We start from the raw sequence: 57,671 nt of genomic DNA, 5'->3' as shown, positions 1-57,671 counted from the left end.
CAAGGCCTGCTCGACATGTACACGATCCGCCACTACAAGCGCGACTTCACGAAGCTGCGCGTGGCGATCGTCGGCGACATCCTGCATTCGCGCGTCGCGCGCTCCGACATCCACGCACTCACCACGCTCGGCGTGCCCGAAGTGCGCGCGATCGGCCCACGCACGCTGCTGCCGGGCGGCCTCGAACAGATGGGCGTGAAGGTGTTCCACAACCTCGACGAAGGGCTGAAGGGCGTCGACGTGATCATCATGCTGCGCCTGCAGAACGAACGGATGAGCGGCGCGCTGCTGCCGTCCGCGCAGGAGTACTTCAAGACGTGGGGCCTGACGCCCGAGCGCCTCGCGCTCGCCGCGCCCGACGCGATCGTGATGCACCCGGGGCCGATGAACCGCGGCGTCGAGATCGATTCGCAGGTCGCCGACGGCCCGCAGTCGGTGATCCTCAACCAGGTCACGTTCGGCATCGCCGTGCGGATGGCGGTGATGGGCATCGTCGCCGGCAACAGCGACTGAGCCCGCTTTCGCGCATCCTCGTTCAGGCATTCAACGCAATCAACGCATTCACAGACAGCGCATGAAGATTCATATCAAAGGCGGCACGCTGATCGACCCGGTCGCCGGCACCGAACGGCAGGCCGACGTATTCGTCGCGGACGGCAAGATCGCCGCGCTTGGCGGCGCGCCGGCCGGTTTCAACGCGGACAAGACGATCGACGCATCGGGCCTGATCGTCGCGCCCGGCCTAGTCGACCTGTGCGCGCGACTGCGCGAGCCCGGCTACGAACACAAGGCGACGCTCGCGTCCGAGATGGCCGCGGCCGTCGCGGGCGGCGTCACGACGCTCGTGTGCCCGCCGGACACCGACCCGGTGCTCGACGAGCCGGGCCTCGTCGAGATGCTCAAGTTCCGCGCGCGCAACCTGCGGCAGGCGAACGTGCATCCGCTCGGCGCGCTGACCGTCGGCCTCAAGGGCGAAGTGATCACCGAGATGGTCGCGCTGACCGAATCCGGCTGCGTCGGCTTCACGCATGCGAACGTGCCGGTGCGCGACACGCAGGTGCTGCTGCGCGCGCTGCAATACGCGAGCACCTATGGCTACACGACGTGGCTGCGTCCGCTCGACGCGTTCATCGGCCGCGGCGGCGTGGCCGCGAGCGGCGCGCTCGCGTCGCGGCTCGGGCTGTCCGGCGTGCCGGTCGCGGCCGAGACGATCGCGCTGCACACCATTTTCGAGCTGATGCGCGTGACGGGCGCGCGCGTGCACCTCGCGCGGCTGTCGTCGGCGGCCGGCCTCGCGCTCGTGCGCGCGGCGAAGGCGGAAGGGCTGCCCGTGACCTGCGACGTCGGCGTGAACCACGTCCACCTGATCGACGTCGACATCGGCTACTTCGATTCGCAGTTCCGGCTCGATCCGCCGCTGCGCGGCGAGCGCGACCGCGAAGCGATCCGCGCGGCGCTTGCCGACGGCACGATCGACGCGATCTGCTCCGATCACACGCCGGTCGACGACGACGAGAAGCTGCTGCCGTTCGCCGAAGCGACGCCGGGCGCGACGGGGCTCGAGCTGCTGCTGTCGCTCACGCTGAAGTGGGCGGACGAGACGCGCACGCCGCTCGCGCACGCGCTGCGCCGCATCACGGCCGCGCCGGCCGACGTGCTGCAACTGCCGGCGGGGCGCCTCGCCGAAGGCGGCGCGGCGGACCTGTGCGTGTTCGACCCGCGCGCGCACTGGCGCGTCGAGCCGCGTGCGCTGAAGAGCCAGGGCCACAACTCGCCGTTCCTCGGCTACGAACTGCCGGCCACCGTGCGCGCGACGCTCGTGGGCGGGCAGGTCGCGTTCGAGCGCCACTGAACCACGCCGGACCTTCGCCATGATCGCCTTTCGCAAGCTGCGTCTCGTCTTTCACCTGTTGCGCGGCATGGTGATCGTCGCGCTGCGTTTTTCGCACGTCACACCCGCGCACCGCGCCGAGTTGACGCGCCGCTGGTCGCTCAAGATGCTGCGCATCTGCGGGATGCGCCTCGTCGTCCACAACGACGGCGCGCGGCTCGACGCGAGCGCGCTCGTCGTGGGCAACCACGTGTCGTGGCTCGACATCTACGCGGTCAACGCGTGGCGGCCGACGCCGTTCGTGTCGAAGGCCGAGGTGCGGCAGTGGCCGGTCGTCGGCTGGCTCGCCGAGAAGCTCGACACCGTGTTCCTGCAGCGCGAGAAGCGCACCGAGGCGATGCGGATCATGCACGAGATGGCCGAACGCCTGCGCAACGGCGGCGTGATGTGCGTGTTTCCGGAAGGGACGACGTCCGACGGACAGGATCTGCTGCCGTTCCATGCGAACCTGTTCCAGGCCGCGGTATCGGCCGGCTGCGCGGTGCAGCCGATCTGCCTGATGTACGAGGACGCGCACGGGCGGCAGTCGGTCGCGCCGGCCTACACGGGCGACCTGTCGCTCGGCAAGTCGCTCGACATGGTGCTGCGCGGCGGCCCGCTCGTCGCGCATCTGTACGTGTGCGAACCGATCGCGCCGGGCGGCGATCGCCGCGCGACGTCCGCGGCGGCGCGCGATGCGATCGCGGCCGCGCTTGCGGCGATGCAGGAGAAGGTTGGCAAGCCGACGGCCGAGTCGCTCGCCGAGTTGCAGAAGCATGCGTATCCGGCGACCGAGCTCGGCGCCGGTGCGGCGGGCGAGGCGGCAGCGGACGCGCCCGTGCCGGGGCGCGAGGGCTGACGCGCTGCCCGGCCCGGCCGGGTCGGGCGAATCAGCGTGCGGTTACTCGCCGCCCGGCGAGCGGCACGCTTCGCACTGCACCTGCGTGACCGTGCGCTGCGCTGGATCGGCCGTCAGCCGTACGGCCGACAACTGGTTTCCCCATACGCATCCCGAATCGAGCGCGACGACGTTGTCGCGCAGCATCAGGCCGAGCGCGGCCCAGTGCCCGAACACGACCGTCACGTCCGCGGTGCGGCGGCCCGGCACGTCGAACCACGGCAGGTAGCCGGGCGGCGCGCTGTCGGGGCCGCCATTCGCCTTGAATTCCATCGCGCCGTCGGGCGTGCAGAAGCGCAGGCGCGTGAACGCGTTGAATGCGACGCGCATGCGGTCACGTTTTTTCAGGTTCGGGTTCCATTGGTTGGGTTCGTTGCCGTACAGGCCTTGCAGCGTGTCGCGCCAGTCGGGGGCGCGGAGTGCGCGCTGGAGCTCGTCGGCGAGTTCGAGTGCGAGCGTGGCGTCCCATTGAGGCAGCATGCCGGCGTGGACGAGCAGCTTTCCGTCTTCGACATGCACGAACGGGCGGTGGCGGACCCAATCGAGCAGGGCTTCGGCGTCGGGGGCGTCGAGGATCTCGCCGATCGTGTCGCCGGGGCGTTCGGTGCGCAGGCCGGCGGAGACTGCGAGCAGGTGGAGGTCGTGGTTGCCGAGTACCACGGTCGCGCGCGGGCCGAGATCGACGACCGCGCGCAGCGCGGCGAGGGAGCCCGGGCCGCGGTTGACGACGTCGCCGGCGATCCAGAGCGGGATGTCGGCGGGGGCTGAGAGCTTGGCGAGCAGCGACTGGAAAGCGGAATGGCAGCCTTGGATGTCGCCGATGGCGATGGGGGGATGGGGCATGGGTTCGTGGGTGTTCGGGAGTCGAGCATACGGTAGCAAAAGTTCGTTCCCGGAGGCTACGCGAAAAATTTCATCCGACACTAATAACTTCACCATGCCCGCGCTTTGGCCACCAAGCACGGGTCGGCGTCGCTGTTTCAAGTTGTTAGCAACGTGGCTTTTGCATCCGGCGGCTTCATATAATTTGCCGTTCCCGCGCGAAAATTACCATCAGATGACTCTGGCGGGCATGGCGACCGGGTAAAATGCCGGGCCTGAGGCGGCTCGGATGGTTGTTCCCCCTTGCGATCTGCGGCATGGCAACGTTCGCGGCGTGCTTGTTTTGTACTCGCAGGGACGCCAAATGATCCGATTCGTGGTCATGCCTGCCCCATTTGACTGCTGTCGTAGTGGGCCAGGCATCGACTCGATAACGTGCCAGGGCGCGCTGACATAGTCGACAATTCTGTCTGACGCCCCTATTCCTTCATTTTTGAAAGCTTGCATGCTGACCCTTTCACTTGCGGACCTAAAGAAAAGCATCACGGCGTGGCGGTTGTGGACCTTGCTCGGCTGGCTCGAAATTCGGCAACGCTATGCGCGTTCGCGCCTGGGGCCGTTCTGGCTCACGATCAGTATGGGTGTGATGATTTCGTCGTTAGGTGTCGTTTACGGCACGTTGTTCGGCCAGAAAATCAACGAATACCTGCCGTTTCTTGCTGCCAGCATCGTGCTGTGGGGTTTATTCTCGACGACGATCGTGGAAGGCAGCGTCGCGTACATCAACAGCGCGCCCTATATCCGGCAAATGGCCACGCCGAAACTGATCTATATCCTGCAGGTCGTGTGGCGAAACTTGATCGTCCTTACCCACAACTTCGTGATCGTCATCGCGCTGCTGGCGATCTACGGCGTGAAAAGTTGGGAGACGTTGCCAGTATTCATTCCGGCGTTGCTGGTGTACGTGCTGAACGCCACATGGATCGCGATGGTGGTGGGGCTGCTGTCGGCGCGCTTTCGCGATCTGCCGCAGATCGTGAGCGCATTGCTTCAGGTCGCGTTCTATGTGACGCCGATCATTTTCCGCCCCGATGCGCTTAATCGCTTCTCTTTCATTGTCGAGTGGAATCCGCTCGCGTATCTGATCGACCTCGTGCGTGGCCCGCTTATCGGACAGATGCCCAGTGAATTGACCTGGGCGATCACGGTCGGAATGGCAGCGATTGGATGGCCTGTCGCCCTGTTGATGACCGGACGTTATCTGAAGCGTATTCCGTACTGGGTCTGAGAGAAACGATATGGCGTTTATCGAATTACAGAGCGTAACGCTCGATTTGCCGATCTTCGACGTGCAAGGGCGTTCGCTCAAGAAGCAGGTGCTCAACATGGGGCGCCGCAACAGGATCGCCGAGGGCAACGACGGTGTGATCGTCGTGCGTGCGCTGGACGAAGTGAGTTTCCGTTTTGAGCGTGGCGACCGCGTTGGGCTGATCGGACACAACGGGGCGGGGAAATCGACATTGCTTCGCGCGATGGCGGGCATCTATCCGCCATCGTCTGGCCAGTTGTTGCGTGAAGGAAGCGTGGTGCCGCTCCTCGATATCGGCCTCGGCATGGACGAGAACTCGACCGGCATGCAGAACATTCGGCTCAGAGGGCTGTTGCTCGGCATGTCAGATGCGGAGATTCGGGAGAAGCAGCGCGAAATCGCTGAGTTCTGTGAACTCGGCGATTATCTGGACCTGCCGATTCGTACGTATTCCAGCGGGATGAAGGTGCGGCTCGCGTTTGCAGTGTCCACTGCAGTCGATGCCGAAATCCTGTTGCTCGACGAAGTGATGGGCGTCGGTGATGCGTCGTTCATGCACAAGGCGGAAGCGCGATTGGCCGATCTTCATAGCCGGGCCGAAATCGTCGTGCTGGCGATGCACTCGAACTCCGAAATCCGCAAGGTATGCAACAAGGTGCTTTGGATGGAGCGTGGTCGTGTACGCGCTTTCGGGCCGACGGAAGAAGTCGTGTCGGAGTATGAGGCGACGACGGCGTGACTTAGCGCATGCCGGGTCATGGGCCATCCTGCGCGCGGGCAGGATGTCCATGCAGGCTCGCATGCTTTAATGGCGAGCCAGGATGCATAAATCAACCGCTGGGCGGATAAACCGGGATGTATCGTTCGTTGCGGGCGCGAACCCGCAACGACAGTTCAGGTGAGTTGCAAACCGTTGGCTTGCGGCACGCTCCATGCAGGTGCGACCTCCGCCGATCTGCGTCCGCTGAAAATCTCCAGTGTCGCCAGATCTTCTTCGCGTAGCGGATTCGCAATCGTCGCTGACCAGCGCCCCGCAATTTCCGAGATCGAATGGCATGCGTCGATGACCGGTTTCGCGGCGAGCGCGCGCCGCGTCATGTCCGCTAGCGACCGCGCGTAGGCGGCTGCCGAGAAGGTATCGGTGGCCCAAAGCTGCGCTTTTTTGCCAATTGTCCTGATTTTTTCCCGATCGCGGATCAAGGCGGTCAAGCTGGACGAAATGTCGTTAATTTCATTCTTGACCGATACCTTCAGCACGTACTCGTCGGGAATCTCAGAATAGAAGCCGGCATCGGTACAGATGACGGCTTTTCCATAGAGCATTGCCTCGATCGCGGACGCAGATGCTGCTTCGAGCGTCGGCCAGCGCAAGCAACTGACGACGTCGCTCTCGGCGATCGTTTGCGCGAGCACAGCATCATCGACTTCTCCGACGATCACCAGATTCACACCGTGGCTTCTGGCCATACGAGACAGCGACAGCACTATCTCTGGCTGAACATGGCCCACGAGCTTGTAAGTGATGTTGTTTCGGAGCGTTGCACTCGCGCCAATCGCCGTGATAACGCTTTCGACACGCTTGTTCGAATTGACGTGCCCGATGGTCAGGACTTGCACGCGCCCACAGTCCTTGTGATGCGGGTGCCGTTCGGTCTGAGCAGCCGGCGCATCATAAGGGAGTGCTGACACGCTGACAGGCCCCGAGCACGCTTTCAGCACGCGATCGCATCCCCACGAACTGTGAGTGACGACGCCGAGCGCCATCGAGCAGATCCATTCGGTCATCGGCGAGTCTTCGCACGTGGCGTCGATGAACGCGTCGCCGTTGGTGTAGGCGAAGAAGCGCGCGGCAATCGCTTCACCGTACCAGTTCTTCAGGACGGCATTGGCCTCTGGTAGGTGTGACTGCGCCCAGCCGTAAAACAGATGTCCGAGGTAAAAATCGTGAAGGCATACGATACCCGGCGCCTTCGATATCCAGTGTAGGCAACCCTCATGAAAATCGTAGCTGTTGCCGATCTGGTAGACGCACATATCCGCCGACGCAGTGGCCTGCTGTACGCTCGTGAATTCGTTCCACGCAATAAGTGGCGCGTTGAATTCGTGCGTCGGAAGATCCAGAAACCGGACCGATTCCGTTTGCACAACGCTGACTTCGTGACCTTGCGCAACGAGCTGACGAACAACCAACGACGCCATGCGACCAATTGCCGAGCGTTTGATCGTCGGCGTGAAGATCAATAGCTTCATTGCAGGAGCGCCTCCACGGTTTGCGGCCAATTCACGCCCATGCTTTCCCACAACGCCTTGGCTGCCTGTCCATAAGTGTGTGCTCGTGCGGCGTTCTGAACGACAGCGTGCATGACGCTTGCGAGCGAGGCGGCCTCGGGTTGCGCAACCCACCCCGTCTCGTTGTGCTTGACGAGCCCTAGAATACCGCCGCTATCGTCGGTCGTGATCAGCGCCTTGCCGGCCGTCGCGGCTTCCATGGCAACGTAACCCAGCGAATCTTCGTCGAATGGCAGATAGGCCACGGCCGAGGCCTCGTTGATGTAAGTGGCATACACGTCGCGCGGCAGGAAACGCAAGTCGAGCTTGACGCGATCCGACAGGCCAAGCCGCTCGACGAGTTGATGCAGGCGCGTGCCGTCGGCCGGCGTGTCCGGCGGACCGGCGATGATCAGCCGTACTCCACGGTCGGTTTTCGCGAGCGCTTCGAGGAGGAGATACTGACGCTTCATGTCGTTTACGCGGCCACCTGCGAATACGTAGCCACCGGGCTCGCCTCCGGGAAACATCTCCGGATCATTGACGGGTGGAAGCAGGACTTCAGCGTCGAAGCCGTTGTACTGCTTGAGCCGACGTTGAGTCACCGCAGAGTTCGTGAAGATGTGGCGGCTTTCCGCAAAGCTTTCGTTATCGGCATTGCGGATCATTTCGCGCAATGCGTCACCTTCCGGGCCGGGCGGGAGATTGGTCTGGCCTGCATCGAACAGGTCATACGCCTGCCGGTATTGATGCAGCAGCCAAAGCGACTTCCGGTGGTGGCGAATCAGGTACGCCGGAAATTTGAGTGCGATGACGTGGTCCGCATTCGACAATTCGAACGCCCGCACCATCAGCATCTGCGACGGAATACGCGTTGCAGGTTCCCATCGGAACGGGATGCGGAGCACTTCGGCTTCGTGGCCGGCAATCACCAGGTTTCGCTGCAGATGCGCAGCCAACTCTTCCGCACCACCCCAGACGAACGGGGCCATATTGTTGACGACGAGCACCTTCATGCGAGCAACCTTTGGAGCACGTGTTCCCACGAAATGTTGAGCGCCTTCAGGCGTTTGGGTGCCGCTTTCCCCATTTGAATCGTTTTGTTTCGATCGAGATAAAGCCGATCCATCGCTTCCGCGAGTGCTTTGGGATCGGGATCTGCCACATAACCATTGATGTTGTCTTGTACCAACTCGAGCACGCCGCCGGAATCGGACACCGTCAAGACAGGCTTCTCGGCGTGACTGGCCTCGACGCTCGGATAGCCGTACGAATCCTCATCAACCGGGATATAGGCTGCAGCGAGACAATGGGCCAGTTGCTCGATCTTTTCCTCCTCGGAAATCCAGCGATCTTCCAGCAGTACCTTTTCGTCAAGAGCCAGAGCGGAAATGGTTCGCCGGAGGTCGTCTGCGTAGCCTTGCGATCCACTTTTGCCATAAAGGCGCAGCCGGACGGGCGTGGTGACGTATTGCATCGCTTCGATCAGCAGGTGCTGCCGCTTGTGATGTTCGATTCGGCAGATACATACGATATCGTTCGAATAATCCGCGCAATGGAACCGTTCCGGCTCGAATACCGGCGGGTACAGGATTTCGCTCGGGACGTTGTTGTACTTGTCCAGGCGTTCGGATACGACGCGACTGTTCGTGAAGACCGCCTTGGCTTCTCTCAGACCCACGTCGTCGACCTGTCGTAGCGCGTCGCGCATGCCCAGATGCTTTTGATCATCCGGGAAGCCCCGGTACGGCGAATCCCACAGATCATAGAATGCGCGCAGGTGATGGATAAACCATACGATCTTGTGCCGATGGGGAATCAGATGCGCTTGCGGCCGGAAACAGATGATCCGGTCAGCTGCGTCCAAGTCGATCCACCGATAGGCCATCATCTGTTTGAACAGCAGATCTGGAGCATCTGTCTCCGGCAGATAGACGCGCTCGACGCGATGTCCTTGCCTTTCGAGCATGATCTGAAGCCACTCGACGATGTTTCTGTAGCCGCCATTGACGAATGGCACGAAAGACGAAACAAGCGCAATCTTCATCAGTCGGCAAGAACCTGCTGCAGGCTGTCGGCAATGCGTTGCACGTCGGCCCGCGTTAAATCCTGATGCGTCGGCAGATTGATGCCGCGCTGCGACCATAGATCAGCGATCGGATAGGTCGACTCCTCCATGTAAGGCGGCAGCACATGCATCGGGTAAAACACCGGGCGCGTTTCGATGGCCATTTCGTCGAGGCATCGCATCACGTAATCCCGCTTGTGCTCGTCGCCTTCGCGCAAGAACACGTTGTACATCCAGAACACCTGCTTGGCCCAAGAAGCTTCGGACGGCAGGACGAGCTTGTCGCGCAGTTCATTCAGGGCTTCGTTGTACCAGCCTGCCAGGCGTTCGCGCTCGGCGAGCGCATTGTCGATGCCTTCCATCTGCGCCAGCCCGATTGCTGCCTGGATGTTGGTCATCCGATAGTTGTAGCCCACGACGGGGAACCAGTAGCGGCGCGTGGGGTCCATTCCTTGGCCGCGATACAGGCGCAATTTCGCTGCAAGCTCGTCGTCGTCGGTGGTGACCATGCCGCCTTCGCCGGTCGTAATGATCTTGTTGCCGAAGAAGCTGAAGGTCGCGCAGGTTCCGAGGCTACCGACACGCTTGCCGCGCACTTCCGCGCCATGGGCTTCGGCGGCATCCTCGACGACCCACAAGCCATGTTTTTTCGCGATCTCGTTGACGGCATCCATTTCGGCCGGGTGACCGTACAAATGGACGGGAATGATGCCCTTGGTCCGAGCGGTGATTTTGCGTTCGATGTCGTTTGGATCGATATTCATCGTGTCGGCGCTAACGTCGACGAGCACCGGGGTCGCGCCGCAATAGCGAACGGCGTTGGCAGTGGCGATATAAGTGACCGTCGGGATGATCACTTCGTCACCGGGCTGCAGGCCGAGAGCGACCAGCGCGAGGTGAAGGGCAGTCGTACCGTTGTTTGCCGCAATCGCGTGCTTGACGCCGCAAAATTTCGCAAATGCCTCTTCGAACGCCGGAATGTATTTTCCGTTCGAGGAAATCCAGTTCGTATCGAGGCAATCGAGAACGTACTTGCGCTCGTTTCCGGCCATCTTCGGCTGAGCTACCATGATTCGCTGCATATGAATATTCCTGTTACCTTATTTGTTTGGCGGGCACGCCAACGGCCGTGCAGCCCTCGGAAATATTGCTAACCACAACGCCGCCAGCGCCGATGACAGCTCGCTCGCCAATGACGATTTCCGGAATGACCTTGGTACCGATGCCGAGAAATGTGTAATCGCCGACTACGACGTTGCCGGCCAGCGCGCTTTGAGGCGCGACATGCACCGCGCGTCCGATCCGGCAATCGTGATCGATCGTGGCACCCGTATTCACGATCGACAGGTCACCGATGCTTGCCTCTGCGTTGATCACGGCGCCGGCCATGATTGCTATACCCGAACCGATCGTCGCGCTCGGCGAAATCGTCGCCGACGGGCTGATCGCATTGACGAGCGTGTAACCGTGGCGCAGCGCCAGTGTCGCCAGGCGGTCTCGGAGCCTGTTGGCGCCAATGGCGATGAATACGCGCGCGTAACCTTCGTGCCTCAGCGTCTCTAGATTCTCGTCGCCCTTCAGCACAGGAACACCGACGCATTGTTCCGGACTGTCGGCTCCACCAATGCAGTAAGCCACGCGTTCGCCAGCCGCCTGCAGCAGTTCGATGCAGACTTTCGCATGCCCTCCGGCCCCAACGACAACAATTTCCTGCGTCATGCGTCCAACCTTTCCCAAACGCCCGAATTCTTTCGGCTGAAAAGCAAATTGATCGAATCACAGGCAAGCAGATTTTCGATGGTCCAGTGCTCCAGCACGCCGGAAACACTATTGATTGCTCGATATTGCAAGCCGTGCGCCGCAAAGGCATTCAACCAGTCGCCGGGCGCGATGCCTGTTCGCTTGAGGTGCGCCGGGCCGAATTCGACGATGATCGCGAGTTCCGTATTGCGCTCGATGAGTCCGGCTGCGGATTCGATGACTTGGAGTTCGGCGCCTTCCGCGTCGATTTTCAGAAGATCGACCTTTTGTGTGGCCGGAACGATGTCGTCTATCTTGACCACGGAGACTTCGACCGGCTCGGTATCCGTGCTCGTGCGTTCGTCAAGCGGGAAAAGGGAGTGGTGGCCGCTCGTCGCACCGAGAAACAGTTTGTGATGTCCGGTTTCGTTTGAGACGGCGGCTTGATGAATCTCCACCAGCGAAGCAAACCCGTTCATCCACACGGACCGTTCGAGCAGTGCTTTGGTCGGCCCGAACGGCTCGAATGCAATAATCTTTCCTTGACCTTGCATCGATCGCGCTGCGGCAAGCGTATGGAGTCCGATATTTGCGCCCACGTCGATGAAACAGTTTCCTGGCTCGACAAGCTTTTCGATGAGCAGTCGCGTACCGCGTTCCAATTCGCCGGTCTCGAGCAGGGAGGCAAGAAGCGCGTGATCGTTCTCGGCGCAAAGCGCGAAGCCGGCTTCGGTTCTGACAAGCACGGCACCATTGCCGCAGTTGACGGCGACTCGGCGAGCCGTTGCGTGGCTGTAAATCTCGATACGGTCCAGCTTGGGATTGATGTTTGCAAACCACTCGTCAAGCCGTTGTGTCGTTTCGGACACCGCTTGTTGGGTTTCGAGATGGGTCAGACTATGGGACTCGAGCGCCTTCTGATGCGCAGCAACCATTTCCTGGCGAAGGGGGACCTGCGTGTCCCGGAATTCCTGTGCGGTCGTCGACGTTGCCTGTCGAATTTCGTGGGTGACCGCCTGCCGGGTCGTCAGTACATCCCCTTGAATCGACGCTTGCGCCTTCTGAAGCTCCTGCACCATATGAGCGGTCGCTTTCTGCAATTCCTGATGAATTGCAGATTGAGCGTGATGGATCGCCGACTGGGAGGCGAATGCATCCTGCAAGAGCTGGTGGCGAATCTCCTGCAGCTTGGTCAGGTTTGCCGACAGGGAGTTCTGAATTTCCTGGCGGAAGTCCTGCTGCAATTCAGCCATCAGATACCGGCGCGCCCTGAGCGCGATGGGGCGGATAGCGGGTTTGAGAAGCCTGTACGTGATTTGCGCCAGCGGGCGCAGCAGTTTCTTCACCTGTTGCCGGATGCTGGTATGCGTTGGATGCGTCGACGCGATGGCGTCGCTTTCGCCCGGATGAGCGGAGGCCGGGGGCGCGTTTCCTGTCGCCGTCGCCTCGTGCTGATGGGCGCGCGCGTCTCGTTTCGTTGTCGATGCAAAGGCAACGCCGACATCAGCGCCAAGCCTCAGATTTTTTTTCATTGGGGAATCCCGATCCGGCGTGTCTGGAACTTCAAACTTCAAAGTGAGTCGTGCGGGAATGCATCCGATGTTCCGGGTTGGCGTGTCCGACGACCAGTTCGGTGGCATGCCTGCGTCAGAAATGCGACGAGGATGTCTGATCCGCATGATGCGTTGCAGGCCATCCTTGAAACGATAATTATCTCATTATGTTCCAGGGAACTCAAAACGTGCTCGGCTGCATGCACGCGTCATCGCCGGTTCGCATCGCCGTGCTTGTCTCGATAGTGCGCGGCAGTAGGGATCCGCTTCCCCGAAAAAACACGACAACATTGGGACGCGTCGGAGTGCGCACGGGGTCGCGTGGGGCCTGCGGTAGTACGACTCCGAAGGCATGGCACGTATCATTTCGTGATTGTGCGTCCGGCTGGATCGGCCCCGTTGGAGCACGATATATTCGCCTTAACCGCATGATTATGCAGGATTTTTTTTGGCGTTTCGGTGGGGCCGGAGCGTTGTTTCGAGTTGTTAATGGCATGGCCCTTGCGGCGAGGTACTTCTTATAATCGCCGGTCCGTCGCAAAATTCGCATTTCTTGACTTTGATACCTACGGTGACCGGTTAAAATCCGGGCCTGACGAGGCTCGGGCGTTGCCACCCGTGATATGTCATGCGACGAGCGCCCCGACCGGGCGTGCCGCACATTTCTAGAGGGAGTCCCATGATTCTGGTGACGGGCGGTGCGGGTTTTATCGGTGCCAACTTCGTTCTCGACTGGCTACACCACCACGACGAACCCGTGCTCAATGTCGACAAGCTGACCTATGCGGGCAATCTGCGCACGCTGCAGTCGCTGATTGATAATCCGAAGCACGTATTTGCGCGTGTCGATATTTGCGATCGCGCCGCGCTCGACGCACTGTTTGCCGAACACAAGCCGCGTGCGGTCGTGCACTTCGCCGCCGAAAGCCACGTCGATCGTTCGATCCATGGCCCCGCCGATTTCGTGCAGACCAATGTCGTCGGCACGTTTACGTTGCTCGACGCGGCGCGCGCGCACTGGAGCGGGCTGAGTGATGCCGACAAGGCCGGATTTCGCTTCCTGCACGTGTCGACCGACGAGGTATTCGGCTCGCTATCCCAGACCGATCCGCAATTCTCCGAAACGACACCATACGCGCCGAACAGCCCGTACTCGGCGACAAAGGCCGGCTCCGATCATCTGGTGCGTGCCTATCACCATACGTACGGCCTCCCGACGCTGACGACGAACTGCTCGAACAACTATGGCCCATATCAGTTTCCCGAGAAGCTGATTCCGCTGATGATTGCGAACGCGCTTGCGGGCAAGCCGCTGCCGATCTACGGCGACGGCCAGAACGTGCGCGACTGGCTGTACGTCGGCGATCATTGCAGTGCCATCCGCGAGATACTTGCGCGTGGCGTCCCGGGCGAGACGTACAACGTCGGTGGCTGGAACGAGAAGAAGAATCTCGACGTCGTGCATACGCTGTGCGACCTGCTCGACAGCGCGCGTCCGAAGGCGACGGGTTCCTATCGTGACCAGATCACCTACGTGACGGATCGTCCAGGCCACGATCGCCGCTATGCGATCGACGCGCACAAGCTCGAACGCGAACTGGGGTGGAAGCCGGTGGAGACGTTCGAGACGGGGCTGGCGAAGACGGTACGCTGGTATCTCGACAATCAGGCTTGGGTTGACGATGTCGTATCGGGCGAATATCGCAAGTGGGTCGAGACGAATTACGCGCAACGCACTTGAGGGCATGGCCGATGGCACGTAAAGGCATCATTCTCGCGGGCGGTTCCGGCACGCGACTGTATCCGATCACGCATGTCGTATCGAAGCAGCTCCTGCCGGTCTACGACAAACCGATGATCTACTATCCGCTGTCCACGCTGATGGTGGCCGGGATCCGCGACGTACTCATCATTTCGACGCCGCAGGATACGCCGCGCTTCGAGGCGATGCTGGGCGATGGCAGTCAATGGGGGATGAATATCCGCTACGCGGTGCAGCCGTCACCGGACGGGCTCGCGCAGGCATTCATCATTGGCAGGGAATTCATCGGCAACGATCCGTCGGCGCTGATTCTCGGTGACAACATTTTCTACGGGCACGATCTGGCGAAAAAACTGGAGCGGGCGGACGCGAAGGAGTCGGGCGCGACTGTGTTCGCATATCACGTGCAGGATCCGGAGCGTTACGGCGTCGTCGAATTCGACACGCAATTTCGCGCGCTGTCCATCGAGGAAAAGCCAGCCGTGCCGCGCTCGAATTATGCGGTGACAGGCTTGTACTTCTACGACAATCAGGTGTGCGACATCGCCGCCGATATCAAGCCATCCGCGCGTGGCGAACTCGAGATCACCGACGTGAATTCACGCTATCTCGCCGATGGCAAGCTCGACGTCGAGATCATGGGGCGCGGCTATGCCTGGCTCGATACCGGCACGCACGATTCGTTGATCGATGCGGCAACGTTCATCGCGACGTTGCAGAAGCGTCAGGGGCTCGTTGTTGCCTGTCCCGAAGAGATCGCCTATCGCAGACAGTGGATCGACGCGGATCAGTTGCGCAAGCTTGCCGTGCCGCTGGCGAAGAACGGCTACGGGCGCTATCTCGAACACGTTCTTTTGGATCAGGTCGCATGGCAATTCAAGTAACGGCAACGGCGCTGCCGGAAGTCAAGATCATCGAACCGAAGGTGTTCGGCGATGCGCGTGGCCATTTCTATGAAAGCTTCAACGCGCGCGACTTCGCGGAACACGTGGCGGCGGGCGTCGAATTCCTTCAGGACAATCATTCGCGCTCGACAAAGGGGGTGCTGCGCGGCCTCCACTACCAGATTCGGCACGCGCAGGGAAAACTTGTGCGCGTCGTGGAAGGCGAGGTATTCGACGTCGCGGTCGATATCCGCAAGCACTCGCCGAATTTCGGCAAGTGGGTCGGCGTCGTGCTGTCGGCCGAGAACCATCGGCAGGTATGGATTCCGCCCGGTTTTGCGCACGGCTTCGTCGTGCTGTCCGACGCTGCGCAGTTCCTGTACAAGACGACCGATTACTGGTACCCGGAGCACGAGCGCTGTATCGTGTGGAACGATCCTGAGATCGGGATCGAATGGCCACTCGATGTGGCGCCATTGCTGGCGCCCAAGGATGCCGCGGGCGCACGACTCAGCGAAGCCGAGGTGTACGTTTGAGGCCGGATATGAGGCAGCAGCCGACGATTCTCGTGACCGGGGTAAACGGCCAGGTTGGTTTCGAATTGTTGCGATCGCTCCAGGGGCTCGGCCGAGTGGTGCCGTGTGACCGGTCGACGCTCGATCTTTCCGATCTCGATCGTGTGCGCGCTTTCGTCAGGGATCTGAAGCCGTCCCTGATCGTGAATCCGGCCGCTTATACGGCGGTGGACAAGGCAGAGAACGACATCGAGCTTGCGCGACGCCTGAATGTCGACGTGCCGCGCGTATTTGCCGAGGAGGCGGCGCGTAGCGGCGGCGCGCTGATCCACTACTCGACCGATTATGTGTTCGACGGTGCGAAAGCGGGCGCGTATGTAGAGACAGACGCGACGAATCCCTTGAATGCATACGGAGCGACGAAGCTCGAGGGCGAACACGCGATCGCGGCGACCGGATGTGCGCATTTGATCTTGCGCACGAGCTGGGTATATGGCCGGCGTGGCAGCAACTTCCTGCTGACGATGCTAAGGCTGGGCGCTGAGCGCTCCGAGTTGCGGGTCGTTGCGGATCAGGTCGGCGCGCCGACCTGGGCCAGGACAATCGCTGCCGCGACGTCGCACATCGTCGCCCAGGGCGTTGCATCGGTTGACGCCGACTGGTGGGCGCGCCAGTCGGGTATCTACCACTTTACGTCTGCCGGCGCGACCTCCTGGTGCGGCTTTGCCGAAGCGATATTCGCTATCGCGATGGCTTCGCGCGCGCCGAGGGTGGTGCCGATTTCCTCGGATGACTATCCGACGGCCGCAACGCGGCCGGCCAATTCGCGAATGGCACTGGGGAAGCTGACGGCGGCATTCGGCTTGCAGATGCCGGATTGGCGCGATGCATTGCAACTGTGCTTGAGCGAATGACGCGCCGTCCGCGCCGGGCGAGACGGGTTGCGGGCGCCCGGGAATGCCCCGGCCCTCCCCGGTGGTTGTTCGGGGCGCCCCGGCCGTTTCCGGGGAAGGTGGTTCGCCGGCTATAATTCTCCTTTCGGCCCGGTCCGATGCGACCCGGCTGACACCGATGCCGGCGGTGTACTGATGCAAATGGCGAAGGCCTCGACCTTGCCAACGGATACTAAATTTCTGGAGTGAATGCGATGTTAATCCCCGTCATCCTGTCCGGTGGTGCTGGCACCCGACTGTGGCCAGTTTCCCGCGAAGGGCATCCCAAACCGTTCATGAAGCTTGCGGATGGTGAAAGCTTGCTCCTGAAAACCTACCGCCGGGCGGCAGCGGCGATCGGCAATGATGGGGAATCCGAGCGTGGAGAACTGTTGACGGTCACGAACCGCGACTACTACTTCATGAGCAAGGACGAGTTCGGCTATGCCGCGCTCGGCAATCAGCAGTCCGGTGTATTCATGCTCGAGCCGACCGGTCGCAACACTGCGCCTGCGGTGGCGATGGCGGCGCATCACGTTGCGGACAAGTACGGGCGCGACGCGCTGATGTTGGTGCTCGCAGCCGATCATCTGGTGCAGGATCAGCAGGGTTTCTCGGCTGCGGTCGCGAGCGCGATCGAACTTGCGAAGCAGGACAAACTGGTCACGTTCGGCATCGTGCCGACGGGGCCGGACACGGGCTTTGGCTACATCGAGGCGGGGGATCGCGTCGGGGACGGCCGCGTGGCGCTGCGCTTCGTCGAGAAACCCGACGCGGTGAAGGCTGCCGAATATGTCGCAGCCGGCAACTACCTGTGGAACTCGGGCATGTTCTGTTTCAAGGCCGGTGTGATTCTCGACGAGATGGCTCGTCATGCCCCGGACGTCGCGACGGCCGCCGATGAATGTTGGGCGTCGCTGCAGTCGGACAAGGGTTCGGCGCAGATGCTCGAGATTCCCGCCGAATCGTTCCAGAAAATGCCCGACATCTCGATCGATTATGCGGTGATGGAGCGTTCGTCGAAGGTTGTGGTCGTGCCGTCCAGTTTCGGCTGGAGCGATATCGGCTCGTGGGGCGCTGTGCGCGACCTGACCGTGCCGGACCAGGACAGCAACCGGGCCGTCGGCGAAGCGATCTTCGTCGATAGCCGGAACACCTATGTGCAGAGCCAGGATCGTGTCGTCGCGGCGGTTGGCGTCACCGATCTGATGATCATCGATACGCCGGACGCATTGCTGGTCGCGAGTCCCGATCGCGCGCAGGACGTGAAGCAGGTGGTAGCCCGCCTGAAGAAGCAGAATCACGATGCCTACAAACTGCATCGCACGGTGAGTCGCCCGTGGGGCACGTACACGGTGCTGGAGGAAGGCCCGCGCTTCAAGATCAAGCGCATTGAAGTCAAGCCGGGCGCGAGCCTCAGTTTGCAGATGCATCATCACCGCAGCGAGCACTGGATCGTCGTGTGCGGGATGGCCAAGGTCGTCAACGGCGATCAGGAAATTTTCGTTCGGACCAACGAATCCACCTACATTCCCGCCGGTCACAAGCACCGCCTCGAGAATCCCGGTGTGCTGGACCTCGTGATGATCGAAGTGCAGAGCGGCGAGTATCTCGGCGAAGACGACATCGTTCGCTTCGAAGACGTATACGGCCGGGCTTGATGCCGGGAATGACGCCAGTCCTTCGGATCTAGCGGGGCTCATGGCGTGAAGCGCCAAGCGGGAATTCCAGTCCAGGTTCGGAATTCCGGCTTGGCGCGGCTGTGCCGTTCTTGACCAGCGATGGCCTGCTCGCGGCGCAGGCGTGCCGCGGGTCCGATGTCGACATATCGCCGCACTGTTGTGCGGGCAAGTTGCCGTGGAGCACATGCGTGAAAGCGCTGGGCTGCGCCCGGAACGCGTTCACCCGTGACGTCAACCTGATCCAGGAGCCGCGCTTCTCGCGGTGCTACTTGCCGGTGGTGGATAATTTCGTCGATGTGGCCTGGCTGCTGGACGATGGTGAGGAGTTTGTCTTAGTGGATAGCTTTTATCGCGCGTTTGAAGATCAGCATCGAGGCTCAAGGGAACTGATCAAAAGTCGGCTGGCGAAATACCGGCCGTTTATTGCACCCCTTGCGAGGCTCTATCCGGGCGGAAAAGCGTTCGATCTGGGTTGCGGTCGCGGTGAATGGCTGGAGTTGATGGGCGAGTCGGGGTTCGCCGCGATCGGCGTGGACCTCGATGGCGACATGCTGGAAGCATGTCGGGAGCGCGGCCTGTCGGTATTTCAGGGCGATGCCATCGAGTATCTTGCTGCGCTCGACGCCAATAGTCACGCGCTCGTTTCAGCGTTTCACGTTGTCGAGCATGTGTCGTTTGAGCAAGTTCGACGAATCGTCAGCGAAGCGTTGCGCGTACTGAAGCCGGGCGGTCTCTTGATCCTCGAGACGCCGAACCCCGAAAATATCGTCGTCGCGGGCTGCAATTTCTATCTGGATCCGAGTCACGTTCGTCCGATTCCTTCGGAACTCCTGAGTTTCGTGGGCGAGTATGCCGGATTTGCCAGAGTCAAGCGAATTCGACTGCAGGAGTCCCCTGCGTTGCAGGAAGAGGGGGCGCGGGCCCATCTTATGGATGTGCTCGGCGGTGTCAGTCCGGATTACGCCATTGTTGCCCAGAAATCCTGCGGTGAAGCCGACGCGGCATTTTTCGACGCAGCATTCGATGCCGATTACGGGCTGTCGCTGGCCGAGCTTGCTGCGCGTTTCGAGGCAGGGGCCACCCGGGCGCACGAGCATGCCGCTGAACAGATCGAGCAGACGCGGAGCGAAATCGGGCGCCTTCATCAACAGACCCAGGGCGAAATCGAGCGCCTTCATGGCGAACTTGGCTTGACTCGCGAAGAAGTGGACGGCACCCGCCGTGAACTGATGCGGGCCGTTGATGAGCTTGCGCAGATCCGCAGCGACCTGGGCCGTGTCCGGGGCGACCTGGCGCAAGTGACCGGCGAACTGAGGCGGGTCCAGGACGACGCGCAGCACGCCGCGGAGCGATTGCAGGCGGTCTATGGCAGCACGTCTTGGCGTGTCACAGCGCCCATGCGAAGCGCCGTCACGTTCGCTCGCGGAGCGAAAGCGACGTGCAAATCCGGCGTGAGGCGTGTGCTGTTCCGAAGCGTCGCGTACGTCAATCGCAACCCTCGTCTGCGACGATTGGCGGTGCGAGCGCTGGGCGCGATGCCTGGTGTGAAGCAGAGGCTCGTTCGGATCATCGTGGGGGCGCCTGCGCAATCGATGCAGAGAAAGCCGATCGATGATGACGGTTTGACACCCCGCGCGCGCGAAGCGTACATGGCGCTTAAGTCAGCGTTCGCGCCGGACCATGGGGATACTGAATAATGCGTATCGTTGTTGACATGCAAGGGGCGCAAAGCCTCAATTCGCGCAATCGCGGCGTGGGTCGTTACACCGAGTCCATCGTCAAGGCGATGATCCGGAATCGCGGCGACCACGAAATCGTACTTGCACTGAATGGCGCGTTCGAGGAGTCCGCGCGGGTCCTGCGCGAGCAGTTCGAGGCATTGCTCCCGGCGGAGAACATTCACGTCTGGTATGCAGCAGCGCCCGTCGCGCATGCGGATAAAGCCAATGGCTGGCGTCGCCACGCCAGCGAATTGACCTATGAAGCCTTTCTGACGAGCCTGAAGCCTGACTTCATTTATATCGCCAGCTTTTTCGAAGGCTTCGGCGATGATTCGATCACCAGCATTCACGCGCTTCAGACGAACGTCCCGGTCGCGGTCACGCTGTACGACCTGATTCCATACCTCTATGCCAAGCCTTATCTGGAGAATCCTCTTTTCAAGGATTGGTACCTCGAGAAAATCGAACATCTTCGACGCGCGGATCTGTGGTTGGCCATTTCCGAATCGTCTCGCTCGGAAGGGATCGAACATCTGAATTTCTCGCCCGAGTGGTCGGTCAACATGTCCGCCGATGTCGACGCATGGTTCCGTCCCGAGCAGATTTCTGCCGAGCGCGAAACTGCGTTGCGAAGCAAATACGGGCTGACGAAGCCGTTCGTGCTCTATACGGGGGGTATCGATCACCGCAAGAACGTCGAAGGCATGATCCGCGCGTTCGCATTGCTGCCGTCCGAGTTGAGGAAGTCGCACCAGTTGGCGATCGTTTGTTCGATTCAACCGGCTAGCCGTGATGCATTGACGCGCCTGGCCCGGCAAGTCGGCCTGGACGCGGCTGATGTCGTATGCACGGGCTTTGTGCCCGACGAGGATTTGCTGTCGCTCTACAATCTGTGCCGCTTGTTCGTCTTTCCTTCGTGGCATGAAGGTTTCGGTTTGCCGGTGCTGGAGGCGATGCGTTGCGGCGCGCCCGTCATCGGCGCGAATACGTCGAGCGTTCCCGAGGTGATTGGCTGGGAGGAAGCGCTGTTCGATCCCAAATCCGACGACGCGATTGCGCAGCACATGCAGCGTGGCCTGACGGACGAGGGTTATCGTCAGGCACTGATCGAACACGGGATGCGTCAGGCGGGCAAGTTCTCGTGGGATCGCAGCGGGCGGTGTGCGCTCGATGCAATCGAGCGGCGGCGTCGGGCTTGGCTCGCCGAAACGCGCGAGCCGGAAGTCCAGTCGAAACGGCCCAAACTGGCCTACGTGTCGCCGATGCCGCCGGCCCGCACCGGGATCGCCGACTACAGCGCCGAATTGCTGCCGGAACTGGCGCGCTTTTACGATATCGACGTCATCGTCGATGCGCAGGCAGCGCGGGAAATACGGCTCGACCAGTTCGCGCCCGTCTCGGTCAAAACGCCGGCGTGGCTGCGCAAACATGCGGCTTCGTACGATCGGGTGCTCTATCATTTCGGCAACTCGTCATTCCACGAGTACATGTTTTCGCTGCTGGAAGCCGTGCCGGGAGTCGTTGTTCTGCACGATTTCTTTCTCTCGGGCGTGCTTGCGCACATGGCCATTCACGGGAACCGTTCCGACGCTTGGTCCAAGGCACTCTATGACGCGCACGGGTACGTCGGCCTGCGGGCACGACATCTGAGCGCGGATATTGCGGACGCTGTCTGGGAGTACCCGTGCAGCCTGGGCGTGGTCCAGAAGAGCCTCGGCGTGATCGTCCATTCTCCCAATTCACTGCGGCTCGCCCGTCGCTGGTACGGCGGGGACGTGGCAGACTGGACCGTCATTCCTCACATGCGCGATGCGCGTATCGCGTCGCATGGCGAGGATGCCCGCGACGCGCTGGGGATCGGCAAGGACGATTTCGTGGTGTGCGCGTTCGGCGGCCTCGGGCCGTCCAAGTTGAATCACCGGCTGCTTGATGCGTGGGGCCGATCGACCCTCGCGCGCGATCGGGCCTGTCATCTGATATTCGTCGGGGAAAATCAGCCGACCGAGTATGGCGAGAAACTCGCGCGCACCATTCGGCAAATGGGAGATCGGGTCCGCGTCACCGGTTGGGCCGATGCGCAGATGTTCCGGCGGTATCTGGCCGCAGTCGATGTCGGCGTGCAGTTGCGTACGCTGTCTCGCGGCGAGACGTCCGGGACAGTGCTGGACTGCATGAATTACGGCAAGGCGACGATCGTCAATGCCAACGGAAGCATGGCAGACCTGGATCGCGAGGCGGTATGGATGTTGCCCGACGAGTTTTCCGGCGAGCAACTGGTCGAGGCGCTGGAAACGCTGCGCTCGGATCCGGCACGCCGGCAACGGATAGGCGCGCGCGCGCGGGACATCATCGTCAACGCCCATGCGCCCGACGTTTGTGCACAACAGTATCGCGACGCTGTCGAGCGGTTCTATCTCCAAGCGAATGCGAATCCGGTCGTATTGTCTCGCGCAATCGCGCTCCGTGCCGGTCAAGCCAGCGATGACCAGTTGCGCACGTGGGCGCTGAGCGCGGCGAGGAGCTTTGTTCCGCGCAACAACAAGCGGCAATTGTTGGTCGACATCTCCGAGCTCGTGCAGGTGGACGCCAGAAGCGGGATCCAGCGTGTGGTGCGCAATCTGCTGAAGGAATGGCTGGATTCTCCGCCCGACGGCTTCCGGGTGGAACCGGTGTACGCCACGACCAAGGACTCCTATCGCTATGCGCGTGAGTTCACGATGAGGTTGATGGGGTTCGACGACGGCTGGCTGCAGGACGAGCCGATCGACTATGCGGCAGGAGACGTATTCGTCGGTCTGGATCTGCAACCGCGGGTCGTGCCAGCGCAGCGGGCGTTTTATCAAACCATGCGATTGCAGGGTGTGCAGGTCAAGTTTGTCGTCTACGATCTGCTCTGCGTGCTGCTCCCTCAGTACTTCGTTCCTGGCGCGGCCGATGGGTTTACGGGATGGCTCGATGTCGTGGCGGAGAACGATGGCGCGTTGTGCATTTCGCAGGCTGTGGCGGCGGATTTGTCGTCATGGCTCGCAACGCACGCTCCGGACCGCGCACGCTCGTTCGAAATCGACTGGTTCCATCTCGGGGCGGATATCGAAAATTTCGCGACGTCTTCGGAAATCCCGCGGGACGGAAGCAAGATGCTTCAACACCTGCGTAATGCCCCGACGTTCCTGATGGTGGGGACGCTGGAACCCCGCAAGGGGCATGCTCAGGTACTTGATGCGTTCGAGCAGCTGTGGCGCGACAATCAGAACGTCAATCTGGTCGTCGTGGGGCGACAGGGCTGGATGGTGGAGGACCTGGTCGCCCGCCTGCGGGCGCACACGGAGCAGGGGCGCCACTTGTTCTGGCTGGAAAATGCCTCGGACGTCTATTTGGAGAAAATCTATGGGGCAAGTTCGTGTCTGATTGCGGCGTCCTATGGTGAAGGCTTTGGTTTGCCGCTGATCGAAGCCGCGCAACATGGATTGGCGATCATCGCGCGCGATCTGCCGGTGTTTCGCGAAGTGGCTGGCGAGCATGCATTCTATTTTTCCGCGCAAGACGGGCGTGAGCTGGCGACCGAGATCGAGGCATGGCTGGTGCTCCGAGCGCAGCAGCAGGAGCCTTCATCTCGCGGTATGCCGTTCCTGACCTGGGCGCAGAGTGCCCGCCAATTGGCAAAAATTCTCATGCGCGATGAAGCGTATTCTTAAAGTAGGATCATTATGTCTAAGAAAACTTCCATCATCACTGGCATCACGGGACAAGACGGTGCTTATCTGGCCGAGTTGCTGCTTGATAAGGGCTACACGGTCTACGGCACCTACCGCCGCACCAGCTCGGTGAACTTCTGGCGCATCGAGGAGCTCGGCATTGCCAAGCATCCGAACCTGCATCTGGTCGAATACGACCTGACCGATCTGTCGGCGAGCATTCGCCTGCTTCAGACGACCGGGGCAACGGAGGTGTACAACCTCGCCGCGCAGAGCTTCGTCGGCGTGTCCTTCGACCAGCCGGTCACGACTGCGGAGATTACTGGCATCGGGCCGCTGAACCTGCTCGAGGCGATTCGCATCGTCAATCCGAAGATCCGCTTCTACCAAGCGAGCACGTCCGAGATGTTCGGCAAGGTGCAGGCGATTCCGCAGATCGAATCGACGCCGTTCTATCCGCGCAGCCCGTATGGCGTGGCGAAGCTGTACGCGCACTGGATCACGGTGAACTATCGCGAGAGCTACGACATCTTCGGTTGCAGCGGGATCCTGTTCAACCACGAGTCGCCGCTGCGCGGCCGCGAATTCGTCACGCGCAAGATCACCGACTCCGTTGCGAAGATCAAGCTCGGCCAGCTCGACGTACTCGAACTGGGCAACATGGATGCGAAGCGCGACTGGGGCTTCGCGAAGGAGTATGTCGAGGGTATGTGGCGCATGCTGCAGGCCGACGAACCGGACACGTACGTGCTGGCCACGAACCGTACCGAGACCGTGCGCGATTTCGTGAGCATGGCGTTCAAGGCGACGGGTGTCGACCTCGAATTCAAGGGCAGTGACGAGCAGGAAGTCGGTATTGATGTCGCCACCGGCAAGACGCTGGTTCGCGTGAATCCGAAGTTCCATCGGCCGGCCGAAGTCGATCTGTTGATCGGGAATCCCGAGAAGGCGAAGCAGAACTTGGGCTGGGAGCCGAAGACGACGCTCGAGGAGCTGTGTGCGATGATGGTTCAAGCAGATTTGCGCCGAAATGAACGCGGCTTCTCGTTCTGATACGCCGCGCGCCCTGGTGACGGGGCTCGGCGGCTTCACCGGCGACTATCTCGCGAAGTCGTTGCAGGCGGCCGGCTATCGCGTGTTCGGCACGACGCACGGTTCCGAGGCGACCGGAGCCGGCATGTACCGGGTCGATCTGTGCGACCGGGCGGCGCTGGCAAAGGTCGTCGCGGACGTGCAGCCGGACGTGGTCGCGCATCTCGCCGCGGTGTCATTCGTCGCGCACGGTGATGCGGACGCGATCTATCGCACCAATGTGGTCGGCTCGCGGAATTTGCTGGAGGCGCTCGCGAGTCTGGCAAATCGTCCGCGAGCAATTCTGCTGGCGAGCAGCGCCAATATCTATGGCAACGCGGCGGTCGAGGTCATTGACGAATCCGTCGAGCCGAATCCCGCGAACGATTACGCGGTCAGCAAACTGGCGATGGAATACCTGGCGCGCCTGTGGCAGGACAAGCTGCCGATCGTCGTTGCGCGTCCGTTCAACTACACGGGCGTCGGGCAGTCGCCGCAGTTTCTGCTGCCGAAGATAGTCGGCCATTTCCAGCGCGGCGAGCGTGTGATCGAACTCGGCAATATCGATGTCGAGCGAGATTTTTCCGACGTGCGGCGCGTGGTGGATGCCTATCGGCGTCTTCTGGAACAAGCGCCGGCTGGCGGCGTGTTCAACGTTTGTTCGGGCCGGGCGGTGTCGCTGAAGGCGGTGATCGCGATGATGGAGCAGATCGCCGGCTACACGATCGACGTCCAGGTCAACCCCGCGTTCGTACGTGCGAACGAAGTGCGCCGATTGCAGGGCAATGGTGCGCGGTTGCAGGCCGCTATCGGGCAGCTCGACGACATTCCGCTGGAGAGTACGTTGCGCTGGATGTTCGAAGCGGGGCGTGGGTGAGCGTCGGTTTCGGTATGGTCGCGTCGGTTTCGCGTGGTGCGTACGCCGTCTCGGCAGGTGCACGTCGGCAGTTTGTCGAACGGGCGGGGTGCAACGAGGTATCGATGTCGGTCGGCCGGATTGTACGATTCCCCGCGTTCGGCGGCCGCGTTCGCGTCGCTTGCGAGTCGGCCCGGATGAGGAGCAGCACGTGAAGTTGGGGGTGGATATCACCTGGATGGTGGGCAACTACCGCGGCATGGGGCGATTCGCCCGGCAACTGGTGGAACCGGTCAGCGCGTCGGTGCTGGGTCTGGCGCCGAGCGGCGTGAGTGCCGACGAGTGGCCGTTCGTCAGTGACGGTCACGGTTTCTTCCCGTGGTGGGAGCAGGTCGAGTTGCCGCGCTTGTGCCGTGAGCAGAAGCTCGACTATCTGCTATGCCCGTATAACACGGGGCCGCTGCGGTCCACGGGCAGCACGCGGGTGATCGCGGTCGTCCATGACCTGATCTACATGAAGCCGTGGCATGTGCTGCCGCCGGCGCGATCGTTGTATCAGACCGTTGGGCGGGTTTACCGTCGTCAAGTGGTGCCTCGGCTCGTTCGCCGGGCCGACGCCGTGCTCACCATCTCACGCTTCACACAGCGAGAGTTGATGGAGCGGTTCGGGTTGCGCGAGGCGGACGTCCCTGTCATTCCGTGCACGATTTCGGACGACTGGTTCGCGCCGCCGGTCAGTCGGCCTGCCCGCCAGCCGTATCTGTTCACGGTAGCGGGAGAAGTGCCCAGCAAGAACGTTGACCGTCTGCTGCAGGCTTTCGCGATGGCGAGGCCCGCACTGGGCGATGACGCACGGCTCAGGATCGCGGGAATCAAATCCGACCATCACGCGCACTTTCTCGGGCGAGCGAATGCGCTTGGGCTGGGGGGCGTCGTCGAACTGCTGGGCTACGTGTCGCGAGAGGATCTGCGGCAGCAGTACCGCCACGCCCGCGCGTTCGTCTTTGCGTCGTTGTTCGAAGGGTTCGGGATTCCATTGCTGGAAGCGATGGCGTCCGGTACACCGGTCGCATGCAGCAACACGACGTCGATGCCCGAGATCGTCGGCGAGTGCGGCCTGCAGTTCGATCCTTATTCGGTCGAGGACATGGCCGAACAGATCCGCCACGTATGGGGCGACAGTACGCGATTCGACGTGGCGGTCGGTGCCGGCATGGACCGCGCGCGCACCTATTCGGCGTCTGCCGTTCGTCCATCGATTCAGGATTTCTGGGCCCGCCTGTCATGAGCCAGAACAAGAAGAAACTGCTGGTGCTGACGCCGCGGTTTCCGTATCCGGTGATCGGCGGCGACAAGCTGCGGATCTACCATCTCTGTCGCGTGCTGTCCCGCCATTACTCGCTGACGCTGCTGAGCATGTGCGAGACCGACGAAGAAATGCATGCCGTGTTGCCGGACGACGGCGTGTTCGACCGCGTCGAACGGGTCTTCCTGCCTCGCCGGCTGTCGTACCTCAATACGCTGCTCGCGTTGCCGACCCGCACGCCGTTGCAGGTCGCGTACTACCGGAGCCGCGCATTTGCGGCGGCGGTGGCGAGATTGCTGCCGTCGCATGATGGCGTATTCGTGCATCTCGTGCGCTGTGCCGAATATGTACGCAAGTCGGACAAGCCGCGCATCCTCGAAATGACCGACGCGATCTCGCTCAACTACAGTCGTGTGAAGCAGTTGAAGAACGCACGAGGACTGAAGTCGCGCGTGTTCGGTATCGAGGCAAAGCGCCTGCTCGACTACGAGCGAACGATCGTCGACGACTTCGATCTCTCGGTGCTGGTTTCCAGAACGGATCGCGACTACCTGTTTCCCGGCGCGTCGGGCAAGAACGTGATGGTGTGCTCGAACGGTGTTGACCTGTCGGGCCTGCCGTACACGCCGCGCAGCATGGCGAGCCGCGTCGTGATTTTCATCGGCGACATGCGCACGGTCCAGAACCAGGATATGTGTCACTTTTTCGCCGGGGCCGTATTGCCGTTGCTGCGCAAGCGTGCCGACTATCGTTTCCGGATCGTGGGGTCGATCGTACCTGCACTCGCCGAACGATTTCGCGCGTACGACGGCGTCGAAGTGACCGGCCGGGTCGAGTCGGTTGCGCAAGCTGCGTCAGACGGCGCAATCGGCGTATGTCCGATGCGCATCGGCGCGGGAGTGCAGAACAAGATTCTCGAGTACATGGCGCTCGGGCTACCCGTCGTTACCACGTCGCTGGGCCATGAGGGCTTGGGTGCTGAAGGGGGGCGGGAACTGTTGATCGCCGATACGCCGGAGGAATTTGTCGATTGCATCGAACAACTCGTCGCCGACGAGGCCGCGTCGGTAGAGATGGCGGCGCGAGCGCGCACCTTCGTCGAACGTGAGCATGGGTGGGAGCGAATGATTGCGCCGCTCGTCGAAAAGGTGAATGCGTTGCTGGCTTGATCGCTGTCGTGCCCGTCGCGGCCCATACGCGTACGGCTCGGTTGCAAGTAGCGGTTCGAGCGCCGTCGGCCCGGCTATTCGAGGCGCCCGGCTTGGAGGCCGCGAGCCGGCACGGTTACAATTTGGCACGCGTCCGTTTGAACCCCCGATGCCGGCGACGGCGGTCTTCTTTCATGAGGCCGTGTCCGGGGCGGGGCGACCCCGGTCACATCAGCGGTGCAGCATTTATGTCCGATTCAGAGGCCGCGCATCGATTCGTATCGGCCCTACCGCGGGCGGGTGCGCGGTGGTGCGAATCGATGACGGTGTCCACGATCGATATCCTCCTCGTTTTCGAGAGCCATCCGTGTTCTTCTTTGGCCCCCTTCCCGTATGCGTGCGCCCGCTGGGCACAAGCGGCCCCACCTGCGATGTAGCGCGTGGCGTAGTGACGCGCGCGCTTGACGCTCCGATTTCGTGCGTGGTCATCGGCAGTGGCATCAGGCGGTTATGTAGCGATGTCCGCCGGCTGAGTCGGAGGCGATCATGACGCATCTCGTTGTCACCGGCGCGAACGGCTTCGTCGGCCGCGCAGTTTGCCGTCTCGCGCTGGACGCCGGGCACGCTGTCACGGCACTCGTGCGGCGGCCGGGCGGATGCGTCGACGGCGTACGCGAGTGGGTGCATGGCGGCGCCGATTTCGATGGCCTCGCCGAAGAATGGCCGGCCGACCTGACCGCCGATTGCGTGATCCACCTCGCCGCGCGCGTGCACGTCATGCGCGACGAGTCGCCCGATCCCGACGCCGCATTCGACGCGACCAACGTCACGGGCACGCTGCGTCTCGCCGAGGCCGCGCGCAAGCATGGCGTGCGTCGGATCGTGTACGCGAGCAGCATCAAGGCGGTGGGCGAAAGCGACGGCGGCGCACCGCTGTCTGAAAGCGTGCGCCCCAACCCACAGGACGCATACGGCCGCTCGAAGCTGCGTGCGGAACAGCAACTCGCGCGGTTCGGCGCATCGGCCGGGCTCGATGTCGTCGTCGTGCGGCCGCCGCTCGTCTACGGCCCGTCCGTCCGTGCCAATTTTCTGCGAATGATGGATGCGGTGGCGCGCGGGATGCCGCTGCCGCTCGGTTCCGTCTCCTCGCGCCGCAGCATCGTCTACGTCGACAATCTCGCCGATGCAATGCTGCAATGCGCGACGAACCCGCACGCGGCCGGTGAATGCTTCCACGTTGCCGATGACGACGCACCGTCCGTCACGGGCCTGCTGCGTCTGGTCGGCGACGCCCTAGGCAAGCCGGCGCGGCTTCTGCCGGTTCCGGCCGCGTTGCTCCGTGCGCTCGGCAAGGTGACCGGCCGTAGCGCGGCGATCGACCGCCTGACCGGCAGCCTGCAACTCGATACGGGCCGGATCAAGCGCGTGCTCGGTTGGCAACCGCCTTATACGACCCGGCAGGGCCTCGAAGCGACCGCCGCATGGTATCGTTCGCGCGATACACAACGATAGTCGACATGCCTTTCCCGATATTCACGTGGCCCGTTGCGGTGGCGCTGGCCGCCGCCATCGCATCGACGGCCATCTTGCGCGTGCTGCTCGCGACCGGCCTCGCGTGGCGTCTTGCCACCGACATCCCGAACGATCGTTCACTCCATACGCTGCCGACTCCGCGCGTCGGCGGGTGGGGCATCGTGCCGGTTTGCATCGTCGCGCTGCTGGCGCTGGCGCCGCACCTGTGGCTGATCGCGGTCGCCGCCGCCGCGCTTGCCGCGATGTCGCAGATCGACGATCGGCGCGGGCTACCGGCCCGCGTGCGGTTCTCGGTGCACCTGGCGTCCGTCGTCGCGCTGATCGCTGTCTACCCGGCCGATGCGCCGTGGTGGCTGCTCGTCGGCGTCGGCTTCGTGATGGTTTGGCTCACGAACCTGTACAACTTCATGGACGGCGCAGATGGCCTCGCGGGAGGGATGGCGCTGTTCGGCTTTGGCGCGTACGCGGTCGCGGCGTTGACGGGCGCGCATCCGTCCCCCGATCTCGCCTTGACCGGGGCGGCGGTGGCCGGCGCGGCGTTCGGCTTCCTGCTACTCAACTTCCATCCGGCCAGGCTGTTTCTCGGCGATGCAGGTTCAATTCCGCTCGGTTTCCTGGCCGGGGCGCTCGGCTATTGGGGCTGGCGTACGGACGTCTGGCCGATCTGGTTTCCGGCCCTGGTGTTCGCGCCCTTTATTGCGGACGCGTCTGTAACACTTTTGAGACGTCTGTTACGCGGCGAAAAGTTCTGGCAAGCGCACCGGGAGCACTATTATCAAAGGATGGTCCGATCGGGCGTAGGTCACGGACGGACCGCTCTTTATTGGTACCTCATCATGCTCGCAGGCATAATCGTCGCCGTGTGGGCAAAGGGCCGCCCGGAATGGCAGCAATGGCTGTCATTCTTCGCGTGGTACGCCATCCTGGCATGCATGGGATGGTCGATCGACATGCGCTGGCGCCGGTTTCAGGCGGCCGCCGAAAACAATTCGTGAGGTTTCCCGCCGATGTTGCGATCCAAAGCATCGTGGCTGTCACTGAGTGCTTTCCTGTTCGACCTGACGGCCGTTGTCGCGTCGTGGTTGTTCGCTTATCTCATCCGTTTCAACGGCAGCGTTCCGTCTGATTTCCTGAGCGGCGCGCTGATGGCCCTCGTCTGGGTGCTGCCGGTCTACGCGCTGATGTTCCACCTGTTCGGCCTGTACCGCGGGCTGTGGGTATTTGCGAGCCTGCCCGACCTGATGCGCATTTCGAAGGCAGTCGTCGGCGGTGGCGTGATCGTGATGATCGGCGCCGTGATGTTCCAGCCATCGCCGATCATCCCGCGCTCGGTGCTGCTCGTGTCGCCGCTGATGCTGTTTCTTGCGATGGGCGGGGCGCGCGCGCTGTATCGCGCGACGAAGGAGTTCTACCTGTACGGCGGGCTGGTCGGGCAGGGCAAGCCCGTGTTGGTGCTCGGCGCCGGCACGGCCGGCGCGAGCCTCGCGCGCGAGCTGTCGCGTTCGGGCGAATGGCGTCTGGTCGGCTTGCTCGACGACGACGTCACCAAGCAGGGGCGCGAGATCTACGGCTACAAGGTGCTCGGCTCGTTCAACGACCTGAAGCACTGGACAGACGCGCTGAAGGTCGAATACGCGATTATCGCGATTCCGTCGGCATCGGTCGAAACGCAGCGCAGGGTGGCGACGCTGTGCGTGCGCGCCGGTGTGAAAGCGATGGTGCTGCCGTCGCTGACCGCATTGATGCCGGGGCAGGGGTTCCTGTCGCAGGTCCGCAATATCGACCTCGAGGATCTGCTCGGTCGTGACGCGGTGACAATCGATACGCCGCACGTCGAGGCGCTGCTGCGCGGCCGCGTCGTGATGGTGACGGGCGCGGGCGGCTCGATCGGATCGGAACTATGCCGGCAGATTCTTCGTTTTGCGCCGGCGCAACTCGTCGCGTTCGACCTGTCCGAATACGCGATGTACAGGCTTGCTGAAGAGTTGCGCGAGCGTTTCCCCGACCAGCCGGTGGTGCCGATCATCGGCGACGCGAAGGATTCGCTGTTGCTCGACCAGGTGATGTCGCGCCATGCGCCGCACATCGTGTTCCATGCGGCAGAGTACAAGCATGTGCCGCTGATGGAGGAGCACAACGCGTGGCAGGCGCTGCGCAATAACGTGCTCGGTACGTATCGCGTCGGGCGCGCGGCGATTCGTCACGGGGTGCGTCATTTCGTGCTGATCTCGACCGACAAGGCAGTCAATCCGACCAATGTGATGGGCGCGAGCAAACGTCTTGCCGAGATGGCCTGTCAAGCGCTGCAGCAAACGAGCGGCGGCACGCAGTTCGAGACCGTGCGCTTCGGCAACGTGCTCGGCAGCGCAGGCAGCGTGATTCCGAAGTTCCAGCAACAGATCGCGAAGGGGGGGCCGGTGACGGTCACGCATCCCGAGATCACGCGATTTTTCATGACGATCCCGGAGGCATCGCAACTCGTGCTGCAGGCATCGAGTATGGGACACGGCGGCGAAATCTTCATTCTCGACATGGGCGAGCCGGTCAAGATCGTCGATCTCGCTCGTGATCTGATCCGCCTGTACGGGTTTTCGGAAGGCCAGATCCGGATCGAATTCACGGGTCTGCGGCCGGGCGAGAAGCTTTACGAGGAACTGCTCGCGGATGACGAAACGACGACGCGCACGCCGCATCCGAAGCTGCGGATAGCGCGCGCACGGGAAGTACCGGATCATCTGCTCGATGAATTGCTGCCGTGGCTGATGCAGAACCGCGTGCTGAGCGACGACGAGGTGCGGCGCGATCTGCGGCGCTGGGTGCCGGAATATCAGACCGCCGCAAGTCCTGCCCTTCAAGCCGTATCGGCGTTGTTCCCGCCGAAGTCCGCGACGCGAGGATAGCGGACGCGGGTATTACCAAGCGTGCCCCGCCGACCGTAGCCATTTTTGAAACTATTCTTGGATAAAAGGGCGCAATGCATCGAACATACGATGCAATCCGCCGTTACGGTGCGAGTAGTGCCCCGTAACGGGCAATTGCCCTCATGGTGATTTGTCGCTGGAGCGACGGTATCTTCGCGCCCTTGGGAAATCGCCGTATCGCCAGCAGGGACCAGAGCTTCACATCGAGCCTGCATCGGTCATCCAGCAATGACAACGTCTCCTGATCGAGTTCCTTGTCGAGCCGGATGCGCAGATTTTCCGGCACACGTGCAGTCGAATTAAGATGCATCATTGGCAGATCGGTCCTGAACCAACGATTCAAATTTTGATGAAAATGTGGGTTCTCGATAATATCGCTGTAAGCAATTGAATCGAGTCGACTCAGTGCGTCTCTCAGTAATCTGGAGTCCTGATCCGGGGAGATGAACGAATCATTCCCGATACGTTCGTCCGGCCACAATAGCATGCGAGTGGCCAGATTATCCGTTTGACACGCAATGCGTGGATCCGTCAGGAATTCTTTCAGGGTGCCGCGCGAGAGTTTGATGCAATCTTGCCAACTTCCCCAACGCACAAGATATTCGTCCGACATACATCGCCAGTACACCCAATGAGACAAGAGGCGGGATAACGGCTCGCGAAGGAAAGTCAGTAGTTGGGCGTGCGGGTATCGATGCGTCAAAGTGCTGTAAGAGAAATGGCCCATGATCAGCTTCGATTCGGGCATCTTGCTTTCGTCAAGATGGATTGTCTGCGCAACCTCATAATCGAACTCCGAGAGTCGATCAAATGTGCCGAGCAGTAGTCGATCGATTCCTCGAACTTCGTCGTTGATTTTCAAGGATTGCGATATGCCGGTGATGACTGATGTGCCCGCCGTTTTCGGGACGTGCATGATCGCAAGCGGCTTTTCGTGGTTACGCGGTTCGTTTTTAAATCTGGGAGTAGTGAAATAGTCGAACACGATCTAATTGGAGATGATCTATCAAAATCGCCTTGGGCAGACGATTTCTTCACGATGACTTGCGACAAGTAGAAGGCCGGCGGGGAATGCGTGCGGCTATGTCGGGATGTCAGTTTATCGGTAAAAAAAGGCGGCTGCCACAATACCGGCGTCGAAGGCGGCCCATCGTCGGGATGTCCGGCGGCCTCAAGCAGCTCAATTTCTACGTTGCACGGTCGTTTGCCTGTTCCGCCGCTCAAGGGACGGGCTTTTCGGGGCATGCCGGACGTCGCGTTCGACTCCGATCCGAACAGCGGCGAAGCAGTCGCCGTGGGCGGACAACTCGAGATAGTGGGCGGGACGAGTCTGTCCGCACCGCTATTTGCTGCGACCTGGGCGCGCGTGTTGTCCAGTGCCTGCGCGACGAATCTCGATTTTGCGGCGCCCACGCTCAGGTCACGACGCCATCGGTCTTTCGCGATATCACGTACGGGGCGAACGGCGCGTACAGGGCAGATTCGGGATGGGACTTCGTGACCGGCTGGGGCACACCGAACGTCAGGATGCTGTATTCGTCGGTATGCAATTCGGCCCGTGCCGTCTATAGCGCAGGAATCAACGAAGGGACGACGCTAAAGCCACTAGTGATACGGTCCGTCGGCATCGACGCGCCATGCGAGCCGACAACGCGCCGGCTACCCGCACCCCTCAATACCCCCCCTTCCCCTTCCTCACCACCATCCACCGCGGCGCCCTGAACCTGACGATGCTGAGATAAAGCCACACATAAGTCAGCGCGAACACCACAACAAAAACGAACAGATGCACGGTATGCCGCCAGAACAGCGTCGCCGGAATCACCGCGACGAGGCACAGCAGCCACAGATAAGGTGAAGTCAGCGAATTCCGCCGCGTCAGATCGTGCGCATGCTTCGTCCCCACGGCCCACCGCATCAGCCGCTTGTACACGAGCATATGCAGATGCACGCCGTCCGGAATCCCCGGCGACATCCCGCGGATGAACTTCTTCCGGTAGATCGAGAAGCAGGTCTCGAAGATCGGATACATGAACAGCAGCACCGGATACCACGCGGACACCTCGCGGTTGCGCATCACGAGCATGATCGCGAGCTCCGCGAGCATGAAGCCGATGAAATACGCGCCGCCGTCGCCGAGAAAGATCAGCCCGGCCGGGAAATTCCACAGGAAGAAGCCGAGCACGGCGCCCATCATGATGATCGACGCGGACATCACGACCGGGTCGTTGACGTGGAACGCGACATACGCGAGCGACGCGAACATCATGAAGCTGACCATCGACGCGAGCCCGTTGAAGCCGTCGATGATGTTGATCGCGTTCGCGAGCGCCGCGACCGCCAGCACGGTGATGAACGCCGAGATGGCCACGTAGCCGAGCAGGAAATCGAGCGGCGGCACGCTGATGCGCTTGACCGCGATACCGAGCAGCCAGAACGCCAGCGCGGCCGCGCCCATCGTGCACAGCAGCCGCGCGCGGGGCGACACGCGCTTGGTCAGGTCCTCGACGAGGCCGGACAGGAACGCCGGCAGCCCGCAGGCGACGATCCCGAGAATGCTGCCGGCGATCGTCGGGTAGCGTCGCGACACGACAAGCGCGGCAATCACGACCCCGGCGAGGATCCCGATGCCCCCCACTCGCGGCACGGGCCGCACGTGGAATTTCTGCACGCCGGCCAGGTCGCTGTCGATCGAGAATTTCTCGTGAAGGTGCGCGTAGCGCACGATGAACAGCGTGACGAGCAAGGAGACGATGAAGCCGGACGCGAAGCTGAGCATGGGATCGCTCGAAAAATGGACAGCGGATTATACAAAACCGCGCGGGTTCCCCTCCTGCCATCGCCAGTGGTCGGCGCACATTTCCTCGATGCCGAGCGTCGCACGCCAGCCGATGATGTCGGCCGCGGCCTGCGGGTTCGCATAGCACTCGGCGATGTCGCCCGGGCGGCGCGCGACGAGTTCGTACGGCACCGGGCGGCCCGACGCCTTCTCGAACGCACGTACGACTTCCAGCACGCTGTAGCCCTGGCCGGTGCCGAGGTTCACGACGAAGCTCGCGTCGCGCGTGGCCAGCGCATCGAGCGCGGCGATGTGCCCCTTCGCGAGATCGACGACGTGGATGTAGTCGCGCACACCGGTGCCGTCCGGCGTCGGGTAGTCGGAGCCGAACACGCGCAGCTTTTCCAGCTTGCCGACCGCGACCTGCGCGACGTACGGCATCAGGTTGTTCGGGATGCCGGCCGGATCCTCGCCGATTAGCCCGCTCGCGTGCGCGCCGACCGGGTTGAAGTAGCGCAGCGTGGCGATCCGCCACGACGGGTCCGAGACTTCGAGATCGCGCAGGATCTGCTCGGCGATCAGCTTCGACTGGCCGTACGGGTTCGTCGCGGACAGCGGGAACGATTCGTCGATCGGCGAGCGCTCGGGCACGCCGTACACGGTCGCCGACGAGCTGAACACGAACTGCCGGACGTTGCGCTCGCGCATGACCTTGAGCACGGCGAGCAGGCCGCCGATGTTGTTCTGGTAGTACTCGAGCGGCTTCGCGACCGATTCGCCGACGGCCTTGAGCGCCGCGAAATGAATCGTGCCGGTGATCGGGTGCGCGTCGAACACCTTCGCGAGCGCGGCTTCGTCGCATACGTCGACCTGGTGGAACGCGGGCGTCTTGCCCGTGATCCGCTCGATGCGCCGCACCGATTCAGCCTTGCTGTTCACGAGGTTGTCGACGATCACGACGTCGTAGCCGTTGTCGAGCAGCTCGACGGTCGTATGCGAGCCGATATAGCCCGCGCCGCCAGTGACGAGGATGGTGCCTTTAGCGGTCATTGCTGTTGCGCTCCTTCAGAGGGTGATACCGGTTAACGAATGGATGGTACGCCTGTAGCGTTCGACGACCTGCTGTTCGTCGAATTCCGCCGCGACCTTGTGTCGGCCGCGTGCGCCCATCGCCGCGCGGCCTTGCGGCCCGAGCGCGATCATGCGAATCAATTGTTCCGCGAGGCTTCCGCTGTCGCGCACGCGGCACAGGAACCCCGTTTCGCCGTCGGCGACGACGTCGCGGCAGCCCGGCACGTCGGTCGCGACGATCGGTCGACCCATCGCCGATGCCTCCATCAAGGTGCGCGGCACGCCTTCGCGGTACGACGGCAGCACGACGCAGTCGGCCGCCGCGATGTGCGGACGCACGTCGTGCGCTTCGCCGAGATACTCGACGATGCCTTCGCCGACCCACGCGTCGACGTCCGCGCGACCGATCGCGCTTGGATTGTCGACGCCGAGCGGCCCGAGCAACTGGAAGCGCACGTTCGGAAAGCGCTCTCGCACGACACGCGCGGCTTCCACGTATTCACGCACGCCCTTGTCCCACAGCAGCCGGCCGATCAGGATGAAGACGGGCGCGTCGCCGCCCGGCAGCGGCACGGGCGAGAACTGGTCGAGATCGACGCCTTCGCCGTGCAGCAGCCGCGCGCGCTCGGGATGCGCGAGCAAGCGCTCGTCGGTGAAAGTCGCGAGATCGTCGCGGTTCAGGAACCACACCTCGCGCGGAAAGCGGAACGCGAACCGGTACAGGCGCTTCGCGATGCTCGCCGCGCGGCTCTTCTGGATGAACACGTAGCCGAGGCCCGTCGTCACCGCGATCGACGGCACGCGCGCGAGCCACGCGGCCACCGAGCCGTAGATGTTCGGCTTGATCGTGTAATGGAACACGAGGTCGGGCCGCAGCGCGCGGTAGTGGCGCGCGAGCGCGGCGAGCGTGCCGAGATCCTCGCGCGGGCTCGTGCCTTTCGATGCGACCGCGAGCGCGACGTAACGGCAGCCCATCTGTTCGAGCAACGGCACCGTGCGGTCGTGCGGCGCGATCACGATGACCTCGGCGCCGCGCGCGACGAGCGCACGGATCAGCCCGTGGCGATACGTATGGATCGCCCAGGCCGTGTTGCAGACGAGCGCGATGCGCAGCGGAGAGGTGGCGGACATGAAAAAAAGAAAAAATAAAGCGTCGAAATTGCCGAACGGGCCGGATGCGCGTCAGGCGGACGGCCGCGCGGCGAACAGCGTCTGCTTGATGCGCTGCAGCGTACGGTACGGCGTCACGAAGTGCAGCAGGTTCTTGGCGAGGCCGGCCCAGTCGTACGGGTTCAGCGCGTTGAAGTGGCGCAGCAGCAGCGTGAGCGTCGACACCAGTTGGCGCCGGCGCTTGGTCGCGCTGATCCCGCCCTCGTTGAGCTCGTAGTACAGGCCGAGTTCCGGCAGGTTCGCGCAATCGTAGCGTTGCATTAACCGTAAAAAAAGATCGAGATCCTCGGCCGCGCGGTACTTGGCCCGATAGTTGCCCACTTCGCGCACGGCGTTGATGCGCAACATGACCGACGGATGCACGAGCGGCGAGCGCAGGAAGCGCGTGCGGCGCAGCGTGCGCGGATCGGTGGGCGGCGTGAGCATGAAGCGCGGCTCGCCCGCGCGCGACACGACCTGCGTCCACATGCCGACGCAGGCGACGCGCGGGTGGGCGCCGAGATACGCGCGCTCTTTCGCGAGGCGCCGCGGCGCGGCGAGATCGCCCGCGTCGATGCGGGCCGCGTAGCGGAAGCCGCGCGCGGCGAGCGCGTCGATGCCGGCCGCCAGCGCGCGTTCGATGCCGCCGTTTTGCGGCATGCGCAGCACGTCGATCGCGAGGCCCGGCAGGTCGGGCGCGACGATCGGCGGCGTGCTGCCGTCGTCGACGATCAGCACGTGCACGCGCGCATCCTCGCGAAACGACGCGAGGGTCCGGACGACGTCGTCGTGCCCGTTGTAGGCCGGCATCAGCACGGCCACGTCGTCGAGCGGGGGCGGGCGATCAGGGGGCGTCATGTTCGCAGCTTGAAACGGATGTAATAAAAGTTGACGGCGGCAGCAGCCAGGTAGCCGGCCGCCAGCCCGACGAGCGCGCCGTACAGGCCGAGCCGCGGGATCGCGAACAGGTTCACGAGCGCGGCGATCGCCAGCGCGAGCAGCCATTTCGTGAGCAACACGAATTTTGCTTGATATTTGAGAACGATAAGATTGCCTATCGCCTCGATGCCGGCCGGCACGGACAGCCACACGGCCCAGCGGAAGATGTCGACCGACGCCTCGTAGCCGCGGCCGAACACCTTGCCGACGATCAGCGGGGCGGCGGCGTCGAGCACGAGCGCGCCGGCCGTCATCAGGCCGGCCGTCATCGCGATCAGCCGGACGATGTTGCGGCGCAGCCGCGCGACGTCCTGCACGCGGTAGACGAAGGCGGGCGCGATGGTCTGCGCGAGCATCAGCGCGAGCGTGATCCAGTTCTCGTTGAGCTGCTGCGCGGCCGAGTAGCGGCCGAGATCGGCGAACGACACATGGCGCTCGAGCATCAGGCGGTCGAGCTTCAGGAACAGATACATGCAGATGAGGCCGAGCCAGAACACGGTGCCGGCCGTCGCAAAGTGCCGGAACAGCGGCCTGTCGAACGTCCAGCCGAGCGCGCCGCCGTTACGATGCCGGTAGTACAGCAGCAGCGCGAAGCCGATCGCGGCGGCTTCCAGCGCCCACAGCCACGCGAAGCGGGCGGGGCCGGCGGCCGCGCGCACCAGCAGCCACACGAGCAGCGCCTTGGCGAGCGCGGTGACCATGCTGGCGACGAGCTGCGGCTTGCTGTAGGTCATGCTCTGCAGCCACGCGTTGATCACGCCGACGAACGGCTCGCGGAACACCATCGTGACCGCGAGGCCCGCGAGCATCGCGCCGACCAGCGGGTCGAAGGCGCCCGCGGCGATCGCGATCCAGGTCGCGGCGAGCGCGGCGACCGACACGGCGATGCGCAGCACGAACGCGCTGCCGAGCACCGCGCCGAGCTGGGCGGGCGGGCGCTGGACGATGGTCGGGACGAGAATTTCCGCGCCGCACACCCAGGTGAGCGGCGCCAGTACCAGGAGCAGCGTATTCGCATACTGCCATTTGCCGAACACATCTGGCCCGAAATAACGGGCCAGCAGGCCGCTGATCGCGATCGCGACGCCGATCTGTGTAAGCCGTTCGAGCCCCAGCCAGACGAGGTTCGCGACGGCTTTCGCGACGTCCGGGTTGCCGAAGCGCTTCAGCATGCGCGGCAGCGGCGGCGCGCGGGCAGGGCGGCCGGAAGCGGCGGGTGGGCGGCGGCGGGACGGCCAGGCATTAAAATGGGCGATATGCGCGTCATCGAAACCCGCGATTATAAGTGGGATCGCGACCGCGCCAGCCGTTCCATTCCTTGTTTTGCGGGGCCGCATGTATCATGCGCGGCACCGGCGAGAGGCGGCCAGCCAAGCCAGACAATTTTCCATGCACGCAACTGAGAGAGAAGAGAATCGATGATCTCCCAATCCATCTTCAAGGCATATGACATCCGTGGCGTGGTCGGCAAGACGCTCGACGTCGACACGGCGCGCGGGATCGGCCGCGCATTCGGCAGCGAAGTGCGTGCGCAGGGCGGCGATGCGGTCGTCGTCGCGCGCGACGGCCGCCTGTCCGGGCCGGAACTCGTCGGTGCGCTGGCCGACGGCCTGCGTGCTGCGGGTGTCGACGTCGTCGACGTCGGCATGGTGCCGACGCCGGTCGGCTATTTCGCGGCGAACGTGCCGCTCGCGCTGAAGGGCGGCGAGCGCCGCGTCGATTCGTGCATCGTCGTCACGGGCAGCCACAACCCGCCCGACTACAACGGTTTCAAGATGGTGCTGCGCGGCGCCGCGATCTACGGCGAGCAGATTCAGGCGCTGTACCGCCGCATCGTCGACGAGCGGTTCGAGACGGGCAGCGGCACGTATGAGGAAATCGACGTCGCCGATCAATACATCGCGCGTATCGTCGGCGACGTGAAGCTCGCGCGGCCGCTGAAGCTGGTCGTCGACGCCGGCAACGGCGTCGCGGGCCCGCTCGCGACGCGCCTGTTCAAGGCGCTCGGCTGCGAACTCGTCGAGCGCTTCACCGACATCGACGGCACGTTCCCGAACCACCACCCCGATCCCGCCCACCCGGAAAACCTGCAGGACGTGATCCAGGCGCTGAAGGACACCGACGCCGAGCTCGGCTTCGCGTTCGACGGCGACGGCGACCGCCTGGGCGTCGTCACGAAGGACGGCCAGATCATCTATCCGGACCGCCAGTTGATGCTGTTCGCGGAAGAAGTGCTGTCGCGCAACCCGGGCGCCCAGATCATCTACGACGTGAAGTGCACGCGCCACCTCGCGCAGTGGGTGAAGTCGAAGGGCGGCGAGCCGCTGATGTGGAAGACGGGCCACTCGCTGGTCAAGGCGAAGCTGCGCGAGACGGGTGCGCCGCTCGCCGGCGAAATGAGCGGCCACGTGTTCTTCAAGGATCGCTGGTACGGCTTCGACGACGGCCTGTACACCGGCGCGCGCCTGCTCGAGATCCTCGCGAAGACGGCCGATCCGAGCGCGCTGCTCAACAGCCTGCCGGACGCGATGAGCACGCCCGAACTGCAGCTCTGGCTCGACGAAGGCGAGAATTTCCGCCTGATCGACAAGCTGCAGAAAGAGGCGAAGTTCGAGGGCGCCGAGGAAGTCGTGACGATCGACGGCCTGCGTGTCGAGTACCCGGACGGCTTCGGCCTCGCGCGTTCGTCGAACACGACGCCGGTCGTCGTGATGCGTTTCGAAGCCGAGACGCAGGAAGGGCTCAAGCGTATCCAGGAAGACTTCCGCCGCGTGCTGACGGCCGCGAAGCCGGACGTCAAGCTGCCGTTCTGAGCGCCGGCCGGCGGGCCGCCCGTACGACGGCCGTTCATCGGCCGTGTTCATCCCGAAAAGCGGCGCGCGCCCCGGGCGCGCGGCCGCTTTTTGTCTGTCCGGTCGTCCGGCCGCGATAAAATCCCCCCTTTATGTCCGTCGCCGGCTGCCAGCCGGCGTTTTTTCAGCGTGCAAAAGATCCTGATCGTGCGCGTGTCGTCGCTGGGCGACGTCGTGCACAACATGCCGGTGATCGCCGATATCCGGCGCCGCCACCCCGATGCGCAGATCGACTGGCTCGTCGAGGAAAGCTTCGTCGACCTCGTGCGGCTCGTCGACGGCGTGCGCAACGTGCTGCCGTTCTCGCTGCGCCGCTGGCGCAAGAGGCCGTTTTCGGGCGCGACGTGGCGCGAGATCCGTGCGTTCCGCCGGCGCCTCGCGGCCGAGCAGTACGACCTCGTGATCGACTGCCAGGGCCTCATCAAGACGGCATGGGTCGCGAGCTGGGCGCGCGGCCCGCTCGTCGGGCTCGGCAACCGCACCGACGGCGCCGGCTACGAATGGCCGGTGCGCTTCTTTTACCGCAAGCGCGTGCCGATCGCGCCGCGCACGCACGTGGTCGAGCGCTCGCGGCAGCTCGTCGCGGCCGCGCTGGACGATCCGGCGCCGACGCCGGCCGATCCGGTCGAATTCGGCCTCGACACGCGCGCGGCGGCGCTCGCGGTGGCCGCGCTCGGCCTGAACCTGCCGGTGCCGTACGTCGTGTTCGTTCACGCGACGTCGCGCGCCGACAAGCAGTGGCCGGACGCCGCGTGGATCGAGCTCGGCCAGGCGCTCGTGCGGCGCGGCGCGTCGCTCGTGCTACCGTGGGGCAACGACGCGGAACGCGCGACCAGCGAGCGGCTCGCGAAGGAATTCGGCGCGGCGGCGATCGTGCCGCCGAAGCTGTCGCTGCCGGCCGTGGTCGGGCTGATCGACGGCGCGGCCGCGACGGTCGGGGTTGATACAGGTCTGGTTCACATCGCGGCCGCGCTGAAGCGTCCGACGGTCGAACTGTACAATTTCGCGACGGCCTGGCGGACCGGCGGCTACTGGTCGCCGAACGTCGTCAATCTCGGCACGGCGGGGCAGCCCCCGTCGATCGCGCAGGTGAAGTCGGCGCTCGCGGGCTTCGGTCTCCTGTAATGCTGTCCACACGCGAACCGATCATGAGCGAATCCCAGATCATCGAAGTCCCGTCCGCCGACTGGAGCGGACACAACCTGTCGACGCCGCGCGAGCAGTTGCTGGCGGCGGTCGAGGAAGGCAAGGTGCTGTATTTCCCGCACCTGCGCTTCGCGATCGAAGGCGGCGAGGAAGCGTTGCTCGATCCGGCGCTCGCCGATCCGAAACGCAAGAACATCAGCCTCGCGCCGAACGGCGGCGCGCTTGCCGGCGTGCTGGGCGACAGCGTCACGCAGTCGGCCGTGCGCGCGCTCGTCGCGCGCTTCCAGCAGCAGGCCGGCACGCTCGTCGACGGCCTTTTCCCCGAATATCGCGGCAAGCTGCGCGTCGCGCCGACGAGCCTGCGGCTGATGCAGGTCGAAACGCGCCAGACGTCGTGGCGCAAGGACGACAGCCGGCTGCACGTCGACGCGTTTCCGTCGCGGCCGAACTACGGCGAGCGCATCCTGCGCGTGTTCACGAACGTGAACCCGGCCGGCGCGCCGCGCGTGTGGCGCGTCGGCGAGCCGTTCGAGGACGTCGCGAAGCGTTTCCTGCCGAAGATCCGGCCGCAGTTGCCGGGCTCGGCGTGGCTGCTGAACCTGCTGCACGTGACGAAATCGCCGCGCAGCGCATACGACCACCTGATGCTGAACCTGCACGACGGGATGAAGGCCGATCTCGACTACCAGAAGACGTGTCCACAGCAAACGATGCCGTTTCCGCCGGGCAGCGTGTGGATATGTTTCTCCGATCAGACTTCGCACGCTGTGATGTCCGGCCAGTTCATGCTCGAGCAGACCTTCTTCCTGCCGGTCGATGCGATGGTGCGCCGCGAGTGCGCGCCGCTCGGCATTCTCGAACGCCTGACGGGCAGGGCGCTGGTTTGAGCGCGCCCCTGTTTCGACGCAACGCCCGGGCGGCCGCATGCTGAGGGCGATCTATCGTGCGCTGTGGTGGCTCGTCGCGCCGGCCGCGGTCATCCGGCTCTATGTGCGTTCGCGCAAGGAGCGCGGTTATCGCGAGCATATCGGCGAGCGCTTCGGCCAGGTCGCGGGCCGCTCGCCGGACGACCGCGCGCCGCTGATCTGGGTGCATGCGGTGTCGGTCGGCGAGACGCGCGCCGCGCAGCCGCTGATCGATGCGCTGATGCGCGCGCGCCCCGATGCGCGCATCCTGCTCACGCACATGACGCCGAGCGGCCGCGCGACGGGCGAACAGATCTTCGGCGATCGCGTGCTGCGCTGCTACCTGCCGTACGACATGCCGGGCGCGGTGCGGCGCTTCCTGCGCGCATGGCGGCCGACGCTCGGCCTCGTGATGGAAACCGAGGTGTGGCCGACGCTGATCGACGAGTGCCGCCGCGCGGACGTGCCGCTCGTGCTGACCAATGCGCGGATGTCCGCGCGCTCGTTCCGGCGCGCGGCGAAGTTCGGCGCGGCCACGCGCGACGTGTTCGGCGGCTTCTCGCGCGTGCTCGCGCAGAGCCCGGCCGATGCGGAGCGGTTGACGTCGCTCGGCGCCCGCAACGTGACCGTGCTCGGCAACCTGAAGTTCGACATGACGACGCCGCCGGAGCTCGCGGCACGCGGCCATGCGTGGCGCGACGCGATCGGCGCGCGGCCGGTGTGGGTCGCGGCCAGCACGCGCGAGAACGAGGAAGCGCTGGTGCTGCAGGCGTTCGCGGAAATGCGCACGCCCGGCGCGTTGCTGGTGCTCGTGCCGCGTCATCCGCAGCGCTTCGCCGAAGTCGAGGCGCTCGTCGTGCGCAGCGGGCTCAAGTGCGTGCGGCGCTCCGCCTGGGCGGCCGATGCGGCCGCGCTCGCGGCCGGCCGGCCGGCCGCCGAACCGTTGGCCGGCGACGTGACGGTGCTGCTCGGCGATTCGATGGGCGAGCTTGGCGCGTACTACGCGGCGGCCGACATCGCGTTCATCGGCGGCAGCCTGCTGCCGCTCGGCGGGCAGAACCTGATCGAGGCGTGCGCGGTCGGCGTGCCGGTGCTGATCGGGCCGCACGTGTTCAACTTCACGCAGGCGACCGCGGATGCGGTCGCGGCCGGTGCGGCGATGCAGGTCGCGGATCCGCTCGATCTCGCGCACGTGCTCGACGCGCTGTTCGCCGACAAGGCGCGGCGCATCGCGATGGGCGCGGCCGGCGCGGCGTTCGCGGCGCGTCACCGCGGCGCGACCGCGCGCACGGTCGACGTGCTCGCCGCGCTGCTGCCGCCTGTCGAAGCCGACACGCGTGCGCTGCCGGGCGCCGCTTCCGAAGACGAATAGACGAAGGGCGGCGCAAGGGCGCCCCCGAACGCATGGCGGCGACATGAGCCGTCGCCATGCCGCTCACACCGTCAGCAAGCCCTTCTTCTCGATGAACGCGATCACGTCCGCGACGCCATCGAGCGCCTTCAGGTTCGTCATCACGTAAGGCCGCTCGCCGCGCATTTTCTTCGTGTCGGACGCCATCACGTCGAGGTTCGCGCCGACCAGCGGCGCGAGGTCGGTCTTGTTGATCACGAGCAGGTCGGACTTCGTGATGCCGGGGCCGCCCTTGCGCGGAATCTTCTCGCCGCCGGCCACGTCGATCACGTAGATCGTCAGGTCCGACAGCTCGGGGCTGAAGGTCGCCGCGAGATTGTCGCCGCCGGACTCGATGAACACGATGTCGGCATCGGGAAAGCGCGCGAGCATCCGGTCGACCGCCTCGAGGTTGATCGACGCATCCTCGCGGATCGCCGTGTGCGGGCAGCCGCCCGTCTCGACACCCATGATGCGTTCCTCGGGCAGCGCGCCGGCGACCGTCAGCAGCCGCTGGTCTTCCTTCGTATAGATGTCGTTCGTGATCGCGACGAGGTCGTACTTGTCGCGCATCGCCTTGCACAGCATTTCGAGCAGCGTGGTCTTGCCGGAGCCGACGGGGCCGCCGATGCCGACGCGCAGCGGCGGCAGTTTCTTCGTGCGGCGGGCGGAGGAGGGAGCAGGTGCGTTCATGGTCGGGCGAAGAGGTTCAGGAGCGGAACAACCGCGAGTACTGGGTTTCGTGCCGCGCGGACAGGATGCCGAGCTGCGGCGCGAACGTGTTGACGGCGTCGGGCGGCGTCGCGAGCGCGCGGCGCACGGCCGCGTCGATCGCGCCGCGCAGCGCGACGATGATGCGTTGCCCGGCGAGCTGGCCGAGCGGCACGGCCTTCAGCGCGGCGGACGTCTGGTTCTCGACCCAGCCGAATGCATACGCGGCGAGCGTCGCGTCGGCGCTCGCGTCGTGTGTGGCGGCCGCGTACGCGAACGCGGTCGGCAGCGCGATCGGCGCGATCGATGCGAGCGCCGCGCGGCGTGCGGCGTCGCCCCATTCGAGCGATGCGCACAGCTGCGCGAGCGACCAGCCCATCTGTTCGGTTTCGCGGCGCAGTTCGGCCGATTCCCGGCTCGCGACGAACCATGCGTTTTCGGCGGCGAGCGCGTGCGTGTCGTGCGCCTGCCAGCGGGCGAGCTGGTGCGCGAGGAACGGCAATTCGCCGTGCGCGAGCACGTCGGTCAGGCCGCTCGCGATCCAGTCGCGCGCGGAATCGGCGTCGCGGATCAGGTTCGCGTCGAGCGCGGCTTCGAGGCCCTGCGAATAGCTGTACGCGCCGATCGGTAGTGCGGGCGACGCGAGGTGCAGCAGCGCGACGAGTTCAGTGGTGGTCATGACCGTGGTGGCCGTGCGTGCAGCCGGGACCATGCTGATGGCCGTGATCGTGATCGTGATCGTGATCGTGCGAATGCGAATGCCCGTGGTGTTCGCCGAACACCTGCTGCGCGAGCGCGTAATCCTCGGCGAACGTCGCGTCGTGTCCGTGCTTGTGGCCGCCGCCGTACGCGCCGGCTTCCGGCTGGAATGGTGCGTGCGTTTCCTCGACCTGCGTGCCGAGCCGGCGCAGCATGTCCGCGAGCACCGGATCGGCCTCGAGCTTCAGGTAGCCGTCGCCGATCTCGACCGGTGTGTGACGGTTGCCGAGATGGTAGGCGGCGCGCATCAGCGTAAGTGGATCGGTTGCGCGCACGAGCAGCACCGTTTCAGGCGCCGCAGTGATACGAACGAGCGCGCCGTCGTCGGCGACGAGCACGTCGCCGTCGCGCAGCACGGTGCCGCGCGGCAGCAGGACCGCGACGTCCTCGCCGGTGTCGAGCGTCGCCGCGAGGCGGCTCTTGCAGCGGGCGTCATAGGCGAGCGTGAGCGTCGGCGCGCGCGCGACGAGCGACGCGGCGAGTTTCACGTTCGGGGCAATGCGTTTGTCGAGGGTGCGCATGAAACTGGGGATTCCGAATCAGAACAGGAAATAGCGCTGCGCCATCGGCAGCACCGTCGCCGGTTCGCAGGTGAGCAACTGGCCGTCGGCGATCACGTCGTAGGTTTCCGGATCGACGCTGATCGACGGGCGCCATGCGTTGTGGATCATGTCGGCTTTCGTCACGTTGCGGCAGTTGTGCACCGGCACGATCCGCTTCGCGAGGCCGTAGCGCTCCGCGATGCCCGCGTCGGCCGCCATCTGCGACACGAAGGTCAGCGACGTGCGCGCGAGCGCGCCGCCGCGCGTCGCGAACATCTCGCGATAATGAACCGGCTGCGGCGTCGGGATCGACGCGTTCGGGTCGCCCATCTGCGCGAGCGCGATCATCCCGCCCTTCAGGATCATCGACGGCTTGATCCCGAAGAACGCCGGTTCCCACAGCACGAGGTCGGCCCACTTGCCGGGCTCGATCGAGCCGACTTCATGTGCGATCCCGTGCGTGAGCGCGGGGTTGATCGTGTACTTCGCGACGTAGCGCTTCGCGCGGAAGTTGTCGTTGCGCGCGGTGTCCTCCGGCAGCGCGCCGCGCTGCACCTTCATCTTGTGCGCGGTCTGCCAGGTGCGGATGATCACTTCGCCGACGCGACCCATCGCCTGCGAATCGGACGACAGCATCGACAGCGCGCCGAGATCGTGCAGGATGTCCTCGGCCGCGATCGTCTCGCGGCGAATGCGCGATTCGGCGAACGCGAGATCCTCGGCGATCGACGGATCGAGGTGATGGCACACCATCAGCATGTCGAGATGCTCGTCGAGCGTGTTGATCGTGTACGGGCGCGTCGGATTGGTCGACGACGGCAGCACGTTCATCTCGCCGCACACCTTCAGGATGTCGGGCGCATGGCCGCCGCCCGCGCCTTCGGTGTGGTACGTGTGGATCGTGCGGCCCTTGAACGCGGCGACCGTCGATTCGACGAAGCCGGCTTCGTTCAGCGTGTCGGTGTGGATCGCGACCTGTGTGTCGGTGTCGTCGGCCACCGACAGGCAGTTGTCGATCGCGGCGGGCGTCGTGCCCCAGTCCTCGTGCAGCTTCAGGCCGATCGCGCCGGCCGCGATCTGCTCGACGAGTGGCTGCGGCAGGCTCGCATTGCCCTTGCCGAGAAAGCCGAGGTTGATCGGCCAGCCGTCGGCCGCCTGCAGCATCCGCTCCATGTGCCACGGGCCCGGCGTGCAGGTCGTCGCGTTGGTGCCGGTGGCCGGCCCCGTGCCGCCGCCGAGCATCGTCGTGACGCCCGACGCGAGCGCTTCGTCGATCTGCTGCGGGCTGATGAAGTGGATGTGCGTGTCGATGCCGCCCGCCGTCACGATCAGCCCTTCGCCGGCGATCACTTCGGTGGCCGCGCCGATCGCGATCGTCACGCCCGGCTGGATGTCGGGGTTGCCGGCCTTGCCGATCGCGGCGATGCGGCCGTGCTTGATCGCGATGTCGGCCTTCACGATGCCCCAGTGATCGAGGATCACCGCGTTCGTGATGACGGTATCGGGCACGTCGGCGGCCACGCGCTGCGACTGGCCCATCCCGTCGCGGATCACTTTCCCGCCGCCGAATTTCACTTCCTCGCCGTAGGTCGTGAAGTCGCGTTCGATCTCGATCAGCAGTTCGGTATCGGCGAGCCGGACGCGGTCGCCCGTCGTCGGCCCGAACATTTCCGCGTACGCGCGGCGGCTCAAGCGTAGTGTCATGTTGCTGTTCCTGAAGAGCGGGGCGCGGCTTACAGCGGCCCCATCACCTTGCCCTGAAAACCGTAGACGGCGCGCTCGCCCGCGAGGGCGACGAGCTCGACGGTGCGCGTCTGGCCCGGCTCGAAGCGCACGGCCGTGCCGGCCGCGATGTTGAGCCGGAAGCCGCGCGCGGCCGTGCGGTCGAACGACAGTGCATCGTTGACTTCGAAGAAGTGGTAGTGCGAGCCGACCTGCACCGGGCGGTCGCCGGTGTTCGCGACAGCGAGCGTCAGCGTCGCACGGCCCGCGTTCAGTTCGTGTTCGCCGTCGTCGGTGAGAATTTCGCCGGGGATCATGCGCGGTACCACCTTGGTCACGGAATCGGATGATGGACGGTCACGAGCTTCGTGCCGTCGGGGAAGGTCGCTTCGACCTGGATGTCGGGAATCATTTCCGGCACGCCGTCCATCACGTCGTCGCGCGTGAGCAGCGTCGTGCCGTAGTGCATCACTTCGGCCACCGTCTTGCCATCGCGCGCGGCTTCCATCAGCGCCGCGGTGATGAAGGCGACCGCCTCCGGATAGTTGAGCTTCAGGCCGCGCGCACGGCGGCGTTCGGCGAGCAGCGCCGCCGTGAAGATCAGCAGCTTGTCCTTTTCGCGGGGAGTCAGTTTCATGAAGGCAGGCGTTCAGGAAAACGTAATTTTTATCGGTGCGCGCGCGATCGGGCAGGCGCGCGGACCATCGTAGCACCGCGCTGTTTGGCGTGCGTCGTGTATCGCTTATGTAAGCAGCAAGGGGCGTGCCATGTGCATCGGGCGCGCCGTCATGCTCTTTCGTGGTGCGCGATGCTTGAAGAGTGTGCGCCGTGTGTCGCGGCATTGCGCCGAAACGGTGCGCGATGCGCGCGCGTTCAGGTTTGCCAGAGACGCAGCGGCCGCGCGTCGATGCCGTGCACGATCGGCCGCAACTGCAGCCAGCAGTCGGTGAAGTGGCGCTGCAGCGCTTCCATCGACGTCGCCAGCGCGCGCACCAGCACGACGCCGGGCGTTACGCAAGTGGCGCCCGCGCGCAGCGTATCGTCGAACGGCATCCCGGCGGCGAGCGTTTCGGCGAGCGCGGCGTCGCACGCGGCGCCGGCCGCCCACAGCGTGCCGTAGGCGGGAAAGCCGGCGAGGCCCTGCGGCGCGCCGCGCAGCGGGTCGCGTGCATCGAGCAGCGCGCGCTCGGTCCACAGCGGCCGGCCGTCGGCATCGACGAGCGCCGACGTCGACGCGATGCGTCCTGCCGACCAGGTTTCGCCGGCCGCCTGCCGGCCGAGCTGCGTCGCGTCCCAGCCGATCGCGCTCGCGCCTGCGCCGAGCGTCACCGTGAAGTCGAGCGCGGCGTGCGCCGCGTCAAAGAACAGGTTGTTCTGCGGCAGCCAGTCGAGCTTCGCGTGGGCGCCGACCGCGATGCCGATGCGCTGCGTCGCATCGAGGCCGTTGGACTTGTACCACTTGGTCGCGCCGGGCGTCGTCAGCACCGCGTGCGTGCCGTCGCCGAGCGCGATGTCGATGTCGAGCCGGTCGCCGCCCGCGACGCCGCCTGGTGGGTGCACGATCACCGCATGGCAGATCGCGTCGCCTTCCGGGTACAGCGGCCGCTGCACGCGCAGCGGGCCGTCGTGCAGCCGGTGCGCGAGCGTCGTGCGCGCACCGTGCCGCTCGAAGCCGAGTTCGAGACGGCCGCGCCACGACTTGGCGACGGCGGGGCGGGACAGCGGGGCGTGGGAGTCGGGGGCGGACATCTATTGGACGTGGAGAGGCTAAGACTTTCACTGAAATGCTCGGTTTCAGCGAGCGTTGAAGAAGACCATTTTAATGAAATTCTTGTCGCCTCTCGGCATTCGTCCAAGCCGTCACTACACCGCGATCAATTCCCGCACCCCATTCGTCTCCATATCCCGCGCGTCACCACCCGCGACGATCTCGCCGCGGCTCATCACCCAGTAATGGTCCGCGATCGAGCGCGCGAAATCGTAATACTGTTCGACGAGCAGCACGGTCATCCTCGATTCGTCGACGAGCTGGCGCAGCGTGCGCCCGATGTCCTGGATGATCGACGGCTGGATGCCTTCGGTCGGCTCGTCGAGGATCAGCAATTGCGGCTCGCTCATCAGCGCGCGGCCGATCGCGAGCTGCTGCTGCTGGCCGCCCGACAGGTCGCCGCCGCGCCGTGCGCGCATGTCCTTCAGCACCGGAAACAGTTCGTAGATACGATCGGGCACTTTCGACGGCGCCTTGCGGCTCGCCGCGCCGACGAGCAGGTTTTCCTCGACGGTGAGCCGCGGAAAGATGTCGCGGCCCTGCGGCACGTAAGCGAGCCCGGCCGCCACACGCGCATACGGCGGCAACGCGCCGAGCGCGGCGCCGCGCCACGACACGCTGCCGCTTTTCGCGGCGACGACGCCCATCAGGCAGCGCAGCAGCGTGCTCTTGCCGACGCCGTTGCGGCCAAGCAGCACGGTGAGCTTGCCGTCGTCGGCGACGAGGTTCACGTTGCGCAGGATATGGCTGCCGCCGTAGTACTGGTTCAGCGCTTCGATTTTCAGCATCGCATCATCGTCCGAGGTAAGACTCGATCACCGCTTCGTCGCGCTTGACCTGGTCGAGCGTGCCGTGCGCGAGCACCGCGCCTTCGGCCATCACCGTCACGCGCCCCGTGTCGCCCGCGAGCGCCGCGACGAATTCCATGTCGTGCTCGACGACCATCATCGAGCAGGTGCCGCGCAGCGTGTTCAGCAGCTCGGCGAGCTCCATCGTCTCGTGGTCGGTCATCCCGGCCGCCGGCTCGTCGAGCAGCAGCAGCGCGGGACGCTGCATCAGCAGCATGCCAATTTCGAGCCGCTGCTTCTGCCCGTGCGACAGTTCGCCGGCCGCGCGATACGCATCGCTTTCGAGGCCGATCAGCGCGAGCGTCTCCTCGATCTTCGCCTGCGCGGTGCGGTCGAGCCGCGCGCGCAGCGACGCGAGCCAGCCCTTGTCGGTCTGCATCGCGAGTTCGAGGTTTTCCCACACCGGGTGCTGTTCGAACACGGTCGGCTTCTGGAACTTGCGGCCGATCCCCGCGCGCGCGATCTCGGGTTCGTTCAACCGCGCGAGGTCGATCGTCTGGCCGAGAAACACCTTGCCTGCGTCGGGCCGCGTCTTGCCGGTGATCACGTCCATCATCGTCGTCTTGCCCGCGCCATTCGGGCCGATCACGCAGCGCAGCTCGCCCGCGTCGATCGCGAGCGACAGCTTCTTCAGCGCGCGAAAACCGTCGAAGCTCACCTCGATATCCTCGAGATAGAGGATCGTGCCGTGCGACGTGTCGATGCCGGGCGGCACGACGCGCCCCATCGACGCGCTGCCGCTGACGGCGAGCAGCTCGTCTTCGGGCGGCGGCGTGAACTGATAGAGAGCCGTGCCGTTCATGCGCGTTTCCCCTTCGCGAGCAGCGTGTCGACGAGGCCCATGATCCCGCGCGGCAGCAAGAGCGGCACGAGCACGAAGATCAGGCCGAGAAAGAACAGCCAGTATTCGGCGAAGTACGCGGTGAAGAAACTCTTCGCGCCGTTCACCGCGAACGCGCCGACGATCGGCCCGATCAGCGTGCCGCGCCCACCGACCGCGACCCAGATCGCCATTTCGATCGAGTTGCCGGGCGACATCTCGCCGGGATTGATGATGCCGACCTGCGGCACGTACAAGGCGCCTGCGATGCCGCACAGCACGGCCGATAGCGTCCACACGAACAGTTTGTACGCGAGTGGGCTGTAGCCGAGGAACATCAGCCGCGTCTCGCCGTCGCGCACCGCGGTCACCACGCGCCCGAGCTTGCTCGTGACGACCGCACGCGCGACGATGAACGCGAGCACGAGCGTCGCGAAGGTCAGCAGCAACAGCACGGTGCGCGTGCCCGGCGACGTGATCGCGAAGCCGGCGATGCGCTTGAAGTCGGTGAAGCCGTTGTTGCCGCCGAAGCCCGTCTCGTTGCGAAAGAACAGCAGCATCGCGGCGAACGTCAGCGCCTGCGTGATGATCGACAGGTACACGCCTTTCACGCGCGAGCGGAACGTGAAGAAGCCGAACACCCATGCGAGCACGGCCGGCACGAGCACGACCAGCGCGAGCGCCCACGCCAGATGCTGCGTGCCGCTCCAGTACCACGGCAACTGATGCCAGTCGAGAAACACCATGAAGTCGGGCAGGTCGCTGCCGTACTTGCCGTCGCGGCCGATCTCGCGCATCAGGTACATGCCGATCGCATAGCCGCCCAGCGCGAAGAACAATCCATGGCCGAGGCTCAGGATCCCGCAGTAGCCCCATACGAGATCGAGCGCGAGCGCGGCGATCGCGTAGCACATCAGCTTGCCGGCGAGCGTCATCGCGTACGCGGACAGATGGAACGCGCTGGCTTCCGGCGCGACGAGCGCGGCGAGCGGCACGCCGATGCCGATCGCCACGCACAGCGCGACGAGCGCGAGCCATGCGCGGCGCGACAGCAGCGCGGGGCGGGGCGGCAGGCCGAGCGCGAAGCCGTCCGCGCGCGTGCCGGCGGCGGGCTTCGGCGTATCGGCGACCGGGTTCGATATCGAATCGGTGAATGAAGTCACGTCAAGCCTCCGCGCTGCGGCCCTTCGGGGCGAACATGCCCTGCGGGCGTTTCTGGATGAACAGCACGATCATCACGAGCACCGCGATCTTCGCGAGCACGGCGCCCCAGAACGGCTCGATGGCCTTGCTGACGAGGCCGAGCCCGAAGCCGCCGAGCACGGTGCCGGCGATCTGGCCGACGCCGCCGAGCACGACCGCCATGAACGAATCGATGATGTAGTTCTGGCCGAGATCGGGGCCCACGTTGCCGATCTGCGACAGCGCGCAGCCGCCGAGGCCCGCGATGCCCGCGCCGAACGCGAACGCATACGCGTCGACGCGTGCGGTCTTCACGCCGACGCAGGCGGCCATCCGCCGGTTCTGCGTGACCGCGCGCACGAACAGGCCGAGCCGCGTCTTCGTCAGCACGGCCCACGCGACGAACACCACCGCGAGCGCGAACGCGAGGATCGCGAGCCGGTTGAACGGCAGGATCAGGTTCTGCATCACGGTCACGCCGCCGCTCATCCACGACGGGTTCACGACCTGGACGTTCTGCGCGCCGAACAGCATGCGCGTCGCCTGGATCAGGATCAGGCTCACGCCGAACGTCGCGAGCAGCGTCTCGAGCGGGCGGCCGTACAGATGCCGCAGCACGAGCCGTTCGAGCACGATGCCGACGAGCGCGGCCGCCGCGAACGATACCGGCACCGCGACGAGCGGATACCAGTCGAATGCGCCGGGCGCGTAGCGCTGGATCAGCGTCTGCACGACATAGGTTGCGTACGCACCGATCATCAGGAATTCGCCGTGCGCCATGTTGATCACGCCGATCAGCCCGTACGTGATCGCGAGGCCGAGCGCGGCGAGCAGCAGCACGCTGCCGAGCGACAGGCCGGCGAACAGCGTGCCGACAATTTCGCCGCGGCGCTGCAGCGCGTGCAACGTATCGAGCCCTTGCCGCGCGGCCTCGCGCACGCGCGCGTCGGGTTCCGCGTAGCTGCCGTCCGCGTTCTTCGCGACGAGCGGGCGCAGTTGTTCGATCATGTCGAGATCCTGGCGCGCGGCCACCACCTGCACGGCTTCGAGGCGCTTCGCCGGATCGGCGTCGTGCAGCGCGGCGATCGCCCACAATGCGTCGAGGCGACGTTTCAATGCCGGATCGGTTTCCTTCGCGCGGGCGCGGTCGATCATCGGCTTGAGCACCGGGTCGGGCGACTTCAGCAGCGCGTCGATCGCATCACGCCGCGCGGCGACGTCGGGCGACGCGAGCGCGAGGCCCGACAGCGCGCCGGCGATCTTCGTGCGCAGCAGGTTGTTCAGCATCACCGGCTGCGCGTCGCCGGCCGGCGTCGCGGCCTGCGTGAGCGCGTCGTGCGCGGTGTCGCCGGACTGGATCAGCAGCCGGCCGTCGCCGGTCGCGAGCGCATCGCCGCTCGACAGCGCGTTGAGGATCGTCACCGCGCGCGGATCGGTATCGGTGGCGAGCCGCTCGATCGCGGCCGTCTTCGCGTCGAAGTCGTCGCCGGCGAGCGCGGCGGTGTCGGCCGCCGTCAGCGCGAACGAGGCGTGCGGCAGCAGGCCCGCGAGGGCGGCGCATGCCGCGATCGCGCGGGCGGCTCGGCGAAAGCGTGTAGGCATCGGGAAGTCCTGTCGGGCGAGGGGAATCGGAGCGGCGCTGCGCCGGCGCGCGCGGTTCGTCACGGCAAGCGCGGCCGGCGCATCGACGGCGGGCGGGCGAGCGGCACGTCGCGCGCAAGGCCCGACGCGCCGCCCGGCGTCACGCCAGCGCCGCGCGCTGCCGGCGCAGGAACGCCGGAATCGAGCTGACGACGTCCGGCTTGTTCTGGTTACCCGCGATGAACGGGCTCCACGGCTGCGCGCGCACGGCCGTCTTCGTCTTCCACACGACGTTGAACTGCCCGTCGCCGCGGATCTCGCCGATCATCACCGGCTTGTGCAGGTGGTGGTTGCCGTCCATCGCGAGCGTGAAGCCCGACGGCGCGGCGACCGTCTGGCCGATCATCGCGACGCGCACCTTGTCGACGTCGGTGCTCTTCGCCTTCTCGACGGCCTGCTTCCACATGTGGATGCCGACGTAGGTCGCTTCCATCGGATCGTTGGTCACGCGCTTCGCGCCGCCCGGCAGGTTGTTCGCCTTCACCCACGCGGCGAACTGGTCCTTGAACTTGGTGTTGGTCGGGTTCTTCACCGACATGAAGTAGTTCCACGCGGCGAGGTGGCCGACGAGCGGCTTCGTGTCGATCCCGCGCAGCTCCTCCTCGCCGACCGAGAACGCGACGACCGGCACGTCGGTCGCCTTGATCCCCTGGTTGCCCAGTTCCTTGTAGAACGGCACGTTGGAATCGCCGTTGATCGTCGAGACCACGGTCGTCTTGCCGCCCTGCGAGAAGGTCTTGATGTTCGCGACGATGGTCTGATAATCGCTGTGGCCGAACGGCGTGTAGACCTCCTGAATGTCGGCGTCCTTCACGCCTTTCGATTTCAGGAACGCGCGCAGGATCTTGTTGGTCGTGCGCGGATACACGTAGTCGGTGCCGAGCAGGAAGAAGCGCTTCGCGCCGCCGCCTTCCGCGCTCATCAGGTACTCGACGGCCGGAATGGCCTGCTGGTTCGGCGCGGCGCCCGTGTAGAACACGTTGCGCGACATTTCCTCGCCTTCATACTGCACCGGGTAGTAGAGCAGCCCGTTCAACTCTTCGAATACCGGCAGCACGGATTTGCGGGACACCGACGTCCAGCAGCCGAACACGCACGCGACCTTGTCCTGCGTCAGCAGCTGGCGCGCCTTCTCGGCGAACAGCGGCCAGTTCGACGCGGGATCGACCACCACCGGTTCGAGCTTGCGGCCCAGCACGCCGCCGCTCTTGTTGATGTCGGCGATCGTCATCAGCGCGGTGTCCTTCAGCGACGTCTCCGAGATCGCCATCGTGCCCGACAGCGAATGCAGGATGCCGACCTTGATCGGGCCGGTGCCCGCGTCGGCTGCGTGCGCGAACGGGCTCTTGCCCGCCAGCGCGAGCGCGCCGGCCATCGAACCGAACTTCAACAGACTGCGACGTTTCATCGAGATCCCCTTTGTCGTGTTGGATGCGCGTGCGCCGTGGCGGCGCCGGCCATCGTGTAACGCAAGGCATGTGCCAGTCGCGCCGATGCACGCCCGGCGTGCCTGTGCGGGCCATCGGCGGGCATCGACGCGGTGCGGATGACGCGTCGTGCAGCATGCGCGGTCCGTTGCGGTGCAGGCGCGCGGGCGCAAATGGTGCACGAAGGTGTCGCGGCGTCGCGGCGCGGGGAAATGTCGGAACGGAAGGGGAATGAGAAACGGGCGCGCGGTGCGCGCCCGTTCGGCGGATCGGTGCGGCCGGCGGCAGGGTGCCGGGCGGCGCGGCGGCGCGCGATGCGCGGCCGGAAGGATCGGTCAGTAGCGCGGCACGGACGGGTCGACGTCGCGCGACCACGCGTCGATTCCGCCTTGCAGGTTGTACAGCTTCGTGAAGCCGCGCGACTCGAGGAACATCGCGACCTGCGCGCTGCGCATTCCGTGATGGCACACGCAGACGATTTCCGCTTCGTCGTCGAGCTCCTCGCTGCGCGCGGGAATCTGCTGCATCGGAATCGACACGCTGCCGGCGATCTGCGCGGTCGCGATTTCCCACGGCTCGCGCACGTCGAGCACGACCGGCGCGGGGCGCGCCGTGTCGCCGAGCCATTCCGCGAGCATCGCGGGCGTCAGGATCTGCATGGAGGCTCCGCCGCTCAGAACTTGAAGCGCGACGGCTCGATCGCGTTGACGAGGTGGTCGATGTAGGTTTCGAACACGTCGGCGACGCGGTACTGCTTGTCGTCGATGCGCGTGATGATCTGCGCCTTCATCACCGGACGGCCGCCGACGAACGCCGACAGGCGGCCGCCGATCTTCAACTGTTCGAGCATGTCCTGCGGCACGACCGGCAGACCGCCCGCGACGCAGATCACGTCGTAAGGCGCCTTCGCGGCCCAGCCGCGCGAACCGTCGCCGAGCACCACTTCGGCGTTGGTCACGCCGTCGTTGCGCAGGTTGTCCGCCGCGAACTTCGCGATCGCCGGATCGATCTCGACGGCCGTCACGTGCTGCGCGCGATGCGCGAACAGCGCGGCCAGGTAACCCGAGCCCGCGCCGATCACGAGCACGTTCTCGTGCTTCTTGACCGCCAGCTCCTGCAGCACGCGTGCTTCGACGCGCGGGAACAGCATCTTGCTGGCGCCGCCCGGCAGCGGCAGTTCGAGATCGGCGAACGCGAGATCGCGGTATTGGGCCGGAACGTAGTTCTCACGCTTGACGATCGACAGCAGGCCCAGGACATCCAGATCCAGCACGTCCCACGGACGGATCTGCTGTTCGATCATGTTGAAACGCGCGTTTTCGATATTCATGGTGTGGTCACGCAGCCTGGTCGGCCATCAGCGGGGATAGAGAAACTTCGTGATTGTACCAAACGGCGCGGCCGCGAAGCCTTCAGGCGGCCTGCAACAGACCTTTACCCCTTGCTCTTCTTGATCTGCGCCTCGA

Annotated in this window: 51 protein-coding genes (2 of these 51 running past the window's edge); 23 read left to right on the top strand and 28 right to left on the bottom strand. The window is 64.4% G+C overall.

Going from position 1 to position 57,671, the window contains the following annotated elements:
• From C5F75_RS14900 to C5F75_RS14890, 3 genes are all read left to right on the top strand, one after another.
• A protein-coding gene (locus C5F75_RS14900; protein ID WP_006476735.1) for an aspartate carbamoyltransferase catalytic subunit crosses the window boundary here: on the top strand, positions 1–513 show its end. Its footprint begins 519 nt before the window's first position; the window shows 513 of its 1,032 coding nt (coding positions 520–1,032); its start codon lies off the left edge, out of view; it ends in the stop codon at positions 511–513.
• Positions 514–574: 61 nt separating this feature from the next.
• Complete coding sequence (locus C5F75_RS14895) at positions 575–1,852, top strand: dihydroorotase (RefSeq protein ID WP_104012391.1); 1,278 nt, start codon at positions 575–577, stop codon at positions 1,850–1,852.
• Between the two features lie 19 nt (positions 1,853–1,871).
• A complete protein-coding gene (locus C5F75_RS14890) occupies positions 1,872–2,729 on the top strand; it encodes a lysophospholipid acyltransferase family protein (protein WP_104012390.1) in 858 nt (285 codons plus the stop codon).
• A 42-nt stretch (positions 2,730–2,771) separates the two neighbouring features.
• On the opposite strand, the gene C5F75_RS14885 is transcribed toward C5F75_RS14890, so the two are convergent.
• Positions 2,772–3,611 (bottom strand): symmetrical bis(5'-nucleosyl)-tetraphosphatase, encoded by an 840-nt coding sequence (locus C5F75_RS14885; protein WP_104012389.1) that lies wholly within the window; start codon positions 3,609–3,611, stop codon positions 2,772–2,774.
• A gap of 484 nt (positions 3,612–4,095) precedes the next feature.
• Between C5F75_RS14885 and C5F75_RS14880 the strand changes: the two genes are divergently transcribed.
• Both C5F75_RS14880 and C5F75_RS14875 read left to right on the top strand, forming a co-directional pair.
• A complete protein-coding gene (locus C5F75_RS14880; protein ID WP_059574206.1) occupies positions 4,096–4,878 on the top strand; it encodes an ABC transporter permease in 783 nt (260 codons plus the stop codon).
• A gap of 10 nt (positions 4,879–4,888) precedes the next feature.
• Complete coding sequence (locus tag C5F75_RS14875; protein WP_059641972.1) at positions 4,889–5,638, top strand: ABC transporter ATP-binding protein; 750 nt, start codon at positions 4,889–4,891, stop codon at positions 5,636–5,638.
• A gap of 155 nt (positions 5,639–5,793) precedes the next feature.
• On the opposite strand, the gene C5F75_RS14870 is transcribed toward C5F75_RS14875, so the two are convergent.
• From C5F75_RS14870 to C5F75_RS14845, 6 genes are read right to left on the bottom strand one after another with little or no spacing between them, the layout of a single operon-like run.
• The gene (locus C5F75_RS14870; RefSeq protein WP_099316121.1) at positions 5,794–7,149 is read right to left on the bottom strand and encodes a glycosyltransferase; all 1,356 of its coding nucleotides are present in this window, start codon (positions 7,147–7,149) and stop codon (positions 5,794–5,796) included.
• Entirely contained in the window at positions 7,146–8,183 is a 1,038-nt protein-coding gene (locus C5F75_RS14865; RefSeq protein WP_104012388.1) for a glycosyltransferase family 4 protein, read from the bottom strand. Before C5F75_RS14865 ends, C5F75_RS14870 begins: the two co-directional genes overlap by 4 nt.
• Entirely contained in the window at positions 8,180–9,214 is a 1,035-nt protein-coding gene (locus C5F75_RS14860) for a glycosyltransferase family 4 protein (RefSeq protein WP_104012387.1), read from the bottom strand. Before C5F75_RS14860 ends, C5F75_RS14865 begins: the two co-directional genes overlap by 4 nt.
• A complete protein-coding gene (locus C5F75_RS14855) occupies positions 9,214–10,317 on the bottom strand; it encodes a DegT/DnrJ/EryC1/StrS family aminotransferase (protein WP_099316124.1) in 1,104 nt (367 codons plus the stop codon). The genes C5F75_RS14860 and C5F75_RS14855 overlap by 1 nt, the downstream gene beginning before the upstream one ends.
• Positions 10,318–10,330: 13 nt before the next feature.
• Positions 10,331–10,954, bottom strand: a complete 624-nt coding sequence (locus tag C5F75_RS14850) for an acetyltransferase (protein WP_104012386.1) — start codon at positions 10,952–10,954, stop codon at positions 10,331–10,333.
• Positions 10,951–12,507 (bottom strand): FkbM family methyltransferase, encoded by a 1,557-nt coding sequence (locus C5F75_RS14845; RefSeq protein ID WP_167351604.1) that lies wholly within the window; start codon positions 12,505–12,507, stop codon positions 10,951–10,953. The genes C5F75_RS14850 and C5F75_RS14845 overlap by 4 nt, the downstream gene beginning before the upstream one ends.
• 700 nt (positions 12,508–13,207) lie before the next feature.
• On the opposite strand from C5F75_RS14845, the gene rfbB reads away from it, so the two are divergent.
• The 14 genes from rfbB to C5F75_RS14775 all read left to right on the top strand — a co-directional run bounded on the left by rfbB (position 13,208) and on the right by C5F75_RS14775 (position 32,533).
• Positions 13,208–14,269, top strand: a complete 1,062-nt coding sequence (rfbB, locus tag C5F75_RS14840; RefSeq protein ID WP_104012385.1) for a dTDP-glucose 4,6-dehydratase — start codon at positions 13,208–13,210, stop codon at positions 14,267–14,269.
• 11 nt (positions 14,270–14,280) lie between these two features.
• Entirely contained in the window at positions 14,281–15,174 is an 894-nt protein-coding gene (rfbA, locus tag C5F75_RS14835; protein WP_059574201.1) for a glucose-1-phosphate thymidylyltransferase RfbA, read from the top strand.
• On the top strand, positions 15,159–15,710 hold the full coding sequence (rfbC, locus tag C5F75_RS14830) for a dTDP-4-dehydrorhamnose 3,5-epimerase (protein ID WP_059574200.1): 552 nt from the start codon (positions 15,159–15,161) through the stop codon (positions 15,708–15,710). Before rfbA ends, rfbC begins: the two co-directional genes overlap by 16 nt.
• A gap of 8 nt (positions 15,711–15,718) precedes the next feature.
• Positions 15,719–16,603, top strand: a complete 885-nt coding sequence (rfbD, locus tag C5F75_RS14825; protein WP_104012384.1) for a dTDP-4-dehydrorhamnose reductase — start codon at positions 15,719–15,721, stop codon at positions 16,601–16,603.
• A 233-nt stretch (positions 16,604–16,836) separates the two neighbouring features.
• Entirely contained in the window at positions 16,837–18,282 is a 1,446-nt protein-coding gene (locus tag C5F75_RS14820) for a mannose-1-phosphate guanylyltransferase/mannose-6-phosphate isomerase (protein ID WP_059574198.1), read from the top strand.
• Positions 18,283–18,491: 209 nt separating this feature from the next.
• Positions 18,492–20,000, top strand: a complete 1,509-nt coding sequence (locus C5F75_RS14815; RefSeq protein ID WP_230971913.1) for a class I SAM-dependent methyltransferase — start codon at positions 18,492–18,494, stop codon at positions 19,998–20,000.
• Positions 20,000–23,719 carry a glycosyltransferase gene (locus tag C5F75_RS14810; protein ID WP_059574197.1) on the top strand — a complete coding sequence of 1,240 codons (3,720 nt, stop codon included), beginning with the start codon at positions 20,000–20,002 and terminating at the stop codon, positions 23,717–23,719. The genes C5F75_RS14815 and C5F75_RS14810 overlap by 1 nt, the downstream gene beginning before the upstream one ends.
• Before the next feature lie 12 nt (positions 23,720–23,731).
• Positions 23,732–24,772 (top strand): GDP-mannose 4,6-dehydratase, encoded by a 1,041-nt coding sequence (gene gmd / locus C5F75_RS14805; RefSeq protein ID WP_059574196.1) that lies wholly within the window; start codon positions 23,732–23,734, stop codon positions 24,770–24,772.
• Complete coding sequence (locus C5F75_RS14800; protein WP_059574195.1) at positions 24,750–25,667, top strand: NAD-dependent epimerase/dehydratase family protein; 918 nt, start codon at positions 24,750–24,752, stop codon at positions 25,665–25,667. Before gmd ends, C5F75_RS14800 begins: the two co-directional genes overlap by 23 nt.
• 190 nt (positions 25,668–25,857) lie before the next feature.
• Complete coding sequence (locus C5F75_RS14795; protein WP_059574332.1) at positions 25,858–26,934, top strand: glycosyltransferase family 4 protein; 1,077 nt, start codon at positions 25,858–25,860, stop codon at positions 26,932–26,934.
• On the top strand, positions 26,817–28,121 hold the full coding sequence (locus C5F75_RS14790) for a glycosyltransferase (protein ID WP_230951120.1): 1,305 nt from the start codon (positions 26,817–26,819) through the stop codon (positions 28,119–28,121). The genes C5F75_RS14795 and C5F75_RS14790 overlap by 118 nt, the downstream gene beginning before the upstream one ends.
• A gap of 525 nt (positions 28,122–28,646) precedes the next feature.
• Positions 28,647–29,612 (top strand): UDP-glucose 4-epimerase family protein, encoded by a 966-nt coding sequence (locus C5F75_RS14785; RefSeq protein ID WP_059574193.1) that lies wholly within the window; start codon positions 28,647–28,649, stop codon positions 29,610–29,612.
• 5 nt (positions 29,613–29,617) lie between these two features.
• On the top strand, positions 29,618–30,628 hold the full coding sequence (locus C5F75_RS14780) for an MraY family glycosyltransferase (RefSeq protein WP_059574192.1): 1,011 nt from the start codon (positions 29,618–29,620) through the stop codon (positions 30,626–30,628).
• Positions 30,629–30,640: 12 nt separating this feature from the next.
• Positions 30,641–32,533 (top strand): polysaccharide biosynthesis protein, encoded by a 1,893-nt coding sequence (locus C5F75_RS14775; RefSeq protein WP_104012383.1) that lies wholly within the window; start codon positions 30,641–30,643, stop codon positions 32,531–32,533.
• Between the two features lie 103 nt (positions 32,534–32,636).
• Here C5F75_RS14775 and C5F75_RS36320 read toward each other — a convergent pair whose 3' ends face one another.
• From C5F75_RS36320 to C5F75_RS14740, 6 genes are all read right to left on the bottom strand, one after another.
• Positions 32,637–33,539, bottom strand: coding sequence for a sulfotransferase family 2 domain-containing protein (locus C5F75_RS36320; protein ID WP_146075207.1), 903 nt, complete (start codon positions 33,537–33,539; stop codon positions 32,637–32,639).
• 687 nt (positions 33,540–34,226) lie between these two features.
• Positions 34,227–35,333 carry an MraY family glycosyltransferase gene (locus C5F75_RS14760; protein ID WP_059574189.1) on the bottom strand — a complete coding sequence of 369 codons (1,107 nt, stop codon included), beginning with the start codon at positions 35,331–35,333 and terminating at the stop codon, positions 34,227–34,229.
• Between the two features lie 27 nt (positions 35,334–35,360).
• Positions 35,361–36,383: a UDP-glucose 4-epimerase GalE gene (gene galE, locus C5F75_RS14755; RefSeq protein ID WP_059574188.1), complete on the bottom strand. Its 1,023-nt coding sequence runs from the start codon at positions 36,381–36,383 to the stop codon at positions 35,361–35,363.
• 15 nt (positions 36,384–36,398) lie between these two features.
• Positions 36,399–37,535, bottom strand: coding sequence for a glycosyltransferase family 4 protein (locus C5F75_RS14750; RefSeq protein ID WP_059574187.1), 1,137 nt, complete (start codon positions 37,533–37,535; stop codon positions 36,399–36,401).
• A 51-nt stretch (positions 37,536–37,586) separates the two neighbouring features.
• Positions 37,587–38,411: a glycosyltransferase gene (locus C5F75_RS14745; RefSeq protein ID WP_059574186.1), complete on the bottom strand. Its 825-nt coding sequence runs from the start codon at positions 38,409–38,411 to the stop codon at positions 37,587–37,589.
• Entirely contained in the window at positions 38,408–39,664 is a 1,257-nt protein-coding gene (locus C5F75_RS14740; RefSeq protein WP_059641920.1) for a lipopolysaccharide biosynthesis protein, read from the bottom strand. The genes C5F75_RS14745 and C5F75_RS14740 overlap by 4 nt, the downstream gene beginning before the upstream one ends.
• Positions 39,665–39,910: 246 nt before the next feature.
• Here C5F75_RS14740 and C5F75_RS14730 point away from each other — a divergent pair, with 246 nt between their 5' ends.
• The 4 genes from C5F75_RS14730 (at position 39,911) to waaA (ending at position 44,767) form a co-directional block, all read left to right on the top strand.
• Positions 39,911–41,305 (top strand): phosphomannomutase/phosphoglucomutase, encoded by a 1,395-nt coding sequence (locus C5F75_RS14730; RefSeq protein ID WP_059574184.1) that lies wholly within the window; start codon positions 39,911–39,913, stop codon positions 41,303–41,305.
• Between the two features lie 168 nt (positions 41,306–41,473).
• The gene (waaC, locus tag C5F75_RS14725; protein WP_059574183.1) at positions 41,474–42,469 is read left to right on the top strand and encodes a lipopolysaccharide heptosyltransferase I; all 996 of its coding nucleotides are present in this window, start codon (positions 41,474–41,476) and stop codon (positions 42,467–42,469) included.
• Positions 42,470–42,492: 23 nt separating this feature from the next.
• Complete coding sequence (locus C5F75_RS14720; RefSeq protein ID WP_059642178.1) at positions 42,493–43,377, top strand: Kdo hydroxylase family protein; 885 nt, start codon at positions 42,493–42,495, stop codon at positions 43,375–43,377.
• Between the two features lie 37 nt (positions 43,378–43,414).
• Complete coding sequence (gene waaA, locus C5F75_RS14715; protein ID WP_104012382.1) at positions 43,415–44,767, top strand: lipid IV(A) 3-deoxy-D-manno-octulosonic acid transferase; 1,353 nt, start codon at positions 43,415–43,417, stop codon at positions 44,765–44,767.
• Between the two features lie 63 nt (positions 44,768–44,830).
• Here waaA and ureG read toward each other — a convergent pair whose 3' ends face one another.
• The 15 genes from ureG to C5F75_RS14640 all read right to left on the bottom strand — a co-directional run.
• Complete coding sequence (gene ureG, locus C5F75_RS14710) at positions 44,831–45,478, bottom strand: urease accessory protein UreG (protein WP_059574181.1); 648 nt, start codon at positions 45,476–45,478, stop codon at positions 44,831–44,833.
• Between the two features lie 16 nt (positions 45,479–45,494).
• Entirely contained in the window at positions 45,495–46,175 is a 681-nt protein-coding gene (locus C5F75_RS14705) for an urease accessory protein UreF (RefSeq protein WP_059574180.1), read from the bottom strand.
• Positions 46,162–46,776: an urease accessory protein UreE gene (gene ureE, locus C5F75_RS14700; protein WP_059574179.1), complete on the bottom strand. Its 615-nt coding sequence runs from the start codon at positions 46,774–46,776 to the stop codon at positions 46,162–46,164. Before ureE ends, C5F75_RS14705 begins: the two co-directional genes overlap by 14 nt.
• 18 nt (positions 46,777–46,794) lie before the next feature.
• Positions 46,795–48,501 (bottom strand): urease subunit alpha, encoded by a 1,707-nt coding sequence (gene ureC / locus C5F75_RS14695; RefSeq protein ID WP_059574178.1) that lies wholly within the window; start codon positions 48,499–48,501, stop codon positions 46,795–46,797.
• Positions 48,502–48,530: 29 nt separating this feature from the next.
• Positions 48,531–48,836, bottom strand: coding sequence for an urease subunit beta (locus tag C5F75_RS14690; protein ID WP_059574177.1), 306 nt, complete (start codon positions 48,834–48,836; stop codon positions 48,531–48,533).
• 17 nt (positions 48,837–48,853) lie between these two features.
• The gene (gene ureA / locus C5F75_RS14685; RefSeq protein WP_006406310.1) at positions 48,854–49,156 is read right to left on the bottom strand and encodes an urease subunit gamma; all 303 of its coding nucleotides are present in this window, start codon (positions 49,154–49,156) and stop codon (positions 48,854–48,856) included.
• Between the two features lie 236 nt (positions 49,157–49,392).
• Positions 49,393–50,268 (bottom strand): urease accessory protein UreD, encoded by an 876-nt coding sequence (locus tag C5F75_RS14680; protein ID WP_059574176.1) that lies wholly within the window; start codon positions 50,266–50,268, stop codon positions 49,393–49,395.
• Between the two features lie 114 nt (positions 50,269–50,382).
• Complete coding sequence (gene urtE, locus C5F75_RS14675; protein WP_059574175.1) at positions 50,383–51,075, bottom strand: urea ABC transporter ATP-binding subunit UrtE; 693 nt, start codon at positions 51,073–51,075, stop codon at positions 50,383–50,385.
• A 4-nt stretch (positions 51,076–51,079) separates the two neighbouring features.
• On the bottom strand, positions 51,080–51,937 hold the full coding sequence (urtD, locus tag C5F75_RS14670) for an urea ABC transporter ATP-binding protein UrtD (RefSeq protein ID WP_059574174.1): 858 nt from the start codon (positions 51,935–51,937) through the stop codon (positions 51,080–51,082).
• On the bottom strand, positions 51,934–53,118 hold the full coding sequence (gene urtC / locus C5F75_RS14665) for an urea ABC transporter permease subunit UrtC (protein ID WP_059574173.1): 1,185 nt from the start codon (positions 53,116–53,118) through the stop codon (positions 51,934–51,936). The genes urtD and urtC overlap by 4 nt, the downstream gene beginning before the upstream one ends.
• Before the next feature lies 1 nt (position 53,119).
• A complete protein-coding gene (gene urtB, locus C5F75_RS14660) occupies positions 53,120–54,739 on the bottom strand; it encodes an urea ABC transporter permease subunit UrtB (RefSeq protein WP_104012381.1) in 1,620 nt (539 codons plus the stop codon).
• A gap of 139 nt (positions 54,740–54,878) precedes the next feature.
• Positions 54,879–56,186, bottom strand: a complete 1,308-nt coding sequence (gene urtA / locus C5F75_RS14655; RefSeq protein ID WP_059574171.1) for an urea ABC transporter substrate-binding protein — start codon at positions 56,184–56,186, stop codon at positions 54,879–54,881.
• A 354-nt stretch (positions 56,187–56,540) separates the two neighbouring features.
• Entirely contained in the window at positions 56,541–56,864 is a 324-nt protein-coding gene (locus C5F75_RS14650; RefSeq protein ID WP_006488544.1) for a rhodanese-like domain-containing protein, read from the bottom strand.
• A 14-nt stretch (positions 56,865–56,878) separates the two neighbouring features.
• On the bottom strand, positions 56,879–57,535 hold the full coding sequence (locus C5F75_RS14645; protein WP_059574170.1) for a protein-L-isoaspartate O-methyltransferase family protein: 657 nt from the start codon (positions 57,533–57,535) through the stop codon (positions 56,879–56,881).
• 104 nt (positions 57,536–57,639) lie between these two features.
• Positions 57,640–57,671: the 3' portion of a hypothetical protein gene (locus C5F75_RS14640; protein WP_059574169.1), read on the bottom strand. It continues 226 nt past the right edge of the window; 32 of the gene's 258 nt are visible here — the last part of the coding sequence; its start codon lies beyond the right edge, outside the window; it ends in the stop codon at positions 57,640–57,642.

The organism is Burkholderia anthinoferrum (genome assembly GCF_002925705.1).
Taxonomy (GTDB): Bacteria; Pseudomonadota; Gammaproteobacteria; order Burkholderiales; family Burkholderiaceae; genus Burkholderia; species Burkholderia semiarida.
The sequence above is the reverse complement of the archived record's forward strand: the minus strand, read 5'-3'. Positions and strand labels throughout refer to the sequence as shown.

What these genes read in the sequence shown, in the direction of transcription:
- C5F75_RS14895 (WP_104012391.1), top strand. Translation starts at nt 575, where the DNA reads ATGAAGATTCATATCAAAGGCGGCACGCTGATCGACCCGGTCGCCGGC.
- C5F75_RS14890 (WP_104012390.1), top strand. Translation starts at nt 1,872, where the DNA reads ATGATCGCCTTTCGCAAGCTGCGTCTCGTCTTTCACCTGTTGCGCGGC.
- C5F75_RS14885 (WP_104012389.1), bottom strand. Translation starts at nt 3,611, where the DNA reads ATGCCCCATCCCCCCATCGCCATCGGCGACATCCAAGGCTGCCATTCC.
- C5F75_RS14880 (WP_059574206.1), top strand. Translation starts at nt 4,096, where the DNA reads ATGCTGACCCTTTCACTTGCGGACCTAAAGAAAAGCATCACGGCGTGG.
- C5F75_RS14875 (WP_059641972.1), top strand. Translation starts at nt 4,889, where the DNA reads ATGGCGTTTATCGAATTACAGAGCGTAACGCTCGATTTGCCGATCTTC.
- C5F75_RS14870 (WP_099316121.1), bottom strand. Translation starts at nt 7,149, where the DNA reads ATGAAGCTATTGATCTTCACGCCGACGATCAAACGCTCGGCAATTGGT.
- C5F75_RS14865 (WP_104012388.1), bottom strand. Translation starts at nt 8,183, where the DNA reads ATGAAGGTGCTCGTCGTCAACAATATGGCCCCGTTCGTCTGGGGTGGT.
- C5F75_RS14860 (WP_104012387.1), bottom strand. Translation starts at nt 9,214, where the DNA reads ATGAAGATTGCGCTTGTTTCGTCTTTCGTGCCATTCGTCAATGGCGGC.
- C5F75_RS14855 (WP_099316124.1), bottom strand. Translation starts at nt 10,317, where the DNA reads ATGCAGCGAATCATGGTAGCTCAGCCGAAGATGGCCGGAAACGAGCGC.
- C5F75_RS14850 (WP_104012386.1), bottom strand. Translation starts at nt 10,954, where the DNA reads ATGACGCAGGAAATTGTTGTCGTTGGGGCCGGAGGGCATGCGAAAGTC.
- C5F75_RS14845 (WP_167351604.1), bottom strand. Translation starts at nt 12,507, where the DNA reads ATGAAAAAAAATCTGAGGCTTGGCGCTGATGTCGGCGTTGCCTTTGCA.
- rfbB (WP_104012385.1), top strand. Translation starts at nt 13,208, where the DNA reads ATGATTCTGGTGACGGGCGGTGCGGGTTTTATCGGTGCCAACTTCGTT.
- rfbA (WP_059574201.1), top strand. Translation starts at nt 14,281, where the DNA reads ATGGCACGTAAAGGCATCATTCTCGCGGGCGGTTCCGGCACGCGACTG.
- rfbC (WP_059574200.1), top strand. Translation starts at nt 15,159, where the DNA reads ATGGCAATTCAAGTAACGGCAACGGCGCTGCCGGAAGTCAAGATCATC.
- rfbD (WP_104012384.1), top strand. Translation starts at nt 15,719, where the DNA reads ATGAGGCAGCAGCCGACGATTCTCGTGACCGGGGTAAACGGCCAGGTT.
- C5F75_RS14820 (WP_059574198.1), top strand. Translation starts at nt 16,837, where the DNA reads ATGTTAATCCCCGTCATCCTGTCCGGTGGTGCTGGCACCCGACTGTGG.
- C5F75_RS14810 (WP_059574197.1), top strand. Translation starts at nt 20,000, where the DNA reads ATGCGTATCGTTGTTGACATGCAAGGGGCGCAAAGCCTCAATTCGCGC.
- gmd (WP_059574196.1), top strand. Translation starts at nt 23,732, where the DNA reads ATGTCTAAGAAAACTTCCATCATCACTGGCATCACGGGACAAGACGGT.
- C5F75_RS14800 (WP_059574195.1), top strand. Translation starts at nt 24,750, where the DNA reads ATGAACGCGGCTTCTCGTTCTGATACGCCGCGCGCCCTGGTGACGGGG.
- C5F75_RS14790 (WP_230951120.1), top strand. Translation starts at nt 26,817, where the DNA reads ATGGGGCGACAGTACGCGATTCGACGTGGCGGTCGGTGCCGGCATGGA.
- C5F75_RS14785 (WP_059574193.1), top strand. Translation starts at nt 28,647, where the DNA reads ATGACGCATCTCGTTGTCACCGGCGCGAACGGCTTCGTCGGCCGCGCA.
- C5F75_RS14780 (WP_059574192.1), top strand. Translation starts at nt 29,618, where the DNA reads ATGCCTTTCCCGATATTCACGTGGCCCGTTGCGGTGGCGCTGGCCGCC.
- C5F75_RS14775 (WP_104012383.1), top strand. Translation starts at nt 30,641, where the DNA reads ATGTTGCGATCCAAAGCATCGTGGCTGTCACTGAGTGCTTTCCTGTTC.
- C5F75_RS14760 (WP_059574189.1), bottom strand. Translation starts at nt 35,333, where the DNA reads ATGCTCAGCTTCGCGTCCGGCTTCATCGTCTCCTTGCTCGTCACGCTG.
- galE (WP_059574188.1), bottom strand. Translation starts at nt 36,383, where the DNA reads ATGACCGCTAAAGGCACCATCCTCGTCACTGGCGGCGCGGGCTATATC.
- C5F75_RS14750 (WP_059574187.1), bottom strand. Translation starts at nt 37,535, where the DNA reads ATGTCCGCCACCTCTCCGCTGCGCATCGCGCTCGTCTGCAACACGGCC.
- C5F75_RS14745 (WP_059574186.1), bottom strand. Translation starts at nt 38,411, where the DNA reads ATGACGCCCCCTGATCGCCCGCCCCCGCTCGACGACGTGGCCGTGCTG.
- C5F75_RS14740 (WP_059641920.1), bottom strand. Translation starts at nt 39,664, where the DNA reads ATGCTGAAGCGCTTCGGCAACCCGGACGTCGCGAAAGCCGTCGCGAAC.
- C5F75_RS14730 (WP_059574184.1), top strand. Translation starts at nt 39,911, where the DNA reads ATGATCTCCCAATCCATCTTCAAGGCATATGACATCCGTGGCGTGGTC.
- C5F75_RS14720 (WP_059642178.1), top strand. Translation starts at nt 42,493, where the DNA reads ATGAGCGAATCCCAGATCATCGAAGTCCCGTCCGCCGACTGGAGCGGA.
- waaA (WP_104012382.1), top strand. Translation starts at nt 43,415, where the DNA reads ATGCTGAGGGCGATCTATCGTGCGCTGTGGTGGCTCGTCGCGCCGGCC.
- ureG (WP_059574181.1), bottom strand. Translation starts at nt 45,478, where the DNA reads ATGAACGCACCTGCTCCCTCCTCCGCCCGCCGCACGAAGAAACTGCCG.
- C5F75_RS14705 (WP_059574180.1), bottom strand. Translation starts at nt 46,175, where the DNA reads ATGACCACCACTGAACTCGTCGCGCTGCTGCACCTCGCGTCGCCCGCA.
- ureE (WP_059574179.1), bottom strand. Translation starts at nt 46,776, where the DNA reads ATGCGCACCCTCGACAAACGCATTGCCCCGAACGTGAAACTCGCCGCG.
- ureC (WP_059574178.1), bottom strand. Translation starts at nt 48,501, where the DNA reads ATGACACTACGCTTGAGCCGCCGCGCGTACGCGGAAATGTTCGGGCCG.
- C5F75_RS14690 (WP_059574177.1), bottom strand. Translation starts at nt 48,836, where the DNA reads ATGATCCCCGGCGAAATTCTCACCGACGACGGCGAACACGAACTGAAC.
- ureA (WP_006406310.1), bottom strand. Translation starts at nt 49,156, where the DNA reads ATGAAACTGACTCCCCGCGAAAAGGACAAGCTGCTGATCTTCACGGCG.
- C5F75_RS14680 (WP_059574176.1), bottom strand. Translation starts at nt 50,268, where the DNA reads ATGTCCGCCCCCGACTCCCACGCCCCGCTGTCCCGCCCCGCCGTCGCC.
- urtE (WP_059574175.1), bottom strand. Translation starts at nt 51,075, where the DNA reads ATGCTGAAAATCGAAGCGCTGAACCAGTACTACGGCGGCAGCCATATC.
- urtD (WP_059574174.1), bottom strand. Translation starts at nt 51,937, where the DNA reads ATGAACGGCACGGCTCTCTATCAGTTCACGCCGCCGCCCGAAGACGAG.
- urtB (WP_104012381.1), bottom strand. Translation starts at nt 54,739, where the DNA reads ATGCCTACACGCTTTCGCCGAGCCGCCCGCGCGATCGCGGCATGCGCC.
- urtA (WP_059574171.1), bottom strand. Translation starts at nt 56,186, where the DNA reads ATGAAACGTCGCAGTCTGTTGAAGTTCGGTTCGATGGCCGGCGCGCTC.
- C5F75_RS14650 (WP_006488544.1), bottom strand. Translation starts at nt 56,864, where the DNA reads ATGCAGATCCTGACGCCCGCGATGCTCGCGGAATGGCTCGGCGACACG.
- C5F75_RS14645 (WP_059574170.1), bottom strand. Translation starts at nt 57,535, where the DNA reads ATGAATATCGAAAACGCGCGTTTCAACATGATCGAACAGCAGATCCGT.